We start from the raw sequence: 56,578 nt of genomic DNA on the forward strand, positions 1-56,578 counted from the left end.
ACCGGGGGGGCCCCGGGGTGCGCTCCCCCCCCGCCGGGGGGGGGGGGCGGGGGGGGGGCTGGGCCCCCCGCCCCCCGCCCCGGCCGGGAAGCGGTCTCACCGCACGGGCGTGAAATCCCGTGCGCCGATGAACTCCGGCCGCCGGATCGGAGCCGCGAACGGCTCCACGGCCTCGTTCTCCACGCTGTTGAACACGATGAACACGTTGCTGCGCGGGAACGGCGTGATGTTGTCGCCGGAGCCGTGCATGGCGTTGCAGTCGAACCAGGTCGCCGAACCGGCCTTGCCGGTGAACAGCTTGATGCCGTACTCCGACGCCATCGCGGTCAGCGCCTCGTCCGAGGGCGTGCCCGCGTCCTGCATCTGGAGGGACTTCTTGTAGTTGTCCTTCGGCGTGGCACCCGCACACCCGAGGAAGGTCTTGTGCGAGCCGGGCATGATCATGAGGCCGCCGTTGGTGTCGTAGTTCTCGGTCAGCGCGATCGAGACGGACACCGTGCGCATGTTGGGCAGGCCGTCCTCGGCGTGCCAGGTCTCGAAGTCGGAGTGCCAGTAGAAGCCGCTGGCCCCGAAACCGGGCTTGACGTTGATCCGCGACTGGTGGACGTACACGTCCGAGCCGAGGATCTGCCGGGCCCGGCCGACGACCCGCTCGTCCCGCACCAGGTTCGCGAACACCTCGCTGATCCTGTGCACCTCGAAGACCGAGCGGATCTCCTTGGACTGCGGCTCGATGATCGAGCGCTCGTCCGCGCGGATCTCCGGGTCGGTGACGAGCCGCTCCAACTCACGCTGGTAGACGGGCACTTCGTCGGGGCCGATGAGCTGGTCGACGGCGAGGAAGCCGTCGCGCTCGAACGCCTCCAGGTCGGCCGTGGCGATCGGCCCCGGCGCGCCGGGCGCCGACCAGACGACCGGGTCCTTGCGGGGGACGGACACCTCGGTGGCGCCGCGGCTGGGGTAGAGATCGGTGACGGTGGTGGTGGTCATGGGTGCGGTCACACCTCCTCGGACTCGGGTTCGGTGAGCAGCGGGTAGACGCCGTTCTCGTCGTGGTCCTCCCGGCCGGTCACGGGCGGGTTGAACACACAGATGCAGCGGAAGTCCTCCTTGACCCGCAGTGTGTGCCGCTCGTGACCGTCCAGCAGGTACATGGTCCCGGGCGTGATCGAGTGCGTCTGCCCGCTCTCGTGGTCGGTCAGCTCGGCCTCGCCCTCGACGCAGACGACGGCCTCGATGTGGTTCGCGTACCACATCGACGTCTCCGTACCCGCGTACAGGACCGTCTCGTGCAGCGAGAAGCCGACCCGTTCCTTGGCGAGCACGATGCGTTTGCTCTCCCAGGTCCCGGACGCGGCCTTCACATGCCGGTCGGTGCCTTCGATGTCCTTGAACGAACGGACGATCACGGTATTGCGATGCCTCCTAGTTGGGCGGTGTGCTGAGACGGTCTCTCAGACGGTTTCAGGTGGTTTCAGGCGGTTTCCCGTACGGCACGGGCGAGGATGCTCAGTCCCTCGTCCAGTTCCTCGGGGGTGATCGTGAGCGCCGGAAGCAGCTTCACGACCTCGCTCTCGGGGCCCGACGTCTCGATGAGCAGCCCGAGTTCGAAGGCCCGGTGCGCCACCTTGCCCGCACGCTCCTTGTCGTGGAACTCCAGGCCCCACACGAGCCCGCGGCCGCGGTACTCCTTGATGTCGGCCAGGTTCTCCTCGGTGATGGAGATGAGCCCCTGCTCGACCTGCTCCCCGCGCTGCCGGGTCTGCTTCTCCATCGCGGAACCGTCCGCCCAGTACTGCTCCAGGGTGGCGGTGGCCGTGACGAAGGCCGGGTTGTTGCCGCGGAAGGTGCCGTTGTGCTCGCCCGGCTCCCAGATGTCCAGCTCGGGCTTGAACAGGCACAGGGACATGGGCAGTCCGTACCCGCTGATCGACTTCGACACGGTGACGATGTCGGGGGTGATGCCCGCCTCCTCGAACGAGAAGAAGGCACCGGTCCGTCCGCACCCCATCTGGATGTCGTCGACGATGAGCAGCATGTCCTGCCGCTCGCACAGCGCGGCGAGCGCCTGCAGCCACTCGCGGCGGGCGACGTTGATGCCGCCCTCGCCCTGCACGGTCTCCACGATCACGGCGGCCGGCTTGTTGAGGCCGGAGCCCTGGTCCTCCAGGAGCCGCTCGAACCACAGGAAGTCCTCGACGGTGCCGTCGAAGTAGTTGTCGAACGGCATCGGCGTGCCGTGCACCAGCGGGATACCGGCGCCGGCCCGCTTGAAGGCGTTGCCGGTGACGGCGAGCGACCCGAGGGACATGCCGTGGAAGGCGTTGGTGAAGGACACGATGGCCTCGCGGCCCTTGACCTTCCGGGCCAGCTTGAGCGCCGACTCCACGGCGTTGGTGCCCGTCGGGCCCGGGAACATGACCTTGTACGGCAGGTCGCGCGGGCGCAGCACCAGGTCCTGGAAGGTCTGGAGGAAGGCGCGCTTGGCGGTGGTCGACATGTCGAGCCCGTGCGTGACGCCGTCACGCTCCAGGTAGTCGATCAACGCCCGTTTCAGCACGGGGTTGTTGTGGCCGTAGTTCAGTGAACCGGCGCCGGCGAAGAAGTCCAGGTACGCGTGGCCGTCCTCGTCGTACATGCGGCTGCCCTGCGCGCGGTCGAAGACGGTGGGCCAGCCGCGGCAGTAGCTGCGCACCTCGGATTCGAGGGTCTCGAAGACGCTGAGGTCGGGCTGGGTGATGGTCACGACGAATCGCTCCTCGGGGTGCGTGGGGGGTCAGGCGGAGGGAGTGGCGGAGTCGGGGGAGAAGGGCCCGATGCGGTAGAGGACCTCTGGGTCGTGCGGCCCGTCGGGGAACAGGCTCGTGTCGAACAGCACCTCGCGCGCCAGGGCGGCGCCACGGCGTTCGGCGAACGCCGTGAACAGCCGCTCGGAGGCGGTGTTGCCCGGCGTGATGGTGGTCTCGACGGTGCTCAGCCCGCGCTCGGCGGCGAGCCGCGCGGTCAGTCCGTCGAGCAGGGCGGCGGCGAGGCCGCGGCCGCGGTACGCCGAGTCCACCGCCACCTGCCAGACGAGCAGGGTGCCGGGCCGGTCCGGGCGCACGTACCCGGTGACGAAGCCGATCGGCTCCCCGCGGTCGTTCCGTGCCACCGCCGAGGTGGCGGCGAAGTCGCGACACCACAGCAGATAGCTGTACGACGAGTTCAGGTCGAGAACCTCGGAGTCGCGGGCGATCCGCCACAGTGCGGCTCCGTCCGCGACCGTCGGTCGGTCGATTTGCAGGTCTGCTTGTGCGGCAGTCATGCGAATTGAATTTACCGAGGGAAATTTAAAAATGCATCGCCGGATGGGGTTACGTACGAGTGGTCCGTGTGTTATCACGCGGGCGCGCGTCGGCGCGCAAGAAGTGACCGTTATGTACAGTTACGCCCAGCAAATAACGGGCAAATGTATCACTGTGTGTAACGCGTCACAAGCATGTAACCCCCACGAGATCCCCCCGAATTCAGCCGCTTCGCGTTCGCAGAATCTTTGCGTTTAGGTCGAGGGAAAGCGGGCAGAAGAATACGGGAAGCTAATCTCTGATAAACCTTGGAATTACCCCGTGAATTATGCACCGGTAACCCCGTCGACGCGTTCACGCAAGATGTCGGCGTGTCCGTTGTGCCGGGCGTATTCCTCGATCATGTGAATGAGCACCCAGCGCAGACTGACCTCGACGCCGGCCATCGGTTCGTCGGCGATCCGTCCGGTGTCCTCCAGCCGCAGCCCCGCGCACACCTCCCGCCCGCGCGTGATCTCCCGCCGCCAGACGGTGAGCGCCTCGTCGAGCCCGCGCCCCGGGGAGAGGGCGTACCCGGTCGGCTCCTCGAAGACGGGCGGCACGTCGAGCCCGCCGACGACCCGCTGGAACCAGTTCCGCTCCACCTCGGCGAGATGCTGCACCAGTCCGAGGAGGGTGAGCGCGGAGGGCTCCGCGGAGGCGAGGCGCACCTGCGCGTCGTCCAGCCCCGCGCACTTCAACTCCAGCGTGGCCCGGTGGAAGTCGAGCCAGCTCTCCAGCATGGGGCGCTCGGCGCCGGTGAGCAAGGGGAGGGGCCGGCCGTCGGGAAGGGTATGGGCGGTCATGAACCGAGGGTGGCAGCGGCGCGGCGGCGAGGGATTCGTTCAGCCCCGAGCGCAACTGAACGCCGCTCGGGGCAGGCGCCTTTCAGGGGCGCGGGGAACTGCGCGCCCGGCGACGAGGGTGCGGCGGTCGGGACGGGGGCCGGGGTGGCTGCGGGGGTTGGTGCAGCCGGGAGCGCAACTGAACGCCGTTCCAGGCTGGCGCCCTTCAGGGGCGCGGGGAACTGCGCGCCCGGCCACGAGGGTGCGGCGGTCGGGACGGGGGCCGGGGTGGCTGCGGGGGGTGGGTGCAGCCGGGAGCGCAACTGGACGCCGCTCCAGGCTGGCGCCCTTCAGGGGCGCGGGGAACTGCGCGCCCAGCCACGACGGTGCCGCAGCCGGGCACGGGCCGGCCAGGGGCTGCCGCGCGCGGTGGGCCGCCACGGTGCCTCAGTCGCGCCCGGACCCGCGAGGGACTGCCCGCCCGCTCAACGCCAAGCCTCGTCCGCCGCGCGCAGTGCGCCCTCCACGTCCACAACCGCACCCTTCTCGAACAGCGCCGCCCCCAACGCCGCCAGACACGCCCGCACAGCCCCCCGCGTCGCATCCACCCCGTAGTGGTTGACCCGGATCATCTCCTTGGCCAGCGCGCCCCCACCCGCGGCCAGCGGCAGCGCGGGGTCGGAGGACAGGGCCCGGGACACCAGCTCCGAGGCCGCCACGCCGGACGGCGAACGCAGCGTCGTGGCCACCGGAGCGGCCTCGTGGTCCTCGTACACATAGGGCTCCAGACCGCCGCCCAACGCCCTCGCCCCCGCCCGCGTCGCCGCGGCAGCGGCCCGGTGCCGGCCCATCACCGCCTCAAGACCGTCCGCCTCGATCCGCTCGACGCACGCCTCGAGCGCCAGCATCTCCAGCTGCGCCGGAGCGTGCAGCAGGGTCTTGCGGCCGCCGTCGATCCAGCGCTCCTTCCAGTCCAGCAACGAGAGGTACGACCGTCGCGGCGCCGCCGGATTCGCCGCCATCCGCGCCCACGCCCGCTCGCTCACCGACACCGCCGACACCCCCGCGGGCCCGCCCATCGCCTTCTGCGCCCCGATCACGCACAGGTCCACACCCCACGCGTCCGGCAGCACCGGCTCCGCCCCCACCGAGGCGACCGCGTCCAGGTAGAACAGCGCCCCGTGCCGCCGTACGACCTCTCCGATCTCCGCGACCGGGTTCGTGTTGCCGGTCGCCGCCTCCGCGTGCACCAGCGACACGAAGTCGATCGACGGGTGCTCCTCGAACGCCGCGGAGATCTGCTCGGCCGTGACCGCCGTGTGGAACGGCACCGCCAGGTCGATCACCGTCGCGCCGCAGTCCCGCAGCCAGTCGCCGAAGGTCTGCCCGTACGGGCCGGTGATGACGTTCAGCGCGGTCGTACCCGCACCGGCGGCGGAGCGGATCGCCCCCTCAAGCGGCAGCAGCGCCTCGCCCTGCATGATCACGACGTCCTGCTCGGTGCGCAGCAGCCGCGCCACGCGGTCCTCGATCGAGGCGAACTGCGCCGCGCCGAGCGGGGCCAGGTCCAGGAAGGGGTGCGTCACGACGGTGCTCTCTTCGCTCACTGGGGTAGACGTGAACGAGCGTAACCGTTCCCGATCAGCCCCCGACGACCGGCGACTTCTTAGGCTGAACGGCCTCGCGACCATCGGTTTGGTTTGAGAGACCCAAACTTTTCCTTATAATCGGAACCCACAGTTCCCCCACAGGAGGCCTTCCGTGAACACCCTCTCCGGGCGCCGGACCCGCGTCCTGGCCGCCACCACCGCGACGGCCGGGCTCCTGCTCGTCGCCGCCTGTACCTCCAGCGACGACGGCGGCAGCGGTTCGAAGACCGCCGCGGGCGGGGTCGAACTGGTCAGGGCCGGACAGCTCACCACCTGCACCCACCTGCCGTACCCGCCGTTCCAGTCGGAGATCGACGGCAAGTACCAGGGCTTCGACGTCTCGCTCATCGACCTGGTCGCCAAGGACCTGGGCGTGAAGCAGAAGATCATCGACACCCCCTTCGAGAACTTCAAGACCGGCGCGTTCCTCAACTCCGGCGAGTGCGACCTGGCCGCGGCCGGCATGACCATCACCGAGGAGCGCAAGAAGAACGTCGACTTCTCGGACCCGTACTTCGACGCCACCCAGGCTCTCCTCGTCGCCAAGGGCAGCGGGATCTCCTCGCTCGCCGACGCCAAGGCGAAGAAGGTCAAGCTCGGCGCCCAGGCGCAGACCACCGGCGAGGACTACGTCAAGGCCCAGGGCTTCGACCCGGTCTCCTTCGAATCCTCCGACGCCGTCCTCAACGGCCTGCGCTCCGGCCAGGTCAAGGCCGTCGTCATCGACTACCCGGTCGTCCAGGGCTGGCTGAAGGACAAGGCCAACGCGGACGCCTTCCAGGTCGCGGACAACATCAACACCGGTGAGCAGTACGGCTTCACGGTGAAGAAGGGCAACACCAAGCTGCGGGCCGCCATCAACAAGGCGCTCTCCGACGCCAAGGCCGACGGCACGTACAAGAAGCTCTACGAGAAGTGGATCGGCCCGTACGACGAGTCGGTCGCCTCTCCCGCCGCCTCATGACCGCGACGGACACGCAACTCCAGCCGCGCAAAAAGGGCCTGACCCGACGTCAGAAGCGCAGCCTGTCCCGCGGTGTCCAGTACGCCGTCTTCGTCGCCGCCGTGATCGCCTTCGCGGTCTCGGCGGACTGGGGGCGGCTGAAGAACCAGTTCGCGCAGGCGGACATCGCGGGCCAGATGTTCCCCGAGGTCATCACGCTGGCGTTGAAGAACACCGTGCTCTACACACTGTCCGGCTTCGTCGTCGGACTCGTCCTCGGCATGGTCATCGCGCTGATGCGGCTGTCCTCGGTGGGCCCGTACCGCTGGTTCGCCGGCGTCTACATCGAGATCTTCCGCGGGCTGCCCGCGCTGCTGATCTTCATCTTCATCGGCGTGGCCGTACCGCTCGCGTTCCCCGGCACGGAGATCATCGGCGGCACCTACGGCAAGGTCGCCCTCGCGCTCGGCCTGGTGGCGGCGGCGTACATGGCGGAGACGATCCGTGCGGGTATCCAGGCGGTGCCCAAGGGGCAGATGGAGGCGGCCCGTTCACTGGGCTTCTCCCCGGCCCGCGCGATGGTCTCGATCATCGTCCCGCAGGCCTTCCGGATCATCCTCCCGCCGCTGACCAACGAACTCGTCCTGCTCTTCAAGGACTCCTCCCTGGTGCTGTTCCTCGGCGTCACCCTGGAGGAGCGCGAACTGTCCAAGTACGGCCGCGACCTGGCCAGTACGACCGCCAACTCCACGCCGATCCTCGTCGCAGGCCTGTGCTACCTGCTGGTGACGATCCCGCTCGGGTTCGTGGTCCGCCGTATGGAGGCCAAGGCCCAGGAGGCCGTGAAATGACCGTTGAGGCGAGCCGGCCGGAGATCGAAGTCCGCGGTCTGCACAAGTCGTTCGGCACCAACGAGGTCCTCAAGGGCATCGACCTGGAGATCGGCCAGGGCGAGGTCGTCTGTGTGATCGGCCCCTCGGGCTCGGGCAAGTCCACGCTGCTCAGGTGCGTGAACCTCCTGGAGGAGCCGACGAGGGGCCAGGTCTTCGTCGGCGGCACCGAACTCACCGATCCCGACGTCGACATCGACGCCGTACGCCGCCGTATCGGCATGGTCTTCCAGCAGTTCAACCTGTTCCCGCACCTCACCGTGACCGAGAACCTCACGCTGCCGCAGCGCAGGGTCCTGAGGCGGGGCAAGGCGGAGGCCGCGAAGGTGGCCGCCGAGAACCTGGAGCGGGTGGGCCTCGCCGAGAAGGCCGACGCCTACCCCGCCTCCCTGTCCGGCGGCCAGCAGCAGCGCGTCGCGATCGCCCGCTCCCTGTCCATGGGCCCCGAGGTGATGCTCTTCGACGAGCCGACCTCGGCCCTGGACCCGGAGCTGGTGGGCGACGTGCTCGCGGTCATGCGGATGCTCGCGCAGGAGGGCATGACGATGATGGTCGTCACCCACGAGATGACCTTCGCCCGCGAGGTCGCCGACCGGGTCGTCTTCATGGACGACGGAATGATCGTCGAGGACGGCACCCCGGACCGGGTCATCGGCGCCCCGAGCCACGAGCGCACCCGCCACTTCCTCTCCCGGCTCCTCGACCCGGCGATGGCCGACGTGGAGGAGAACGGCCCCGGAAACGGCACGGCGAAGGGCACGGCGAAGGGCACCTGAAAGGGGACGTACGTCCCCCTGTCGCGGGACGTACGTTCCCCTGTCCCGCAGAGCCGACAACCGCCATCATTCGGGCATGACGACTCTCGACGACACGGGTGGCTTCGGAGCGGGCGGCACGCTGCCCCCGCTGCCGGAGGACTGGGAGCGCTGCCTGGCCGTGGCGGCGCACCCGGACGACATCGAGTACGGGACGGCGTCCGCGGTGGCCCGCTGGACGACCCAGGGCAAGCGGGTCGCGTATCTGCTGGTCACCCGCGGCGAGGCGGGCATCGACGGGCTGCACCCGGACCAGGCGGGCCCGCTGCGCGAGGCCGAGGAGCGGGCGGGCGCGCGGGAAGTGGGCGTGGACACCGTGGAGTTCCTCGACCACCGCGACGGGATGATCGAGGAGGGCCCGGCCCTGCGCCGGGACATCGTGCGGGCGATCCGACGGCACCGGCCCGAGGCCGTGGTGACCGGGGCGTACACCGTGCGGATGGTCGCCGGGGTGGTCAACCAGGCCGACCACCGCGTGGTGGGCCTCGCCGCGATCGACGCGGCCCGCGACGCCGGCAACCGCTGGATCTTCCCCGAACTGGCCGACGAGGGCCTCGAACCCTGGGGCGGTGTCCGCTTCGTGGCCGTCGCCGGCACCGACCGGCCCACGCACGGCGTCGACGTCACCGGCGAACCGCTGGAGCGCGGCATCGCCTCCCTGGCCGCGCACGCCGAGTACACCAAGGGCCTCGGCGCGGGCGCCTTCGCACCGCGCCCCTTCCTGACCTGGGCGGCCCGCCAGGCCGGCCCCGCCCTCGGCGTCGAGGCGGCGGTCCTCTTCGACGTCCACCAGCTCGCCTTCGACGGACCACCGCCCTGGGAGCAGTGACCCGGGCCGGCCCCGTCCACCGACCTGACCCGGACGACGCTCCCCGGGCTGGCTAGGGTGCGGTGCATGAGCGATCGCGCGGTGCTGCACGTGAAGGGCCGGATCCTGGTCGGCCCCGAGGAGGTCCGGGACGAACTGTGGGTGGTCGACGGGCGGATCTCCTACGACCGTCCCGTCGCCGCGCGCGACGTCCGTACGGTGTCCGGCTGGGCGCTGCCCGGCCTGGTGGACGCGCACTGCCATGTGGGCCTGGGCCCGCACGGCCCGGTCGACCAGGACGTGGCCGAGAATCAGGCGCTGACCGACCGGGAGGCCGGCACCCTCCTGATCCGCGACGCCGGGTCGCCCTCCGACACCCGCTGGGTGGACGACCGCGAGGATCTTCCGAAGATCATCAGGGCCGGCCGGCACATCGCCCGTACCCGCCGCTACATCAGGAACTTCGCCTGGGAGATCGAGCCCGAGGACCTCGTCGCGTACGTCGCCCAAGAGGCCCGCCGGGGCGACGGCTGGGTCAAGCTGGTCGGCGACTGGATCGACCGCGAGGTGGGCGACCTGGCCCCCAACTGGCCCCGCGACGCGGTCGAGGCGGCGATCGCGGAGGCCCACCGCCTGGGCGCCCGGGTCACCGCGCACTGCTTCGCCGAGAACTCCCTCCAGGACCTGGTCGAGGCGGGCATCGACTGCGTCGAACACGCCACCGGCCTCACGGACGATCTGATCCCCCTCTTCGCGGAGCGGGGTGTCGCGATCGTCCCGACCCTGGTCAACATCGCGACCTTCCCGAAGCTGGCGGACGGCGGCGAGTCCAAGTTCCCCCGCTGGTCCGCCCACATGCGCAGGCTCCACGAACGCCGTTACGACACCGTCCGCGGTGCCTACGACGCCGGCATCCCGGTCTACGTCGGCACCGACGCGGGCGGCACCCTCCCGCACGGCCTGGTCGCGGCGGAGGTCGCGGAACTGGTCACGGCCGGAATCCCCCCGCTGGACGCCCTGGCGGCGACCACGTGGGGCGCCCGGGAGTGGCTGGGGCGGCCGGGGCTGGAGGAAGGCGCCGCCGCGGACCTGGTGGTGTACGGGCAGGACCCGCGCGCGGACGTACGCGTGCTCGCGGACCCGCTCCACGTCGTGCTGAACGGCCGGGTGCCGGAGTAGCCACCGCTTGAAGGCGGGCGCGAAGGAGGGCGTGAAGGCGGGCACGAAGGCGGGTGCGAAGTAGGGCGCGAAGGCGGGCTCGAAAGCGTGCGCGGATGCGCCCCGATCGTGTGAACTCCCGGCGGACCGCTGTCGAACGACCGGCGGTACGACATCCTTTCGAGGTCCCGAGCCAGTCCTCTCTGGGGGTCCCACCGCCTTGAACAGCACCGACTTCCGCATGCCCGCACGCCGTCTCGCCACCGTGGCGACGGCCACCGTCCTGGCCGCGGGTCCCGCACTGGCCGGCGCGGGCGCCGCGCACGCGACCGGCGACGAGGGCCGCGCGAGCGCCGTCGTCCTGCGCACCGGGCTCGACGTCCATCTGCTCGACAGGACCGCGAACGTCCCGCTCGCGGTCGCCCTCAACGAGGTCCAGGCACCCCGGAGCGCCGAACGGACCGCGCTGACGGCCGAGTTGGACGGTGTGGACGGCGGGCAGCCCTTCAGCGTGCTGGCCGCCGAGGCCGCCGACGCGAAGGCGACGGTCACGGAAGGGAGGGCCGAGGCCTCCACCCGCCTCAGCCACGCCAAGCTCCACGTCCCCGGTCTGCCGCTGCTGTCCCTCATCGAGATCGAGGGCATCACCTCGGAGGTGACCTGCGAGGCCGGTAAGACGCCGACCGCCTCCTCGAACCTCCTCGGCGCGGTGACGGTGCTCGGCAAGAAGGTCACGGTGACCGCGGGCGGCCCGACCGACGTGAAGGTCCCCGGCGTCGGTGAGGTCCGCCTCGACCTGTCGAAGAACGTGACCACCTCGCGCACGGCCGCCGCCACCGCGCTCGAACTCGACATCTCCGTCAACCCTTTGAAGCTGGGCGTCGCCGAGGTCGAAGGCACTCTGACCCTCGCGAAGGCGACCTGCGAGGCCCCGGCCGCGCCCGCCGCTTCGGAGCCCCCCGCGGACGACGTCAAGCCCCAGAGCGGCCCCGCCAAGGAGGCGGCCCTGGCCTCGACCGGCGGCAGCTCCCTGACGCCGTACCTGGCGGGTGGGGCACTCGCACTGCTCGTGGCCGGCGGGGGAGCGGTGGCGGCGGCCCGGCGCCGGGGCTGACCGTGGCGCCTTCCTGAGCGGGGGCGCACCCCGGGGCGAAGGGGGAGCCAGGCCGGGACCGGCACCGAACCGGGCGGCCAGAGCGGGGATTCCCGGATGCCGTACCTGGTGGCGGCGGCCCGGCGCCGGGGCTGACCGTGGCGCCTTCCTGAGCGAGGGGGGCGGACCCCGGGCCGAAAGGGGGGAGCCAGGCCGGGACCGGCACTGGACCGGGCGGCCAGAGCGGGGTTTCCCGGATGCCGTACCTGGTGGCGGTGGCGGCGGCCCGGCGCCGGGGCTGACCGTGGCCGTCGACCGCGGCCCGGGCGAGGGGCCGGAGGGGCACCTTGGTCCGGGCGGCGGCCCACTCGCGCGGTGGGATGCCATCGGTACGGTGCGCCCGAGGGCGGTGCGTGACGAGTCGGCGCCCGGCACTCACCCGGATGGCGCAGTGGTCGCAATTCTGCCACCGTGAGAAGTGAGGGGGCTGCTCTGCCGGGGGTGAGGAGGTCCCCATGCGTGTTGCACCGCTCACCGGTGTCGTGGCCGTGGCGCTCACGGTCGCCGGTTTCCTCATGCTCGGCGACACTCCGGGCGTCGGCGCGTCCGGCCGCAAGGTGAACGCGTACTACGACGACCACCGCGCGCAGACCGCCGTGAGCCTGTATCTCCTGGTCATCGCCGCGGTGCTGTTCGTCTTCTTCGCCGCGTACCTGGCCCGCGCCGTCCGGGACCTGCCTCCCGCCCACGAGTGGCTGCACCGCGTGGTCCTGGCGGGCGGTGTCCTGATCGCCGTGGGTTTCCTGGTGGGCGCGACGCTGACCCTGGCCCTGCTGGACCTCTCGGACAAGGCCACGGCGAGCCCGCAGGCGCTCCAGACGCTCAACGCGATCAACGAGGACTTCTTCATCCCGTTCGTCGGCGGGATGGGCCTGATGCTCCTGGCCGCCGGTCTGGCCACGGTCCGCGCCAACGGCTCGCCGCTGCCCCGCTGGCTGAGCTGGGCCGCGCTCGTCCTCGGTGTCCTGGTCTTCATCCCCTGGGTCGGGTTCTTCGCCTTCATGCTCGCCGGCGTGTGGGTGATCATCGCGAGCGTCCTCCTGGGCCGCAGTGCCCGAACCTAGCGCTATGAGAGCGTTTTCACTCGTGCCCGCAGCGCACCCCGCACCGCTGACCTGCCTCAACTCCCCGCCTTTGTCAGAAGTGTTGACCCTTGCATGAAAGCGCTTTAACTTCCTCTTCGTTCCACCCCACCAGGAAGAGGGAGAGTCTTGGCAGTCGTCCGACGAAAACGCTTCCAGAGCAGAGCCCTTTTCCTGCTGATGCTGCCCGGCCTCGCCTACTTCCTGCTCTTCCACTACGGCGCGCTGGCCGGCAACGTCATCGCGTTCAAGGAGTACGTCCCCTTCGACGGCCTGTGGGGCAGCCCCTGGACCGGACTCGGCAACTTCCGGCGGATGTTCGAGGACACCGCGTTCTGGGACGCGGTGTTCAACACGGTCTGGATCGCCGTCCTCCAGCTCGTCTTCTACTTCCCGGTCCCGCTCGGCCTCGCCCTGCTGCTGCACAGCCTCACCCGCAGCAGCGTCCGCCGGTTCGTGCAGTCGGTCGCCTATCTCCCGCACTTCATCTCGTGGGTGATCGTCGTCGCCCTCTTCCAGCAGCTGCTCGGCGACACCGGGCTGCTCAACTCCGGCCTGGACGGCATGGGTCTGCACACCGTCGACATCATCGGCAACCCCGACGCCTTCAAGCCGCTCGTCGTCGCCCAGGTCATCTGGAAGGACGCCGGCTGGGGCACGATCATCTTCCTCGCGGCCCTCGCCCAGGTCGACGAGCAGCAGTACGAGGCCGCCGCGATCGACGGCGCGGGCCCCTGGCGGCGCTTCTGGCACGTCACCCTGCCCGCCATCCGCCCGGTGATCGTGCTGCTGCTGATCATGCGGCTCGGTGACATCCTCTCCGTCGGCTTCGAGCAGATGCTGCTCCAGCGCGACGCGGTCGGTCCCGAGGCCTCCGAGATCATCGACACCTTCGTCTACTACCAGGGCATCGTCGGCGGCGACTACGGATTCGCCGCCGCGGCGGGCCTGTTCAAGGGTGTCGTCGGCGCCCTCCTCGTCTACGCGGCCAACAAGGTCGCCCACCGCCTCGGCGAACAGGGGGTCTACAGGTGAGTGCCCAGACCCGTCCGGGATGGATGGAGAAGCCGAAGCCGGTGACCCAGGCCGGCAAGGCGCTCGCCCTCGCCGTGGTCGTCCTGCTGGTCTGTGTGCCGTTCCTCGTCATCGTGTCGACCTCGCTCGCCTCCACGGAGGAGGTCGTGGCCAACGGCGGCTGGGTGCTGTGGCCGACGGACCCGTCACTGAAGGCCTACCGCGACATCCTCGACGGCGGCATCGTCACCCACGCCCTCGGGGTCAGCGTCGGCGTCACCGTCGTGGGGACCGCGCTGAGCCTGCTGTGCACGGTCACCCTCGCCTACGCCCTCGCCCGCCCCGGCGTCCTCGGCGGCCGCCCGGCACTTCTGCTGATCCTGTTCACCTTCCTCTTCCCGCCCGGCATGATCCCGAGCTTCCTGCTGGTCAAGGAGCTGGGCCTGCTGGACAGTTACGCCTCGCTGGTCCTGCCCGTCCTGGTGAACGTCTTCAACCTGGTCGTCCTGCGCGGGTTCTTCCAGGGCATCCCCGACGAGCTGTACGAGGCCGCGCGTCTCGACGGGGCGGGGGACTGGCGGGTGCTGGTCTCCGTCGTACTGCCTTTGTCCAAGGCCGCGTTGGCCGTCGTGGGACTCTTCTACGCGGTGGCGTACTGGAACTCCTGGTTCTACGCCTCGCTCTACCTGGAGAGCGACCACTGGCCCCTCCAACAGGTGCTGCGCACCTACGTGGTGGCCGGTTCCGGGCTCACCGACGCCACCACCGGCGAGGGCACCGTCACCGCCCCGCAGACCGTGCAGATGGCGGTCCTCGTCATCGCCACCGTGCCGATCCTGCTGATCTACCCCTTCCTCCAGAAGTACTTCACCAAGGGCGTGCTCACCGGCGCCATCAAGAGCTGACCCGAGCTCACACCAGCCGACACGAGGTGATTCACCCATGCCCAGCCTGTCCCGACGCACCCTGCTGCTGTCCGCGGGAGCCCTCTCCCTCCCCGGCGCGCTGACCGCCTGTTCCACCGGCTCCGGCGACAGCGACGTCTCCAACGCGGGCAAGAAACTGGCCCCCTGGCCCGCCTACAAGGCGGCGAGCGGACCCAAGCCGGACCTCGCCCCCACCGAGGCGGGCGTCCAGGCCGGATACACCGCCTACCCCGCCGACCTCGTCAGGTCCGTCTCCCGAACCCCCGGAGACGGCTCGACCGTCAAGGTCATGTCGGTGTCCTTCGGCACCCCGCCCAAGCCCGCCTCGGCGAACCGGTTCTGGGCCGCCGTCGAGAAGGCGCTCGGCGTGAAGATCGAGTACACGATCGTCTCCCAGGCCGACTACCAGAAGAAGATGGCCACCGTCATGGCCGGCGACCCCGACACCCTGCCCGACATCATCAACCTGTTCTCCGGCTTCGTCCTGCCCCGCGAGGCCGAGTTCGTGCAGCGCAGGGCCGAGGACCTCACCCCGTACCTCTCCGGCGAGGCGATCGCCGACTACCCGAACCTGGCCGGCATCCCCACTCACGCCTGGCAGGACATGGGCCGTATCGGCGGCCGCATCTACGGCATCCCGCTGGAGCGCCCGCTGCCCGGCTCCACCCTCTGGCTCAACCAGGGCCTGTTCACCGACGCCGGCATGAAGGAGGGGTGGACCTCCGAGGACTTCGCCGCCGTCGCCCAGCGGGCCACCAGCGGCCGCACCTACGCCCTCGGGGCCGCCAACGGCTCCCTGTTCGGCAACGCCGTGCACGCCGCCGCCCACCGCGCGCCCAACGAGTGGGCCGTCGCCAAGGACGGCACCTTCCGGCACTGCGCCGCCGACGAACGCTACAAGGCGGCCATCGCCTTCCAGGCCGAACTCCGCAAGAACGGCTCCTACTACCCGGACTCGACCTCCGTCTCCCAGATCGACCTCACCACCCTCTACTACAACGGCACCGTCGGCTCCATGCAGGACGGCTTCGGCGCCTACCTGCCCAAGTACCGCGAGTCACAGGGCAAGTTGACCCCGGCCGCAGCCCTGCCGTACAGCGTGGACGGCGAGATGGGCGGGATCGTCGCCGCCCGCCGCTCCTTCGGGTACACCGTCCTGAAGAAGGCCAGGAAGGAGCGCGTCGAGCTCCTCCTGCGCATCCTCGACTACCTCGCCGCCCCCTTCGGCAGCCAGGAGTGGGAGCTCGTCCACTACGGCGTCGAGGGCACCCACTTCACCCGCGGCAAGGACGGCTCGCCCGAGCCGACCGAGCTCGGCGAGGTCGAGAACAACACCAACCTGCCCCTGAAGTACCTCGCCGAGGGACCGCAGGTGCTGTTCGTGCCGGGCATGCCGGACGCCGTACGGGCCCTGCACTCCTGGCAGCGGAAGGTCGTGCCGCACGCCATCCGCAACGCCTCCAACGGCCTCCAGTCCCGCACCAGGAACGCCCAGGGCACCACGCTCAAGGCCATGCTCGACGACGCCGTCACCGGGATCGTCGCCGGGCGGCTGCCGTTGTCCGAGTGGGACGCGGTGGTCAAGAAGTGGCGTGCCCAGGGCGGCGACAGAATGGCCGGGGAGTTCGCGAAGGACTACGCGGCCAACACATGAGGCGCCGCCGGTGGAACAGGAGACGCGGGGGATGGAGAACGACATGACGGAGCCGGGGTCCAGGCGGCGGGTCACGATCCGTGACGTAGCCGAGCGGGCCGGGGTGTCGATGGCGACGGCCTCGCGCGCGCTCAGCGGCAACCACCCGGTACCGGCCGCGACCCGGGCCCGCGTCCTGCGGGCCGCCCGCGACCTCGACTACGTCGCCAACGCGCACGCCCGGGCGCTGGTCGGCGGCGGCCGCAAGATGGCCGCCGTCGTCGTCCGCCAGGTCACCAGCCCCTTCTACGCCCAGGTCGCCGAGGGAGTGGAGGCCGAGGCCGCCGACCGCGGCTGGCTGTGCGTGGTCGGGGCGACCGGCGGGGACCCGCAGCGCGAGATGGAGTTCGTGCAGCTGATGCGGGAGGAGGGGGCCCGGCTGGTGATCCTCGTCGGCGGGGTCGTCGAGGACGAGGCGTACCGCGAGCGGGTGGCCCACTACGCGCAGGCCCTCGACTCCTCCGGGGCCCGGCTGGTGCTGTGCGGCCGCCCCGCTCCCGATCCGGACATCCCGGCGCTGGTCGTCGAGTTCGACAACGAGGCCGGGGCCCGGGCCGTCACCGGGCACCTGCTCTCCGCGGGGCACCGGCGGATCGTCTTCCTCGGCGGGCTGCCCGGGAACACCGCGCTCGACGCACGCGTCGCCGGATACCGGGCCGCGCTCGCCGAGCACGGGCTGCCGCCGGCGGCCGCACGGGTCGTCGACTGCGGTCTCGGACGCGCGGCGGGTCTGCGCGCCATGGCCGAACTGCTCAAGGAGACCCGGGAGTTCACGGCCGTCGTCGCCGGGGACGACATGGTCGCCGCCGGGGCGCTGCGCGCCATCGCCGACGCCGGGCTCGGTGTACCGGCGGACATCTCCGTCGTCGGCTACAACGACATCCCGCTCGCCGAGGACTTCAACCCCCCGCTGACCACGGTCCGCACACCCGCCGAGGAACTCGGCCGGGCCGCCGTACGGATCGCCCTGCGCGACCCCGAACACGCCGCCGGAAGCCACCATCTGCTGGGCACGCACATCGTCGTACGCCGAAGCGTCGCCCCACCACCGACCGACGGAGGACTCACCCCCGTATGACCGCGCCGCATGTGTCGCTCCCCGACGACCCGACGCACCACCCCGGCCTGCCGCCCGCCGACCCCCTGCGTTCTCCCGTCACCGGATGGACCCGCGCCCACTGGGAAGCCGTGGCCGACCGGCTGCTCGACGGTCTGCTGCCCTACGCCACCCCCGGCTTCGCCCAGTACCGGCTGCCCGGGCCGCCCAGCCACTCCGGGGCCTGGTCCGATGGCCTGGAGGGGTTCGCGCGGTCCTTCCTGCTCGCCGCCTTCCGGATCGCCGGGTCGGCGGGGCGGGTCGGCCCGGCGCTCATCGAGCGGTACGCCGCCGGGCTCGCCGTCGGTACCGATCCGCACCACCCCGAGCACTGGCCGCCGATCACCGACCGCGCCCAGCCGATGGTGGAGGCGGCCTCCGTCGCCCTCGCGCTGCACGAGTCCCGGCCCTGGCTGTGGGACCGGCTCGACGACGGTGTGCGGGGCCGGGTGGTGGAGTGGCTCGGCCACTTCGTCGGGGCGACCGTCAACGACTCCAACTGGCGGCTGTTCCAGGTGATCACGGAGGAGTTCCTGGCCTCCGTCGGCGCCCCGCACAGCCGGTCGGAGATCGACGCGGGCCTCGCGCGGCTGGACGACTGGTACCGGGGCGGCGGCTGGTACACCGACGGCGACGGGAAGAAGTTCGACTACTACAACGCCTGGGCGCTGCACCTGTACCCGGTGCTCTGGGCCCGGATCGCGGGACCGCGCGCCGACCCCGGGACCGTGGCCCGCCACCGCGACCGGCTGCGCGAGTTCCTCGGCGTCCACCCGTACTTCTTCGGCTCCGACGGCGCCCCCGTCCACCAGGGCCGCTCCCTCACCTACCGGTTCGCCGCCGCCGCCCCGCTCTGGGCGGGCGCCCTCGCCGACGCCACCCCGCTGCCGCCCGGCCTCACCCGCCGCCTCGCCTCCGGCACCCTGAAGCACTTCACCGAGCGGGGCGTCCCCGACGAACACGGCCTGCTCACCCTCGGCTGGTACCGGCCCTTTTCCGGAGTGCTCCAGCGCTACTCCGGCCCCGCCTCCCCGTACTGGGCGAGCAAGGCCTTCCTCGGCCTGCTGCTGCCGGCCGACCACCCGGTGTGGACGGCCCCCGAGGAACCCGGCCCCGTCGACACCACCGACACCGTCCGCGCCCTCCCCGCCCCCGGCTGGCTGCTCCACTCGACCGCCTCCGACGGCGTCGTCCGCCTCGTCAACCACGGCACCGACCGCCTCCCGCCCCCGCCCGCGACCGACGACGACAACCCCCACTACGCCAAACTCGCCTACTCCACCGCCACCGCCCCCGAGACCCCCCTCGGCCCCGACAACCACCTGGCCCTGCTGGCCCCCGACGGCACCCCGTCCCCCCGCGGCCGCATCCACCCGCTGCACTGCGAGGGCAACAGGGCCGCCTCCTGGCACCGCGCGCTCGGCCACCGCGTCGAGACGGTGAGCGTGGTCCACGGCCCGTGGGAGGTGCGTGTGCACCGCGTCGACGAGGCTCACACCGGCAGGGTGAGAGAGGGAGGGTGGGCCCTCGCCGACGACACCGCGCCGCCGGCCGCGGAGACCGGCCCCGGCTGGGCGCGGGTCCGCCGGGCGACGGACGGACTGACGAGCGCGATCGTCGGCCTGTACGGCTGGGGCGAGGGCGCCGGGACGGTCGCAGCGGCCGAGGACACCAACGCGTACGGCCGGTACTCGGCCACCCCCGTCCTCGAAGGCACCGGGCCGCTCCTGGTCACCCTCGTGGCCCTCGGCACCGACGTGCCGGTCACGGGCGCGGAGGCCAGGCCCACGCCGGCCGGCACCGTCGAGATCCGCTTCCCCGACGGCACCCGCCTCAGTGCTGGGCCAGCGTCACGGCCTGATCCAGCGCCTGCAGAAAGGAGTTGACCGTCGCCCGGTCCCGCACCGCGAGCCGCAGCCACTCCTCGCCGAGTCCCGGGAACGTGTCCCCGCGCCGCACCGCGAAACCCAGGTCGCGCAGATGGTGTCGTACGGCGGCGGCCCTCGGCAGTCGTACGAGGACGAAGGGGCCCTCGGCCGGTTCGACCACCCGGAGTCCGTCCGGGGCGAACTCCCGCAGCCCGGCGACGAGATGGGCCCGGTCGGTGGACGCGCGGTGCGCCGCGTGGGCGGCCTCCGCCAGGGCCCGGGGCTCCATGCACGCCACGGCCGCGGCGAGGGCCGGGGTGGAGACCGGCCACAGGGGCTGGGCGCGCTCCAGGGCGGCGATCGTCTCCGGGGCGGCGAGGACGTAACCGATCCGGAGCCCGGCCAGGCCCCACGTCTTCGTCAGGCTGCGCAGCACGACGAGTCCGGGCACGTCCGTGCGCCCGGCCAGCGCCTCACGCTCGCCCGGCACGGCGTCCAGGAACGCCTCATCCACCACCAAGGTGCGTCCGGGGCGGGCCAGTTCGGTGATCATGGCGGCCGGGTGCAGGACCGAGGTGGGGTTGGTCGGGTTGCCCACCACCACCAGGTCGGCCTCCTCGGGGACCGCCGCCGGGTCGAGCCGGAAGCCGTCCTCCTCGCGCAGCAGCACCCGGTGGACCTCGTGCCCGGCATCCCGCAGCGCCGCCTCCGGCTCGGTGAACTGCGGGTGCACCACGACGGCATGACGGACCGGCAGAGCGCGCGCCAGCAGCACGAACGCCTCGGCGGCCCCCGCCGTCAACAGCACCCGTTCCACGGGCACCTCGTGCCGGGCCGCCACCGCCGCCCGCGCCGCGCGCCCGTCGGGATAGGCGGCGAGCCCGGTCAGGGACCCGGCGATCCGCTCCCGCAGCCAGGCCGGGGGAGTGTCCGCGCGGACGTTGACGGCGAGATCCGTGAGCCGCGCGCCGTCGTCCCGCACCTCGGCGTCGCCGTGGTGCCGCAGATCGTGCCCCTCGGCACGGTCGGTCCTGTCAGTGCGCATGGGTGTGGGTGCCGTGGTGGTGGCCGTCGTGGTGATGGTGGCCGTCGTCGTCCGGGTGGAAGTGCGGCTGCTGCGGCAGGCCCACCTTGTCCTCGAAGCCCGGCAGGGCGATGCGGTACACGCACGAGTCGCAGTTCATCCGCAGATCGCCCTTGACGGCCTCCTCGTACCGCTCCATCACCAGGTCCAGCAGCTCCGGCTCCGGACCGATGACCTCCGCGGAGCGCACCTCGACCTCCGGGTGCGCGGCCGCCCAGCCCTCGGTCTGCTGCCTCACCCGGTCCGGCAGGATGCCGGTGAACAGGAAATAGGGCAGCACGACGATCCTGCGCGCGCCCAGCGCCACACACCGGTCGAGGCCGCTCGGCACGTCCGGCGCCGCCAGCGACACGAACGCCGTCTCCACGCCCGCGTATCCGCGCCCCTCCCACAGCAGCCGGGCCGCCTTGTACACCTCGGCGTTGGCGTCGGGGTCCGTGGAGCCACGGCCGACGAGCAGCACGGTCACGTCCGCCCGGTCCATCGGGGTGTTCCCGCCGGTGGCGCCCAGCGCCTCGTCCAGGCGCCGCTCCAGGACGTTCAGCAGCGCCGGGTGCGGGCCCAGCGGGCGCCCGTAGGTGTACGAGATCCCGGGGTGGCGCTCCTTCTCGCGGGACAGCGCCGCCGGGATGTCGCCCTTGGCGTGTCCGGCGGACACCAGCATCAGCGGCACGGCGGCGAACCGGCGGACACCGCGCTCCACCAGTTCGGCGACCGCGTCACCCAGCGGCGGCGGGGACAGCTCGATGAAGCCGCCCGCGACGGGCAGTTCGGGGTGGCGGGCACCCAGCTCCCGGACGAAGTCGCGGAACGCCTCGGCTCCGGCATCGTCCCGGGTGCCATGACCGGCGATGAGCAGGGCGGGCGGCGGGGTGGTCACGATGTCTCCTCGGTCTTCTGGACAGGGGGGTGGTACAGCAGGGCGTTCAGCGCGGCGGAGGCCACCGCCGAACCGCCCTTCTCGGACACGTTGCTCACGGCGGGCAGCCCGCTCTCGCGCAACGCGGCCTTGGACTCGACCGCGCCGACGAAGCCGACGGGCAGCCCGATGACGAGCGCCGGGTCCGCGTCCAGGGTCAGCAACTCCTCAAGGGCGGTGGGGGCGTTGCCGATGACCCAGATCGCCCCCGCGCCGACCTGCTCGTGGGCGAGGCGGATGGCGTGGGCCGAACGGGTCAGCCCGGGACCCGACTTGGCGTCCCTCAGCCGGCAGACGGTCTCCCGCCGGGTGATGCCGGCCGCGACCATCTCCACGTCGGTGACGACGGGCGCGCCGGAGTGCAGCGCGGCGTGCGCCTTCTCCAACTCGCCCTCGTCCATGACGAGATCGGTGGCGTACTCCAGGTCGGCGGCGGAGTGGACGACCCGCTCCACCACCGCCCGGGTCAGCGGCGGGAAGTGCGAGGTGTCCAGCCGGGCACGCAGCCGCCGGTAGGACTCCACCTCGATCGGGTGGACGACACGGTTCACTTCGAGCCCTCCTCCGACGTCTGCCAGCGGTAACCGCGCGGTGTCACCATGCGCCCCGCGATGTCACGGGTCGCCGTGTTGCCGACGGTCACGACCGTCATCATGTCGACCGTCGTCGGGTCGAGAGCGGCCAGGGTCGTCAGCCGGCCGGACTCGTCCGGCCGCGACGCGTTGCGCACGACACCGACCGGCGTGGCCGGCTCCCGGTGCTCGGCGAGGATCGCCAGCGCCTTGGGCAGCTGCCAGTCCCGGCCCCGCGAGCGGGGGTTGTAGAAGGTGACCACGATGTCCGCCTCGGCCGCCGCGCGCACCCGCCGCTCGATGACCTCCCACGGGGTGTGCAGGTCGGACAGGCTGATGGACACGTGGTCGTGGCCCAGCGGGGCGCCCAGGATCGCGGCCGCCGCGAGCGCCGCCGTCACGCCCGGGACGCCGACCACGTCGATGTCGTCGGAGGCCTCGGCGAGCGCGGGCGAGGCCATGGCGTACACGCCGGCGTCCCCACTGCCGATCAGCGCGACCGCCTGGCCCTTGCGGGCCTCTTCGACGGCCGTGCGCGCCCGCTCCTCCTCGGCCCCCAGGCCCGACTCCAGGACCCGGGTCCCTGGCCGCAGCAGATCACGGATCTGGTCGACGTACTGGTCGAGCCCGACGAGCACGGAAGCGCGCTGCAACTCCGCCTTCGCGCGGGGCGTGAGCAGGTCCCGGGCACCGGGGCCGAGCCCGACGACCGCGAGCCGCCCGCGCGCGGGACGCCGTACGACGGCACAGGTCGCCATGGCGGGCCGCGCGGCCGATTTCCGCTTGGGGACGAGGAGTTCGCCCCCGCCGATCAGCGCGGCCGCCTCAGCCACGGACGGGGTGCCGACGGCCGCGAGGGGCGCGTCCGACGGGTTGGGCACCTGGACGGCGGCCAACTCCTCGGCGGAGTGGGCGACCAGGGGCACGCCGAGCCGCCCGGCGGCCGCCACGATCCCCGGCTCCTCGGCCTTGGCGTCCACGGTGGCGAGCTGGGCGACCGACTTCGACGACAGCCCGGCCTCGCGCAACGCCCCCTCGACCAACTCCAGTACCTCTTCGGCGGGAGCGCCCTTGGAGGCGCCGACGCCGACCACGAGGGTGGGCGGCCGCAGCACGACCTCCCGCTCGGAGAGCTCGACGAGCCGGTCCGTGACCCGGATGCCGTACGCCCCCTCCCCGGTGGCCGGCAGCGGTGGCAGGGGCCAGCCCGACTCGTTGTGCAGGGCGACGGGTTCACCGTCCAGGAGCGCCCGTGACACGGCCGCCACGGCGCCTTCCACCGGCAGTCCGAGCGTGTCGAGCCCCGGCACCCCCACCGCGTCGGTCGCCGTCGTCACCACGGGCTCGGCCCCCAGCAACTCGCCTACCTCGCGGGCCAGTTCATTGGCACCGCCGCCGTGCCCGCCGACCAGGGACACGGCGAACCGGCCGCCCTCGTCGACACACACCACCCCCGGATCGGACGCCTTGTCGCCCAGCAGCGGCGCGATCAGCCGTACGACCGCCCCCGTGGCCAGGAAACACACGAGCTGCTCGCACTCCGCGAACGCCCGCCGTACGGCGTCCCCCACGGGTCCGTCGTACCCGCGGGTGCGGTCCGGCCATGCCGCGGCCAGCCGGTCGCGTGCCGCCGCCCCCGCCGCGGTGGCGGAAATAAGGCCGATCACTGAGCAACTCCCTCTCGGTACACGGGGTTTCTGACGCCCCACAGCAGGAAAACCGGATTGGTCGCCGCGAGCCGGGTGACGTCCCCGGGCAGCGGTGCCAGCCGGGACGACTGGAGCAGTACGCCGTCGCACTCCAGCCCGGCGCCGGCCAGCGCCGCGCGTACGGCCGGCACCCGGTCCAGCGCGGCCATCGCGACGACCACGCTCCGCCGGGCCCGGCGGGCACAGGCGGCGACGATCTCGGGCAGTTCACGTCCACCACCGCCGACGAACACGGCGTCGGGATCGTCCAGTTCGGCGAGCGCGTCCGGCGCCGCTCCGTGGACGACCTGTACGTCGACCCCGTGCGCGGCCGCGTTGGCGCGGATCCGCTCGACTCCGTCGGCGGCCTTCTCGACCGCCACGACGGCGGCACCGAGCCGGGCGCACTCCACGGCCACGGAACCGGACCCGGACCCGACGTCCCAGACGAGGTCACCGAGCCGGGGCCCCAGCCGGGCCAGCGCCAGCGCCCGCACTTCAAATTTGGTGATCATCGAGTCGCGGTGCGCGAACTCGCTTTCCTCCAGGGCCCATTGGGCGGGGGCGCAGGGAGGTCCGGCAACCGTGCGCACGGCACCCAGAGCCCGAGACTCGTCGAGACAGAGAACGACACTCACTCCGGTACCCCAGTCCCGGGTGGCGGCCTCGGCAGGGGTGACCCGTCGAACACGCTCATCCCCGGTACCCAAGTCGGAGGCGACCACGAGAACACGCTCCAGGGGCGCGGGGAACTGCGCGACCGGCCCCGACGGCGCCGCAGCCGCCCGACTGCCTTCTCCGGCACCCCCCAGCGCGGCACCGAGCTCCGCAGGCCCCGCCCCCGGCCCGGTCAGCACCGCCACCTTCGGACGAGCCCGGCACACGTTCACCGCCGTCCGCAGATCCCGCCCATGCGCACTGACCACCACGGCGTCGTCCCAGGGCACGCCCACACGCGCGAACGCGGCCGCGACGGAGGAGACCCCGGGCCGTACATCCAGCGCGCCGGAACCGAACCGCTCCGCCAGCACCCGCACGATCCCGAAGAACCCGGGATCACCGGAGGCCAGCACGACCACCCGGCTCCCCTTGTCGTGATGCCGTCCGATGATGTCCAGCGCCGGTGCCAGCGGTCCGAGGACGACCCGTTCCGCGTCCGCGGGGACCGCCGCGGCGTCGAGGTGCCGCCGCCCGCCCACGACCAGCTCGGCCCCGGCCAGGGTTTCGGCCGGCGCCGCCCCCGTCCCCGTACCCACCACCGTGATCATGTACGGGCACCCCGCGAGCGCAGGGCCCGCCGGGCCTCCGGGTCCGCCTTGCGGTACCCGTGGAAGTGGCCGGGGTGGTAGAGGTGCGAGCGCGTGCCCTCGGAATCCAGCGCCGGGCCGACCAGGAACAGCGTGTGCTTCCACAGCTTGTGCTCCTTGACGGTCTCCTCCAGCGTCTCGATCGTGCAGCGCACGACCAGCTCCTCCGGCCAGGTCGCCTGGTAGGCGACCACGACCGGCGTGGACGTCGGATAACCGCCCTCCAGCAGCTCCCGGACCAACTGCCCGCTGCGGGCGGCGGACAGGAAGATCGCCATGGTGGTGCCGTGCTTGGCGAACTCCCGCACCTCCTCGCCGGGCGGCATCGGCGTCTTGCCGCCACCGAGCCGGGTGAGCACGACGGACTGCGCGACCTCGGGGATGGTCAGCTCGCGCTGCGCGATCGCGGCGACGGCCGAGAAGGCGGAGACCCCGGGCACGACCTCGGTGGCGATGCCGATCCGGGCGCACCGGTCGAGCTGCTCCTGTGTGCCACCCCACAGGGCGGGGTCGCCGGAGTGGATCCGGGCGACCCGCAGACCCTCCTCGCGCGCCCGCTCGTACACCGCGACGACGTCCTCCAGCGACATGGTCGCCGAGTCGAGGATCTCCGCGTCCGCACGGGCGTGATCGAGGACCTCCGCCTGCACCAGGCTCGCGGCCCAGATCACGACGTCGGCCTCGGCGATGGCGCGCGCGGCCCGGAACGTCAGCAGATCGGCGGCGCCGGGGCCGGCACCGACGAAGGTCACCTTGCCGGTGGGGGCATCGGCCATGAAAATCGGTCCTCTCATCACAAAAGGTCTGCAAAGGTCTTACGGCTGCGGTCGGCGCGGTGGCCGGATGTGCGCGAACGGGGGTCGATCGGATACCAAGGCCCTATGGCGGTCTTCGTCGCGCTCGGCGCGTTCCTGATGACGCTGGCCGGCGGCTGGACGGCACAGCGGGTGACCGACCGCCGCCATCTGGTCCTCGGCCTGGCCGGCGGACTGATGCTCGGCGTGGTCGGCCTGGACCTGCTGCCGGAGGCGCTGCACGCGGCCGGCGACGAGGTCTTCGGCGTGCCCGCGGCCCTGCTCCTGTTCGTGGCCGGATTCCTGCTGGCCCATCTGGTGGAACGCCTGCTGGCCGCCCGCCAAGCCGCGCACGGCGGCGAGGAGCACGACGGCCGGGTCCCCGAGGTGGGCCTCACGGCCGCGGCCGCGATGGTCGGCCACAGCGCGATGGACGGTGTGGCGATCGGCGCGGCCTTCCAGGTGGGCGGCGGCATGGGCACGGCCGTGGCGCTCGCCGTGGTGGCCCACGACTTCGCGGACGGCTTCAACACGTACACGATCACGAGCCTGTACGGGAACGACCGCCGCAAAGCGCTGACCATGCTGTTCGCGGACGCGGCGGCCCCGGTGCTGGGCGCCGCCTCGACGTCGTTCGTGACCATCCCGGAGGGCCTGCTCGGCGGCTATCTCGGCCTCTTCGGCGGCGCGCTCCTGTATCTCGCGGCAGCCGAGATCCTCCCCGAGGCCCACCACGAACACCCCGCCCGCTCGACCCTGCTGTGCACGGTCGCCGGCGTGGGCTTCATCTGGCTGGTGGTGGGCCTGGCCGGCTGACCCGGCCGCGCCCCCTCTGACGGGCCTCACAACTTGCCGCCCCGGGTGCCGTCCCGGCGCGCGGGCGCGATCAGGGTGGAGAGATACGGCAGGGGAGCCCCGTCGAGCTCGGCGGCCGACTGGATGGACTCGCCGTCCAGCCCCAGAGCCGATCCCCATACGGCGTCCTCGATCCGCCCGGTCTCCCTGAGCGCCTCCGCCACTTCCCCGGCCTGTCGCCCGAACTTGTACGCGACGACGGTCCCGGGCCCGTTGAGCGCGTCCTTCAGCACGGCGGAACCGGCGGTGACGGGCACGAGCGTGAGCGGCTCGGTGCCCTCGGTCAGTACGGCCCCCGACCGCGCCGCGAGGTCCTGCATGGCGGTGATGCCGGGCACGGTCTCGACGACGACGTCCGGCACGAGCTCGCCGATGGTGTGCGCGAGATAGGTGAAGGTGGAATAGACGTTGGGGTCGCCGATGGTGGCGAAGGCGACCGAGCCGTGCGTGCGCAGCAGCTGGGCGACCCGCTCCCCGGCCGCGTCCCAGGCGGCCTCGCGCCGGGCGTGGTCACTGCGCTCGTTGAGGGCGAAGACGACCCTGACGACCTTCTCCTGCGGCACGTAGTGCAGCACGGTCGCCTCGGCCCGCCCCTGCTCACCCGTGTCCATGACCGGTACGACGACCACGTCGGCGGCGCGCAGGGCGTTGACACCCTTGACGGTCACCAGCTCCGGATCCCCGGGGCCGACCCCGACCCCGACCAACCTGCTGCTGCTCATGACGTCCGGCACCTCTCCACGAACCGACGGGCCACACCGGGCTGAGCGGCCCAGTGCGTGTGCAGATAACTCGCGTGCACACCGCGCTGTACGAAACCTTCGAGCCGCCGCCGGGGCACCCGCACACCCCACGCGGCCGCGTCCCCCGCCCCCGGCTCCACCACGGTCCGGTGGAACTCGTGCCCCCGCATCCGCGTCCCGGCGACGGCGAGCGAACTGTCACTGACGGCGACGGCGTCCCGGTACCCGAGGGTGAGCGTCTCCTCCATCCGCGCCGAGGCGTCGAGCACCCCGCACATCGGCTGCCCGTCGAGCTCCCGGCAGAGGTACAGCAGCCCGGCACACTCGGCGGCGACGGGAGCGCCGGTCTCCGCGAGGGCCGACACGGCTTTCCGCAGCGGCTCGTTGGCGGACAGCTCGGCGGCGTACACCTCGGGGAAACCGCCCCCGATGACCAACCCGGTCGTTCCTTCGGGCAGTTGCTCGTCCCGCAGGGGGTCGAAGACGACGACCTCGGCACCAGCGGCGGCGAGCAGCTCGGAGTGCTCGGCGTAGGAGAAGGTGAAGGCGGGACCGCCGGCGACAGCGACTCGTACCGGCCCGTCGGAAGTCGGGTGCGGCTGAGTGGGGGCTGGTCGCGCCCACGCGGCGGTAGCCGCAGATTCAACGCAGCCCCGCGCCCCTGGGTGGGCGACATGAGCCGAGTCCAGGACCTCAACCGCATCCCAGGCCGCACACGGCAGCGCACCGGCACCGCGCGCCAGCCCCATCAGCCCCTCCAGATCACACCCCCGCTCCACCTGCGCAGCCATCGCGGCGACAGAATCCACCGCGTCCCCCCGCCGCTCCGCGACCGGCACCAGCCCCAGATGCCGAGAAGGCGTGTCCACCTGAGCCACCCGCCGCAGCACCCCGAACACCGGCACCCCGGCCGACTCCAACGCCCCCCGCAACAACGCCTCGTGCCGGTCGGAGGCGACCTTGTTCAGGATCACGCCCCCCACCCGCACCTCGGGATCCCAGGACGCGAACCCGTGCACCAGCGCGGCCACCGACCGGGACTGCGACGAGGCGTCGACGACCAGCACCACCGGCGCCCGCAGCAACTTCGCCACATGGGCCGTAGAGGCAAGCTCCCCTTCCCCCGCGGCCCCGTCGAACATCCCCATCACCCCCTCGACGACGGCGATGTCACACCCGCGCGCCCCGTGCAGGAACAGCGGAGCCACCAGCTCCGGCCCGCACAGGTACGCGTCGAGATTCCGTCCCACCCGCCCGCTCGCGAGCGCGTGATACCCGGGATCGATGTAGTCGGGGCCCACCTTGTGCGGGGACACGGCGAGCCCCCGCGCGGCGAACGCGGCCATCAACCCCGTGGCGACGGTGGTCTTGCCGCTGCCGGAGGACGGCGCGGCGACGACCAGCCGGGGGACGGAGACGGACGATGACATCACCACTCGATACCCCGCTGCCCCTTCTGCCCGGCGTCCATGGGGTGCTTCACCTTGGACATGTCGGTCACGAGATCGGCGAAGTCGACCAGCTTCTCGGGCGCGTTCCGTCCGGTGATCACGACATGCTGGGTCCCGGGCCGCTCCCGCAGCACATCGATGACCTCATCCGTGTCCACCCACCCCCAGTGCATCGGATAGGCGAACTCGTCCAGCACATACAGCTTGTACGTCTCTGCGGCGAGGTCCCGCTTGACCTGCTCCCAGCCCTCCCGGGCCTTCTCCTCGTTGTCCATCTGGGCGTCGCGCTGCACCCAGGACCAGCCCTCGCCCATCTTGTGCCAGTCGACCGACCCGCCCTCCCCGGACGCCCCGAGCACCCGCAGCGCGTTCTCCTCGCCGACCTTCCACTTCGCCGACTTGACGAACTGGAACACCCCGATGGGCCACCCCTGGTTCCAGGCGCGCAGAGCGAGCCCGAAAGCCGCGGTGGACTTCCCCTTCCCGACTCCGGTGTGCACGACGACCAACGGCCGGTTCCGCCGCTGTCGCGTGGTCAGCCCGTCGTCCGGCACCACACTCGGCTGTCCCTGAGGCATTACGCGGCCCTCCTCTGTACGTCCTTCACCAGACCGGCGATCGAGTCGGCCCGCAGCTCGTCCAACGTGACCGCGGTACCGCCCAGTTCACCGGCGAGCTGCCCGGCCAGCCCGAGCCGCACGGGCCCGGACTCGCAGTCCACGACGACGGAGGCGACACCCTCCGCGGCGAACAGCCGGGCCGCCCGTCCCGCGAGAGCGACCGGCTCGGGCCCTCCGGTGGCCCGCCCGTCCGTCACCACGACGACCAGCGCCCGCCGCGCGGGATCACGCAGCCGCTCCACCCGCAGCACCTCGTGCGCCCGCAGCAGTCCGGCCGCCAGCGGGGTACGGCCACCCGTCGGCAGCGTCTCCAGCCGGGCCGCAGCGGCGTCCACGGACGACGTCGGCGGCAGCGCGACCTCCGCCGTCGACCCGCGGAACGTCACCAGCCCCACCTTGTCCCGCCGCTGGTACGCGTCGAGGAGCAGCGACAGCACGGCCCCCTTCACCGCGCTCATGCGCTGCCGTGCCGCCATCGACCCCGAGGCGTCGACGACGAACAGCACGAGGTTGCCCTCGCGCCCCTCACGCGTCGCCTGCCGCAGATCGTCCCGCCGGACCACGAGACCGCGCCCGGACCGTCCGCGCGCCCGCTGATGCGGGGCGGCCGCCTGCACGGTGGCCGCCAAGTGCAGCTTGGTCAGGGCCCCTTGGGGCCGTCGGGCCCCGGTCGTCCGCCCGTGCTCGGTCCGCGCCCGCGACCGTCGCCCGGCGGCGCCGTCCCCGAGCCCGGGCACACTGAGCACCTTGGTGCGGAAGGGCTCGGAAGCCCGCGCGGCGGCCTGTTCCCCGGCACCGGCCCCGGACGCCTGCGGCTCGCCGCCGTCCCCGGCCTCCGGCTGCGCGCCGGAACCCCCGTCGGCCTGCGGTCCGTCGGAGGAGGGCGGCTGCCCGCCACCCCCGCCGGGCCCGTCCGGGTCCGGCTCGTCATCATCACCGGAGTCACCCGCGTCACCGGAGTCACCGGACCCGCTGAACTCCTCCAGTGTCTCGTCGAGCTTGTCCTCGTCGAGGCCCGGCGCGTCGAAGGGATTACGCCGCCTGCGGTGCGGCAGCGCCAACAGCGCGGCCTGCCGTACGTCCTCCGCGAGCACATCGGTCCGGCCGGCCCACGCGGCCAGCGCGGTCGCCGTACGCGCCATCACGATGTCGGCCCGCATGCCGTCCACCTCGAACGCGGCACAGGTCGCCGCGATCTGCCGCAGCGCCCCGTCGCCCAGCCGCACCGACGGCAGCAACTCCCGTGCGGCGACGATCCGTTGCCGTACGGCAGCCTCCTCGTCCGCCCAGCGCGCCGCGAACCCGGTGGGATCGTCGTCGTAGGCGAGCCGCCGCCGCACGACCTCCACCCGCTGGTCGGGCTCCCGCGAGGCCGCGACCTCGACGGTCAGCCCGAACCGGTCGAGCAACTGGGGCCGCAGCTCGCCCTCTTCGGGGTTCATGGTGCCGACGAGCAGGAACTTCGAGGCGTGCCGTACGGAGACGCCCTCGCGTTCCACGTACGACGCCCCCATCGCGGCCGCGTCGAGGAGCAGGTCGACCAGGTGGTCGTGGAGGAGGTTGACCTCGTCGACGTAGAGGATTCCGCGGTGCGCGTCGGCCAGCAGGCCCGGCTCGAAGGCCTTCACGCCCTCCGCGAGCGCCCGTTCGATGTCGAGGGCGCCGACGAGCCGGTCCTCGGAGGCGCCGACGGGGAGTTCGACCATGCGGGAGGCCCGCGAAGTGCCCGGCCCCGGCTCGTGCGGTCCGTCCGGGCAGGAGGGGTCCGGCGCGGCCGGGTCGCAGGAGAACCGGCAGCCGGGGACGACCGCGACCTCGGGCAGCAGCGCCGAAAGCGCGCGCACCGCCGTCGACTTGGCCGTGCCCTTCTCGCCGCGCACCAGCACACCGCCCACCGCCGGTGAGACGGCGTTCAGCAGCAGCGCGAGCCGCAGGTCGTCCTGGCCGACGACGGCCGTGAACGGAAACGGGGTACTCACTTCTCGTCACCCTCCAAGTCGCCCTCGAGCTCCAGGTACGTGGCCCGCAGCCGCTCCAGCGTGTCCGCGTCCGGTTCGGCCCACAGTCCACGGTCGGCGGCCTCCAGGAGCCGTTCCGTGATGCCCCGCAGCGCCCAGGGGTTGGACTTCTTCATGAAGTCCCGGTTCTCCGCGTCGAAGACGTACTCCGCGCTGAGCTTCTCGTACATCCAGTCGTCGACCACGCCCGCCGTGGCGTCGTAGCCGAAGAGGTAGTCGACGGTCGCCGCCATCTCGAAGGCGCCCTTGTAGCCGTGCCGCCGCATGGCCGCCATCCAGCGCGGGTTGACCACCCGGGCCCGGAAGACCCGGTGGGTCTCCTCACCGAGCGTCCGGGTCCTGACCTGGTCCGGGGTCGCCGAATCACCCACGTAAGCCTCGGGGTTGGCGCCCGTGAGGTGGCGGACCATGGCGACCATGCCGCCGTGGTACTGGAAGTAGTCGTCGGCGTCGACCAGGTCGTGCTCGCGGGTGTCGACGTTCTTCGCGGCCACGTTGATCCGCTTGAACGCGGTCTCCATGTCCCCGCGCGCCGCCCGTCCGTCGAGCCCGCGCCCGTAGGCGTAGCCGCCCCACACCGCGTACACCTCGGCGAGGTCGGCGTCCGAGCGCCAGTTGCGGGCGTCGATCAGCGGCAGCAGCCCGGCACCGTACGCCCCCGGCTTGGACCCGAAGATCCGGGCGGTCGCGCGCCGCCGGTCACCGTGCTCGACGGTGTCCTCGTCGGCGTGCGCCTTCACGAAGTTGCGGTCGGCCGGCTCGTCCAGCTCCGCCACCTGGCGCACGGCGTCGTCGATCAGCCCGACCACGTGCGGGAACGCGTCCCGGAAGAACCCGGAGATACGGACGGTCACGTCGATGCGGGGCCGCCCGAGCTCCTCCAGGCCGATCACCTCGAAGCCGGTGACCCGCCGCGAGGCCTCGTCCCACACCGGACGGCAGCCGAGGAGCGCCAGGATCTCGGCGATGTCGTCGCCCTGCGTACGCATCGCGGACGTGCCCCAGACCGTGAGGCCCACGGACTTCGGGTACTCGCCCGTGTCCTGGAGGTACCTCTGCACGAGCGAGTCGGCGAGCGACTGGCCGACCTCCCAACTCAGCCTGGACGGAATGGCCTTGGGGTCGACGGAGTAGAAGTTCCGGCCGGTCGGCAGGACGTTGACCAGGCCGCGGGTCGGCGAGCCGGAAGGTCCCGCCGGGACGTAACCGCCGTCCAGGGCCTTGAGGATGTGCCCGATCTCGTCGGTCGTGCGGGCCAGCCGGGGCACCACCTCGGTGCAGGCGAACTCCAACACGGCGACGGCCTCGGGGAGTTCGGTGCCGAGCACGTCACGGACGAGACCGGGGACGGCCGCTGCGTCCCAGGACACGGCCTCCATGCCCTCCGCGACCCGCCGGCACAGCTGCTCCAGCAGGTCGATCGCGTCGGCGGCCGTACGGGACGGTCCCTCGACCAGATCCGACAGCTCCACCGGCACCTTCACCGGAGCGCCCGGCTCGGCCAGCAACTCCTTCTCGACCAGCCCGAAATGGGCGGCGAAGGAGGCCCGCAGCCCCGGCAGGGCGTTCGCCTGTCCGCCCCACACCTGCGAGGCACGCAGCACGGCCAGCACCAGGTTGACCCGGGCCTCGTCGACGGGACCGCCGCCGAGGATGTGCAGCCCGTCCCGGATCTGCACATCCTTGATCTCGCACAGATAGCCGTCGATGTGCATCACGAACTCGTCGAACGCCTCGTCGTCCGGCTGCTCGTCGACATGCAGGTCGTGGTGGAGCTCGGCCGCCTTGACCAGCGTCCAGATCTGGGCGCGCACGGCCGGGGCCTTGGTCGGGTCGAGGTCGGAGACGAGCGCGTACTCGTCGAGCAACTGCTCCAGCTTGGCCAGGTCGCCGTAGGTGTCGGCCCGTGCCATCGGCGGCACCAGGTGGTCGACGACGGTGGCGTGTCCGCGCCGCTTGGCCTGGGTGCCCTCACCGGGGTCGTTGACGATGAAGGGGTAGATCAGCGGCAGTTCACCGAGGACGGCGTCCGGCGCGCACCCACCACTGAGCCCAAGGCCCTTGCCCGGCAGCCATTCCATCGTGCCGTGCTTGCCCATGTGGACGATCGCGTCGGCGCCGAAGGAGTTGTCCAGCCATCGGTAGGCGGCCATGTAGTGGTGCGACGGGGGCATGTCCGGGTCGTGGTAGATCGCGATCGGGTTCTCTCCGAAACCGCGCGGCGGCTGGATCATCACGACGACGTTCCCGAACTGGAGGGAGGCCAGCACGATGTCGTCCCCGTCGACGTACAGCGAGCCCGGCGGCTCACCCCACGCGTCCAGCATGGACTGCCGGAGCTCCGGGTCCAGCCTGTCGAACCACGCCTGATAGTCGGCGAGCGGCACCCGCGCGGGGGCGGAGGCCAGCTGGTCCTCGGTCAGCCACTCGACGTCGTGCCCGCCCGCCTCGATGAGCCGGTGGATCAACTCGTCGCCGCCGGACGGGTATTCGGTGAGCGAGTACCCGGCGTCCCGCAGCGCGTCCAGCACCCGCACCGCCGAAGCGGGCGTGTCGAGCCCCACCGCGTTGCCGACCCGCGAGTGCTTGGTCGGATACGCGGTGAAGACCAGCGCGAGCTTCTTCTCCGCGTTCGGCTTGTGCCTCAATTTCGCGTGCCGTACGGCGATCCCGGCCACCCGAGCGGCCCGCTCCGGGTCGGCCACGTACACCGGGACGTCGTCGGGGCCCTGCTCCTTGAAGGAGAACGGCACGGTGATCAGCCGCCCGTCGAATTCCGGGATCGCGACCTGCATCGCCGCGTCCATGGGGGACAGGGCCGCGTCGGATTCCTCCCAGGCCGCCTTGGACGACGTGAGGCAGAGCCCTTGCAGCACCGGCACGTCCAGGTCGGCCAGCGCCCCGATGTCCCAGGCCTCCTCGTCACCTCCGGCCGAGGCCTGTGAGGCGTGGGTGCCGCCGGCGGCGAGGACGGTGGCCACGAGGGCGTCGGCCCCGGCGAGGATCTCGTAGAGCCCGGCGTCCGTCCCGCGCAGTGAACCGCAGTACACGGGAAGGGCGTTGGCACCCTTCGCCTCGATCGCCTCGCACAGGGTGTCCACGAAGGCGGTGTTGCCGCTCAGTTCGTGGGCCCGGTAGAAGAGCACGCCGACCGTCGGACGGCCGCTCTCCCGCGCGTAGGAGCCATGGACGCCGTACTCGGGCATCTTGCGCGGCTCGACGAAGCCCTCACCGGTCAGCAGCACGGTGTCGGACAGGAACCGGGCCAGTTCCTCCAGGTTCGCGGGCCCGCCCTCGACGAGGTACTTCAGCGCCTCCGCGACCACACCGGCCGGCACGGACGACTCGGCCATCAACTCCGCGTCGGGAACGGCCTCTCCGCCCAGCAGCACGGTCGGGATGCCCGACGCCTTCAGTGCGGCGAGCCCGTCCTCCCAGGCCCGCTTGCCGCCGAGCAGCCGTACGACGGCGATGTCGGCGCCCTCGACCAGCGCCGGCAGCTCCTGCGCGACATCGACCCGGGTCGGGTTCCCGATCCGGTACGAGGCACCGGAAGCGGCCCGGGCCGCCAACAGGTCCGTGTCGGCGGTGGACAACAACAACACTGTGCTCATGCGGGCGCTCCCGGTGGAATGAAAGGCAGTCCTTGTGGCGCGCCGGACTCGATGAGCCGCCACAGCGCGTCCGTGTCCGCGTGCTGTTCGATCAGGTCGCCGAGCCGGTCGAGTTGCTCCTCGCGCAGCCCGGCGAACGACGTGTCGGGGGCCGGCACGAACCGGCGGCCCGCGGCGGCCGCCACCTCCCGCAGGAAGGCCCGCCGGAAGCCGTCCGACTCCAGTGAGCCGTGCCAGTGCGTGCCCCAGGTCTGGCCGACGCGGCAGCCGTCGAGGAAGGGTTCTCCCGAGGTCACCGAGGCGACCCCGTGATGGATCTCGTACCCCTCGACCCGTTCGCCGAGGGCTTCGCCCACCGGCCGGGTGAGGGTCTTCTCCCGCGCGAACCGCACCCGCACGGGCAGGACTCCGAGGCCGTCGACGTGTCCCTGCCGGCTCTCGATCTCGTCCTCGATGTGCTCGCCGAGGATCTGGAAGCCGCCGCAGATGCCGAGGACGGGTCGTCCTTCGGCGGCCCTTCTGACAACGGCGTCCGCCAGCCCCCGCTCCCGCAGCCACTCCAGCGCGCGAACGGTCCCCCGGGTCCCCGGGATCACGACCAGGTCGGCGTCGGCCAGTTCCTCCGGCCGGTCCACGAACCGCACGACGACACCGGGTTCGGCGGCGAGCGCGTCGACGTCGGTGAAGTTGGACATCAGCGGGATCGCGCAGACGGCGACGCGCAGCACGTCCTCGCCGACAGGAGGTGTCACCGTGGACTCGCGGACCGTGCCCCGCAGGGAGACCCGCAGCCCGTCCTCCTCGTCGATCCCGAGCCCGTGCCGGAAGGGCAGAACGCCGTAGGTGTGCCGCCCGGTGAGGCCGTGGAGCATGTCCAGCCCCGGCTCAAGGAGCGAGACGTCCCCCCGGAACTTGTTCACGAGGAACCCGGCGACGAACGCCTGATCCTCGGGGGAGAGCAGCGCGACGGTCCCGAAGAAGGAGGCGAAGACGCCCCCGCGGTCGATGTCGCCCACGACCACCACGGGCAGCCCGGCGTTCCGGGCGATCCCCATGTTGACGATGTCGGTCCGCCGGAGGTTGATCTCGGCCGGGCTCCCGGCCCCCTCACAGATCACCGCGTCATACGTGCCCCGCAATTCGGCGAGACAGTCGAGCACGGTCCCGAGAAGCTGCTGCTGCCGCCCCCCGTGGTACCCGCGGGCGCTCAGCTCCCCGACCGGCTTCCCGAGCAGCACGACCTGGCTGCTCTGCTCGCCACCGGGCTTGAGCAGCACGGGATTCATCAGCGCGGTCGGCTCCACCCGGCAGGCCTGCGCCTGCATGGCCTGCGCCCGCCCGATCTCGGCGCCCTCGCGCGTGACGAACGAGTTGAGCGACATGTTCTGCGCCTTGAACGGCGCGACCTTGACCCCCTGCCGCACCAGCCACCGGCAGATCCCGGCGGTCACGACGCTCTTGCCCGCGTCGGAGGTGGTACCGGCGACGAGAAGCCCCCCGCCCGTCATGCCTTACGCCCCTTCACGAAGGCCCGCGCGGCGACACCGGCGCCGAGTGCGAGCAGCCCGACGCGCCGCGACAGCCGTGCGGCGCGCTCGATGTCGTACGTGGCGACGGCGCGCCCCTGCTGATGGAGCACCGGCCGGTGCTCGACACGCCCCGCGTAGGAGAGGGTCCCGCCGAGCCGGACACCCAGCGCACCCGCGAACGAGGCTTCGACAGGCCCGGCGTTGGGACTCGGATGCCTGCGCGCGTCCTCGCGCCAGGCCCGCACGGCACCCCGGGGACTGTCCCCGGCCCCGGCGGCGAGTACGGCGGTCAGCTGCGCCCCCGGCCACCCGGCGAGGTCGTCCAGCCGGGCCGAAGCCCACCCGAACCGCCGGTAGCGGGGCGACTTGTGACCCACCATCGCGTCGAGCGTGTTCACGGCCCGGAACCCGAGCAGGCCCGGCACCCCGGCGACGGCCCCCCACACCAGTGCCCCCACGACGGCGTCGGAGGTGTTCTCGGCGACGGACTCCACGACGGCCCGCGCGATCCCGTCGGCGTCGAGGGCCTGCGGATCCCGTCCGCACAGGTGCGGCAGCCGCTCCCGGGCCGCCTCGACGTCCCCGGCGTCCAGCGCCCGTCCGATGACCCGGGCCTCCCGCACGAGCGAAGTCCCGCCCACGACGGCCCAGGTGGCGGCCGCGGTGAGCGCGACGGAAGCGGTACGGGACGGACGTACGACATGCTCCGCGACGGCCCCGAGCCCCACCGCGCCCCCCACGCAGACGGCGGTGTGCAGCGCGCCCCACCCCCGGTGGTCCCGCCACAGCACCCGCTCCACGGCGCCCGCGGCCCGCCCGAACGCGGCGACCGGATGCCCACGACGTGGGTCACCGAGCAGGAGGTCGGCGATCAGGCCGGCGGCGGCGCCGTACGCGAAAACGCGATCGGCACGCATCGGCTCAGCCGATCGCGGGGTCGTTCAAGTGCCTGGTACTGCTGGTCGATCGGCAGGCGAGCATCGCGTCATGTCCTCACTCAGGGTGTCCACGCCCTGGTTCGACGAGACCGGCGGCGAGAGTTCCTGGCTCCCGGGGGTGTCTACCCCGGTGACAGTGGCGGGACCGCGCCGGATTCGCACCGGCTTCCTCTCCTGCCGCCGTATATGGCTCCGGCAGTCCACCACGGCCCTTCGAGAACCGTCAACTTGCTGTTGACCTGCGGCGGGGGAGTGTGCAGAACCCCACATCACCGGTCGCACGAGAACGGCCGGGGGGGGGCCGGCCCCCCCGGGGGGGGGCCCCCCCCCCCCCCCCGGGGGGGGGGGGCCCCCCCCCGGGGGGGGCGGCCCCCCCCCGGCCGTCGAGTGACGAGGGTGCCGTCAGGCCACGATCAGATAGATCCCGTACGCCACCGCCGCCGCGCAGGCCGCGAAGCAGGCGTAGGCGCCGGTGACCGCGAGGCCGGCCGAGCCGCCCTGGGCCGAGGCCCGCTCCTGGCGGGACAGGCCCATGATGCCGAGGGTGAACAGGGCCACGAGGCCCACGGTGACGACGAGGCTGACGCCGAAGACGGAGCCGAGTGCTTCCCAGTCGATCTGCATGGTGAGGCTTCCTTCAGTACTGCGGGCTCAGACGGCGGCCGGCGGGGCGGCCGGTTCCGTCGTGGCGGGCGGGCCGGGCGGGGCCGGGATCGTGGCGGTGAGGGCCTCGGGCACGGTGCCCGCGGGCGGCGGGGTCACGGCGGCGATCGCCGTGGTCACCACGCCGGCCGGCTCGTCGGTGTGGTTGACGTTCGTCGCGTCCACGATCTCGCGCCGCGAGATCTTCCAGATCGCCGCGCTGGAGGCGACGAGGAAGAGGGCCACGACCGCCGTACCCCAGTCGCCGAGGTCCGTGACCGACTCGGCCAGGGCACCCACCAGGGCCGCCGCCGGCAGCGTCAGGCCCCACGCCACGAACATCCGCGTCGCCGTCGACCAGCGGACGACCCCGCCCTTGCGGCCGAGGCCCGCGCCCATCACCGAACCGGAGACGGAGTGCGTGGTGGAGAGGGAGAAGCCGAGGTGGGAGGAGGCCAGGATGACCGTGGCCGCGCTGGTCTGGGCGGCGAAGCCCTGCTGCGGCTGGAGGTCGGTCAGCCCCTTGCCCATGGTGCGGATGATGCGCCAGCCGCCGAGGTAGGTGCCGAGCGCGATGGCGAGACCCGCGGAGAGGATGACCCAGACGGGCGGGTCGGAGTCGGGCGCGACGACGCCGCCGGCGACGAGGGCGAGGGTGATGATGCCCATCGTCTTCTGCGCGTCGTTGGTGCCGTGGGCCAGCGAGACCAGGCCGGCCGAGGCGATCTGTCCGGTGCGGTAGCCCTTCGCGGCGGCCTTGCCGTCGGCCTTCCTGCCCAGCGTGTAGGAGAGCCGGGTGGCCAGCATGGCGGCGACGCCCGCGACGATCGGCGCGGCGACCGCCGGGATCAGGACCTTGGTGACGAGCGCGTCGCCGTGCACGGCGCCGAAGCCGGCCGAGGCGACGGTGGCGCCGATCAGACCGCCCATGAGGGCGTGCGAGGAACTGGAGGGCAGGCCCACCAGCCAGGTCAGCAGGTTCCAGAGGATCGCGCCGACCAGGGCGGCGAAGATGACCTCGGGACGGATGCCGGTCTCGTCGACGAGACCCTTGGAGATCGTGTTGGCGACCTCCACCGAGAGAAAGGCGCCCACAAGGTTCAGCACGGCGGACATCGCCACCGCGACCTTGGGCTTGAGCGCACCGGTCGAGATGGTGGTGGCCATCGCGTTGGCGGTGTCGTGAAAACCGTTCGTGAAATCGAACGCGAGTGCGGTTACGACCACAATCGCGAGGATCAGCGAGAAGTTTTCCATTTACCCAGGCAATCGTTCGAGGTCATTGGCTTGTTGAACGTAAGTAACCTGGATGAACGGAAGGTGAACTGAGGCGGGCCGCACGGTGACCGGAATCTACTCCTCTTGCTGTGCCGAGGCCCGCCGCTCTCCGCACGCCCCATGCGTCCCCTCTGCCCCACGGCTAGGACCCGCCGGCGAACCTCTTCAGCTGCCGCGCCGACCCGTTGAAGAGATTCTGGTCACCCGGCAGGCTGCCGCCGTTGTCGTACTGCCAGATCGTCCAGTACGACCATCCGCCGGGCAGCGCTCCCGCGTCCGCCGAGTGGTAGCGGGCCACCCACAGCGCGTGGTCGGAGGCGAACGCGCCGCTGCCGCCCGTGCAGGTGTTCCACCAGTGGGCGGTCGTGTAGATCACCGGACGCCGTCCGGTGAGCCGCTTGACCTCGTCGCTGAACGACTTGATCCAGCCGACCATCTTCGCCTTGCCCATGCGGTAGCACTTGTGCTTCTTGTCGTACGGGTTGTATTCGATGTCGAGCGCGGGCGGCAGCGTCCAGCCGTCCGCCGACCAGGCACCGCCGTTGCGCACGAAGTACGCGGCCTGCGCCCGGCCCGACGACCTGTCCGGCACCGCGAAGTGGTACGCCCCGCGGATGATGCCGGCGTCGCGCGCGCCGTCGTACTGCTGCCCGAAGTGCGGATTGCGGTAGTCGGTCGACTCCGTCGCCTTGACGTAGACGAAACTGGCGCCCTTGGCCCTGGCCTTCGGCCAGTCGACGTTCTTCTGGTGCGAGGAGACGTCGTGCCCCTTGGGCAGGCTCGCCGCCGAGGCGGGCGCCCCGGCGAACCCCGAACCCCCACCATGAGTACGGCCACGGCCAGGGCGCGGGTTCGGTGACGGGCAGCCTTGCGATCACGGGCCATGTGTCCCCCCGGAATGGCGTCGTGCACGACAAAGCCCAGAGATTAGTGGAAGATCATTAAATTACGGTCGATCTCCGGCCAAGCCGTACGAGAGGGGCGCACACGCACAAATGCGCCCTTTCAAAGCGCCGGGTCGCGCCGTAAAATGCCCCGGCTGGCAGGATTGCCGCATGGCTGAGGCACAGCAGGACGCAAGGGGCACCGGGGACGACACGCGGGATGTGCACACCGAGGAGGCGGACGCCTGGGGCGAGTTGGTCACCACGGCCCGCCGGACGGTCTCCGACGGACTGGTCGTCGGCACCTCAGGCAACGTCTCGGTCCGCGTCGGCGACACGGTCCTGGTCACACCGTCCGGCGTCCCCTACGACCGCCTCACCCAGGACGACGTGACGGGCGTCGACCTGGAGGGCCGTCAGGTCCTCGGCACCCTCGTACCGACGAGCGAACTCCCTATGCACCTCGCCGTCTACCGCGACACCGACGCCCGCGCGATCGTCCACACCCACGCGGTGCACGCCACGGCCGTCTCCACGCTCGTACCCGAACTCCCGGCGATCCACTACATGACCGGCGCCCTCGGCGGCACCGTCCGGGTCGCCCCCTACGCCACCTACGGCACCGACGAGTTGGCCGTAAACATGCTCCAGGCCCTCACCGACCGCACCGCCTGCCTCCTCCAGAACCACGGCACGATCGCCTACGGCACGACCCTCTCCCAGGCCTACGACCGCACGGCCCAGCTGGAATGGATGTGCCACCTGTGGCTGACGGCCCGCGCGGTACCGGGCCTGACTCCCCATCTCCTGACGGAGGAACAGGTGGCGGAGGCGGGGGAGCGGTTGCGGGGGTATGGGCAGCTGCGCTGAGCCCCTGCGGGGCGCCTAGGGGGTTCCGGGTGCTGTCGTCGGGCGGGTGCGGGCCGGTGGGGGCTGGTCGCGCAGTTCCCCGCGCCCCTGGGTGGGTCAGGTCGGCGCCAGCCAGGACGGGCCGTTGGCCGCGTACGGCGGGAAGGGGACGGGGTGGGGGGTGTCCGCCCGCAGCGGCCGGCGTCCGTCATCCAGTACTGCTCAAGTGACCGAGCCGCCGGACCGAGGACGGATACCCCCCACCCCCGCCCCCCCCCCCCCCCCCCGCCCGACCCCCACCCCCCCCCCCCCCCCCCCCCCCCCCCGCCCCCGACCCACCCACCGAGCAGAACGCGCTACACACGCCCCCACCGAAGCCGCACCGGCCGCCGCAGGCATTCAGGGGCGCGGGACTGTGTCCATATGCGGCTCCGCCGCGTGGGCGCAAAAACGCCCGCCCCCACCGAACGCGCACACGCCCGACCCCCGCCCACTGGCCGTACCCCTCATCCACCAGCACACTGAACACCGTGCGCACTGTCAAAGCGACGGCCGCCGCCGTCACCGCAGCCCTCGCCGCCGGCGCAGCCGGAATCGTTGCCGGGCGGATCGCCAGCGACGCCGGACTGAAGGCGCCCCCGGGCCGCCCGCTGCCCGGCGAACCCCGGCTCACCGTCCACTCCACCGCCGCCGGCCGCATCGCCCTCACCCGCGACCTCGCCGCCCTCCGCCCCGGCACCTACGGCCTCGCAGGCGACGCCTCCCACGCAGTCGTCGGCGACGTCCTCACCGCGGAAGCGCACTCCGCCGACACCGTCGTCCGCCGCCTGGAACGCGTCACCCACGGCACCCTGGCCCCCGGCGACAAGGTCTGGCTCACCCCGAACGCATACGTCGGCGACCCGAAGTCGGCCCTCGGCCTCGACCACACCGATGTCGACATCCCCGGCGAACTCGGCGCCCTGCCCGCATGGTTCGTCCCCGGCAGACGGGACACCTGGGTCATCGCGGTCCACGGCCTCGGCACCACCCGCGAACACGCCCTGAACATCATGGAGTTCCTGCACCGCCACCGCTTCCCGGTCCTCGCCCCCACCCACCGCGGTGACGTCGGCGCCCCCCGCCCGCCGGACGGCCTGAACCACTTCGGCGAGACCGAGTGGCGCGACCTGGACGCGGCGATGCGGTACGCCGTCGACCACGGCGCCCGCCAACTCGTCCTGCACGGCTGGTCCACCGGCGCCACCATGGCCCTGCGCGCCGCCGCCCGCTCGGACCTGCGCGACCGCGTCAAGGGGCTGGTCCTGGACTCCCCGGTGCTCAGCTGGGAGCTGACCCTGCGGGCCCTGGCCGCGGCCCGCCACACCCCCGGCGTCCTCCTGCCGCTCGCGGTGCGCGCGGCCCAGGGCCGCACCGGCCTGCCCAGCGACCACTCCGGTCTGTACGCCGACCGCACCGTCCCCTACGCCGTCCACGAGGACCGGCCCCGCGAGGACCGGACCCACGAGGACCGGCCCGACGACAAGGACCACGACCGCCCCCCGCCCCCCACCCTGGTCTTCCACGGCCCGGACGACACGATCGCCCCCTGGAACCTCTCCCGCCGTCTCGCCGCCACCCACCCCGACCGGATCACCCTGCACACGGTCCGTCAGGCACCCCACGCGGCGATGTGGAACGCCGACCCGAGCGCCTACGAAGAGACACTGCGCCGTTTCCTCACTCCCCTGATGTGACCCCGGGGCGCCCCGGTCCCACAGGTTCCGTTTAAGCCCGTACTACTGGCCTGATCTCGGCGTATGTCCCTCCGCGCGGCCCCGGCGCCGGCCCTCCCCGGCGCCCGCGGTGGCATTCCGTTTGGGTTTTCGGACCGTCAACCGGAAGACTGCACCCGTGACGTCCCGTATCCCGCGCGACTCCAGGCTTCGACTCGTCCGCCCGCGACCCCTGGCCGCCGCCCCCTCAGCTGTGAACCAACGGCGCCCACGCCGCCCCGCGCCCCGCCCACCCGAGGGCACACCGGCCCCCGCGGAACTGGCCAGAATGGCGCGCAGGGGTCTTGCCGACGCGGCCCGCGTCGCGCACTGGGCCGACGGCGCCCTGGGCCCCGGCAGGGACAGCGCGGGGTCCGACGGCAGCGGCACCCTCTCCGACGAGACCGCCGGCCGCGCCGCCGAGGACCTCGGCCTGACCGTCGCCCAGGTCCGCGCCGACTGGGACACCGCCCGTCTCGCCGGACTCGTCGAGGTGCACGGCGACAGCGCCCGCCCCGGCTGGCGGCTGCGCGCCTGGGACCGCGACGACAGTGCCGTACTGCGCGGCTGGGTCGCCCTCTTCGACGCCTGGTCGCTCGCCGTCCCGGAACCGGCCGGCCGCGAGCCCGCCGCTGTCGCCGAGGTCGTCTCGGCCATGCCCCAGGTGCTCTCCTTCCTCCAGCTGTCCGCGGGGCCCGTCCCCGTCGAGCAGCTCCTGGACCTCCTGGAGCAGCGCGTCACCGAACTGCGCACCGAGCGCTGCGAGATCCCCTACGGCCCCCAGCCGGAGCCCGTGGCGGAGCCCGAGACGGCCGACGCCCCCCTCGCCCCCCTCCTCGACTGGGCGCTGCGCGCCCTCGCCGCCGTCGGCGCCCTGACCTACGGCGACGGCCAGGCCACCCTCACCCCGCTCGGCAACTGGGCGGTGTGGGTCAAGCTGGAGCAGATCTGCGTCGCCGCGCAGAGCCCGGCCGGCAACATCGAGGTCGCCGCCGAGGAGATGCTGCGCGGCTGCGCCCAGCTGCGCCCCAACGCGGCCCGCGCCGAATACCGAGCCTGGCTCGCCGCCCGCCCCGTCGGCAGCGCCGTCACCGAGCTGCTCGGCGCCGCCCGCGGCGACGACGCCCTGCTGCGCGGCCTCGCCTTCGAGGCCCTGCGCGTGGTCGGCGCCCCCGCCGAGCCCGACGTGCGCTCCGTGGCCGACGAGCCCACCCTGCGGCCGTACGCCCTGCTGTGGCTGGCCGAGCACGACGGGATCGACCCGGAGGACGCCCACGAGGTCCTCACCCGGGAGGAGGCCACCTGGCTGTGGGTCGACACCGCGGCCGCCGTCGCCGACCACGGTGAGGCCCCGATGCTGGTGCGGCACCTGGAGTCGGCCCTCCAGCCGACCGTCCCCCAACTGCTCGACGAGGTCCGGGCCGTGGGCCATCCGCGTACCGTGCAGGTCCTGGTCGCCCTCGCCGCCGCCCACCCCGACCCGGCCCTCGCCAAGGCCGTCCGCCGCGCCGCCTTCCAGGTGCACACCGGCGGGTGAGTCAGGGGCGTATCTCCGGCGCGTACGTCCCGAAGCTCCAGATGTTGCCCTCGGCGTCCCGGGCCATGTAGTCCCTGGAGCCGTAGTCCTGGTCGGTCGGGGGCATCAAGATCTCCGCGCCGTGCTCCACGGCGTGCCGGTGATGTGCATCGACGTCGTCCACCACGACGTACACCCCGGCCGGGCCCGCGTCCTTCATCGCCGCGTCGAAGACACCGCCGCGTCCTTTCGAGCCGAGCATCACCGCACCGTTGCCCTGCGTCAGCTCGGCGTGCAGCACCGAGCCGTCCTCGCCCTCGTACACCGAGAGCTCCGTGAACCCGAAGACCTCGGTCAGCTGCTTGATCGCCGCTTTGGCGTCCGCGTACAGCACTGTGGGGTAGATGCTCGGACGTCCGCCACCGGTACCCGTCATACCGATCACTCCCTTGTGACCAAAAAGCCGGACTTCGATCCGTGGACCAGTCTCGCAGCGACCACTGACAACGGCCCTCGCACCAGCTCCCGGCCCTCACCGGAACGTGTCGCACCGTTCCATCTCGCCGCTCCGGTACCCCTCCCGGAACCACTGCTGGCGCTGCTCGGCCGACCCGTGCGTCCACGACTCCGGTGTCACCCGGCCCTGGAACCGCTCCTGGATCCGGTCGTCGCCCACGGCCGCCGCCGCGTCCAGGCCGTCGGCGATGTCCGCGTCCGTGAGGCTCGTGATGAGCGGCCGCCCCGTCGACTCGTCGTTCGTCGTGGTCGCGTGCCGCGCCCACACCCCGGCGTAGCAGTCCGCCTGGAGCTCCACCTTCACCGAGTTGCTGTCCGCGCCGGTCCGCCCGTCCTGCGAGCGGCCCAGCGTGCCCATCAGGTCCTGCACGTGATGCCCGTACTCGTGCGCCACCACGTACGCCTGCGCGAACGGCCCGCCGCTCGCCCCGAACTTCGACCGCAGCTCGTCGAAGAACCCGAGGTCGAGATAGACCTTCCGGTCACCCGGGCAGTAGAACGGCCCGACCGCCGAGGTCGCCGACCCGCAGGCCGTGCCGATCCGCTCACCGAACAGGATCGTGGAGGAGCGGGTGTACGTGGCACCGCGCCGCTCGAACTCCTGGTCCCAGTAGTCCTGCACGCTGTTGACCACCGCCACCGTCCGGCAGTCGTCGCGCGTGTTCGCGTCCTGCCCGCTCTTGCAGCTCCGCTCGACCTCGCCGGCACCGGAGGCCGTGGCCGCGGGCTGTCCGCCGCTGTCGGTGAGCCCGAGCTGGTCCGGGCCGACACCGAGGAAAAGCCCGAGGAGCAGGACGATCAGGCCGCCGATGCCACCGCCGACGGTCGCCTTGCCGCCCGGGATGCGGCTGCCGCGCACGTCCTGCACCTCGGAGGTGTCCAGCCTGGCGTCGTCGTCGAACTGCATGCGGACACCGCCCTCTGCGCGCACCGGCCCCCGCAGGGCATTCGCCCGGCGGGCCCTCCCCGGCCTCGCACGCACACCCGAACGAGGGACGGTGACGGGACCGACCGGATACCCGGAGCGAGACCAACCGAACACCCGGACCCAGAAAAACTGCTTGCACGGCCCCGTTAGACTTGGCCCATGGCCATTCTCCTCGCGCATTAGACGGCGGGAACGTCCTCAGCCGCCCACCCGCCAATCCCAAATCCGCCCTGGAGTCTGTCCGTGATCTCCGCCACCGGTATCGAGCTGCGCGCCGGCGCCCGAGTCCTCATCGAGTCCGCCACCTTCCGAGTCGCCAAGGGCGACCGCATCGGCCTGGTCGGCCGCAACGGCGCGGGGAAGACCACCCTCACCAAGTGCCTGGCCGGCGAGGGCATCCCCGCCGCGGGCCAGATCACCCGCTCCGGCGAGGTCGGCTACCTCCCCCAGGACCCCCGCACCGGCGACCTCGACGTGCTCGCCCGCGACCGCATCCTCTCCGCGCGCGGCCTCGACGTCCTGCTGAAGAAGATGCGCGACAACGAACAGCGCATCGCCAACGGCAAGGGCGCCACCCAGGAGAAGGCGCTCAGGCAGTACGAGCGCCAGGAGACGGAGTTCCTCACCAAGGGCGGGTACGCCGCCGAGGCCGAGGCCGCCACCATCGCCGCCGCGCTGAACCTCCCGGACCGGGTGCTGGGCCAGCCCCTGCACACCCTCTCCGGTGGTCAGCGCCGCCGTATCGAACTGGCCCGGATCCTGTTCTCCGACGCCGACACCCTGCTCCTCGACGAGCCGACCAACCACCTCGACGCCGACTCGATCATCTGGCTGCGGGACTACCTCAAGACCTACCGCGGCGGCTTCATCGTGATCTCCCACGACGTCGACCTGGTCGAGACGGTCGTCAACAAGGTGTTCTACCTGGACGCCAACCGCGCCCAGATCGACGTCTACAACATGGGCTGGAAGCTCTACCAGCAGCAGCGCGAGGCCGACGAGAAGCGCCGGAAGCGCGAACGGCAGAACGCCGAGAAGAAGGCCGCGGCCCTGCACTCGCAGGCCGACAAGATGCGCGCCAAGGCCACCAAGACGGTCGCCGCGCAGAACATGGCCAAGCGAGCCGACAAGCTCCTCTCCGGCCTGGAAGCGGTGCGCCAGCAGGACAAGGTCGCCAAGCTGCGCTTCCCCGAGCCCGCGCCCTGCGGCAAGACCCCGCTGATGGCGGAGGGCCTGTCGAAGTCGTACGGCTCGCTGGAGATCTTCACCGACGTCGACCTGGCGATCGACAAGGGCTCCCGCGTGGTCATCCTGGGCCTCAACGGCGCGGGCAAGACGACCCTGCTGCGCCTGCTCGCCGGGACCGAGCAGCCGGACACCGGCGCGGTCGTGCCCGGCCACGGCCTCAAGCTCGGCTACTACGCCCAGGAGCACGAGACCCTCGACCCGGAGCGCACGGTCCTGGAGAACATGCGCTCGGCGGCCCCCGACCTCGACCTCGTCGAGGTGCGCAAGACGCTCGGCTCGTTCCTGTTCTCCGGCGACGACGTCGACAAGCCGGCCGGGGTCCTCTCCGGCGGCGAGAAGACCCGTCTCGCGCTCGCCACCCTGGTCGTCTCCTCGGCGAACGTCCTGCTCCTCGACGAGCCCACCAACAACCTCGACCCGGCCAGCCGCGAGGAGATCCTCGGCGCCCTGCGCACCTACAAGGGCGCGGTCGTCCTGGTCACCCACGACGAGGGCGCCGTCGAGGCGCTCCAGCCGGAGCGGATCATCCTGCTGCCCGACGGCGTCGAGGACCTCTGGGGCGCGGACTACGCGGATCTCGTCGCCCTCGCCTGACCGTCGCCGCCGCTTGATCGAATACGTGATCAACGGCGTATGGATCATTCGGCCCACCGGTGATCCACCATCTGTGTGAGATCTCCTCGTACCGAGGTGTGTCCTACATCGATTTCACGGCCGAGCCCTTTATCGACCAGGGCTCGGCCGTCGTACGTCTCTGACCTGGCACTTCACAAAGGAACCCGTTCGGCGGTACGAACGCGCCCGGGTGGAATCACAGATTCCGTATGTGGGGACCCGCTCCTGTCGTCAAAACCATGTCTTACGGACCTTGCCGAATGGGTGGCCATGAACGCCCGGAGGGGTGATCATGAGAGGACCAGAGCGCACTTCCCATGAGGAGGACCGGGTGGCCGAGACTCTGAAGAAGGGCAGCCGGGTAACCGGCGCCGCGCGCGACAAGCTCGCGGCAGACCTGAAGAAGAAGTACGACTCCGGTGCGAGCATTCGGGCACTGGCCGAGGAAACCGGCCGCTCGTATGGCTTTGTGCACCGGATGCTCAGCGAATCGGGCGTCACGCTTCGTGGGCGTGGCGGAGCGACGCGGGGCAAGAAGGCCGCAACGTCCTGAACCGGGCGGCCCATCGGCTTCGATGGTGGCCACCCGGTCGGTCGGACGACCGGCCGGGTGGTTACTGTGCAGTCACTTAGCATCGCAGCATCGCTCTGCTGACCGCACGCATCGGAGGCGCCCTATGGCCACGTCCAGCCAGGACGGCCAGGAATCAGTTCCCCTGCTCGACAAGGACGGCGTACGGCTCACCGTCGAGGACACCCTCGCCACGGTGACGCTGACCAACCCGGCCAAGCGCAACGCGCAGAGCCCCGCTCTGTGGCGGGCGCTCGCCGAGGCCGGTCGGCTGCTGCCGGGCTCCGTCCGCGTCGTGGTGCTGCGTGGCGAGGGCAAGTCCTTCTCCGCGGGGCTCGACCGGCAGATGTTCACGCCCGAGGGGATCGAGGGCGAGCCGTCCTTCATCGACCTCGCCCGCAGCGGCGACGCCGAAATCGACGCCGCCATCGCCGGGTTCCAGGAAGGCTTCACCTGGTGGCGACGGAGTGACGTCGTGACCATCGCCGCCGTGCAGGGGCACGCCATCGGGGCGGGTTTCCAGCTGGCCCTCGCCTGTGACCTGCGCGTCGTCGCCGACGACGTGCAGTTCGCCATGCGCGAGACCAGCCTCGGCCTGGTCCCCGACCTCACCGGCACCCATCCTCTGGTGGGCCTCGTCGGATACGCCCGGGCGCTGGAGATCTGCGCCACCGGGCGCTTCGTCACGGCCGAGGAGGCGGTGAGCACCGGCCTCGCCAACATCGCCGTACCCCTCGACCAGCTCGACGGCGCCGTGCGGGACCTGACGGCCGCGCTTCTGTCCGCCCCCCGCGACGCGGTCATCGAGACCAAGGCGCTGCTGCGCGGTGCCCAGGACCGCACCTACGACGAGCAGCGCGGCGCCGAGCGCGCCGCCCAGACCCGACGGCTGCGGGACCTCGCCGGGGTCGGCGACTAGGTCTGTCCGGCGGATCGGGCCGGCTGCAAGAAACGGTGCTGCTCGGTGCGGGTGCCCAGCCCCGCGACGCCGGCATGATCCGCCGGACAGGCCTTAGGGCAGGTCCTGGGTCAGCACGGCCGTCACCAGTACGGCCACCGTCGGACGATCCGGCAGCGCCTCCGCCACGGCGGCGCGGACCTCCCGGGCCACGTCCAGGGCCCGGCGGCCCGCGCCGACCGCCAGTTCGACGCGCACATGGCGGCGCGGAAGCGAGCCGCCCCCCGTCTCACGGTCCCCGAGGTGCACCGGCCGCCCCAGCAGCCCGGTCAGCGCGCCCACACCGGGTACCGCCAGCGCGGCGGCGGCCGCGAGGGTCTCGTCGCCCGGCCCCGCCTCCGCGGGACGCGGCGGCTCGGGCTGCCGTACGGGAGCCGGCTGCGCGTCCTCGTCCAGCAGGGCCGTCACCCGCAGGTCCACCTCGTCGAGCTCCAGGCCCAGCAGTCCGGCCGCCGCCCCGGCGAGAGCCGTGCGCAGCCGCTCCGCCGTCACCGGCAGCGGCTCCGCGGGCGTGGCCTCGAACTCCGCCGTGAGCCGCAGCGGGCCGGGCGGCAGCGCGCTCGGCGGCGGCGGTACGGCGGGCTCGCGCGTGTCCTCCGGATGGGCGAGCGCGATGCGCACCGTGCCCAGCCGTACCCCCGAAAGGCCCTCGGCGGCACTCCGCAGCACCGTCCGGGCCGCCTCCTCGGAGATCCACGCGCCGTCACGCTGACCGCCCAGGGGCAGCAGTCTGCCCAGCCCCAGCTGATGCCGCACTGTCCGTGCCCACTGTTCCGCCGTCATTACTCCAGCCTGCCGCATCTCCGGCGCGCGATCGCGCTACCGCGCTTACGGTGGTCGAAGGAGGACGAGCGAAAGGGGTGACGCGATGACCGACATGACACAGAGCACCGAGGTGGAGCCGCAGGCGCAACTGCGGAAGACCACCAAGCGCGGCGGCGGAGACCCCGCGACCCGTGGGCGGACCACCATCGCCGACGGTGTCGTGGAGAAGATCGCCGGACTCGCGGCACGGGACGTCCTCGGCGTCCACGCCATGGGCAGCGGCCTGAGCCGTACCTTCGGGGCCGTACGGGACCGGGTGCCCGGCGGTTCGAAGTCCGCCACACGCGGGGTCAAGGTGGAGGTCGGCGAGGTGCAGACGGCGCTCGACCTGGAGATCGTCGTGGACTACGGCGTCTCGATCGCCGACGTGGCCAAGGCGGTGCGGGAGAACGTGATCGCCGCGGTGGAGCGGATGACCGGCCTGGAGGTCGTCGAGGTCAATGTCGCGGTGAGCGATGTGAAGCTGCCCGAGGAGGAGGACGAGGAGCCGGAGTCCCGGCTCCAGTAGCCGCACCACACCTGAAGGACCTTTAGGGAGCGCACGATGAGCATGGCCGTGGTCGGCATGATCGCCGGCATGGCGCTGGGCTTCGCAGGGTATTTCGGCGGATTCGGCGCCTTCCTGCTGGTGGCGGCGCTGGGCGCCATCGGCTTCGTCGTCGGCCGGTTCCTGGAAGGGGACCTGGAGATCGGCGACTTCTTCCGCACCCGTGACGACCGACGCGACCGGCGGCCATGACGTCCGTGAGCAGTGAGAACGGCACGGCGGACGAGGTCCGCGGCCCGCTGACCGCTTCCGCCGTCGCGCCCAGGGACCGGGGGGCGACGAGGATCGCCGACCGGGTGGTCTCGAAGATCGCGGGACAGGCGGCCCGCGAGGCGCTCGGAGACCTCCCCGCCGGGGCCGAGCCCCCCTACGCCACCGTCGTCGTCCACCACCGAGCGGCCCACCTCCGGATGCACCTCGAACTGGACTATCCCTGCGACATCGGAGCCCGCTGCCGCGAGGTGCGTCAGCAAGTGGTCGAGCGGGTAGTCGCGTTGGTGGGCATGGAGGTGTCGGAGGTCGCCGTCCAGGTGGAGCGGCTGCATCCGGCTCAGACGCACGGCGCGGCACAGGGGAGGACGCGATGAGCGAGCCCCAGGGCTCCGAGGGCACCACACAACGACTGCCGGTCATCGAGCGGACGGCGGAACCGGACCGGCGCGACCAGTCCGCGTCGGCGGCCGCGTACGGACCACCACCCGCCCTGCAGGACGGGGCGGGCGGCGGCGAACGCCGCTTCTGGTCGGCACGCAGGGTCCCGGCGGGCATCGTCGCCCTGCTGCTCCTGCTCGTCGCGGGAGTCTTCCTCTACGACATCGCGTCCGTCCGGGCCAACCGGCCGGCCATGCACTGGCGCCGCGAACTCTCCCGGCAACTCGCCGAACGCCCCCTGGACGACACCTGGGTCCTGGTCGGCGCCGGAGTCGCCGCGGCCCTGGGCCTGTGGCTGGTCCTCCTGGCCGTCACACCGGGTCTGCGCGGCCTCCTCCCGATGCGCCGCACTCACCCCGACGTCCGCGCCGGCCTCCACCGGGACGCGGCGGCGATGGTCCTGCGCGACCGGGCCATGGAGGTGGCCGGTGTCCAGTCCGCACGCGTGAAGATGCGCCGGAGGAAGGCCGACGTCCGCGCGGTGTCCCACTTCCGCGAACTGGACGACGTACGCGCCGACCTGGACGTGAACCTCGCCGAGGCGATCCGGGCACTGGGCCTGGCCCGGCCCCCCGCCCTCTCGGTGCACGTGGCACGGACGACCCGGAAGAAGGGCTGAGGCCGATGCTCAGGACCGTCAACCGCGTACTGATCGGCCTGGTGGGGCTGGTGCTGCTTCTCGTCGGCGGCTCGGTGCTCGCCGTGGGCCTCGGTCTGCACCCGCCGTCCTGGTGGATCCACGACGGCACGAAGGACGTCCTGCTCAGCGACGCGGAACGCACCCGCTGGGACGGCGAGGCCTGGTGGTGGCCCACTGTCATCGCCGCACTGGCACTCGTGGTGCTGCTGACCCTGTGGTGGCTGACCGCGGTACTGCGCAGGCGCCGGCTCACCGAGGTACGCGTCAACACGGGCGACGGTGAGGGCGCGCTGCTGAGGGGCCGGGCCCTGGAGGGCGTACTCGAAGGCGAGGCGGCAGAGCTGGACGGCGTCCACCGGGCCCACGCCCACCTGACCGGCCGCCCGGACGCCCCCGGGACCCGCGTGCGCCTCCTGCTGGAACCCCACGTGGACCCGGGAACGGCCCTGAACCACCTGACGGCACAGGCCCTGACCCACGCCCGCAACTCGGCAGGCCTGGCGTCCCTCCCGGCCGAGGTCCGCATGACCGGCGTCCGGCACAAGGCGGAACGGGTCAGTTGAGAGACCCGGCTAGAAGCCGTGCCGCATGCCCCCGTCGACCGGCAGCATGACCCCGGTCAGATACGAAGCAGCCGGCGACAGCAAGAACGCCGCGACCCGCCCGAACTCCTCCGGCGTCCCATACCGCCGCAACGGAATCCGGGACTCGTTCGCCGCCCGAGTGGCCTCAGGGTCAGCCGACATCCCGTCCAGTTCGCGCACGCGGTCCGTGTCGATACGGGACGGCAGCAGCCCGACGACCCGGATGCCCCGCGGCCCGAGTTCGTCCGCGAGCGACTTCGCGAACCCGGCGAGCCCGGGCCGCAGCCCGTTGGAGATCGTCAGCCCCGGGATCGGCTCATGGACCGACCCCGACAGTACGAACCCGATCACACCCCCGTCCTCCAGCTCCGCCGCGGCCGCCCGGGCCAGCCGGACCGCCCCGAGGAACACGGACTCGAACGCGGCCTGCCACTGCTCGTCCGTGTTGTCCGCGACGAAGCCGGGCGCGGGCCCGCCCACGCTGATCAGCACCCCGTCGAAGCCGCCGAAGTTCTCCCGCGCGGCGGTGATCAACCGCTCCGCCGTCGACGGATCGGCGTTGTCGACGCCCACGCCCACCGCGCTCGGCCCCAACTCCGCCGCCGCAGCCGAGGCACGCGTCTCGTCCCGCCCGGTCACCACGACCTTCGCCCCGTCGGCGACCAGCTCACGCGCGGCCGCGTTGCCGAGCCCGCGGGTCGCTCCCGTGACGACGTACACCCGGTCCTTCAGTCCAAGATCCATGGCCCCTATCCTGCCTCCTGGCCCCCGAAGAGCGTGAGGGCGGTGTTCACCAGCCCGATGTGGCTGAACGCCTGCGGGAAGTTGCCGAGCTGGGCGCCCGCCACGGGGTCGTACTCCTCGGACAGCAGGCCCACGTCGTTGGCCAGCCCCAGCAGCCGTTCGAACAGGTCCCGGGCCTCCTTCGTGCGGCCCGTCATGTGGAGCGCGTCGGCGAGCCAGAACGAGCACACCAGGAACGTGCCCTCACCGCCGGGCAGCCCGTCCACCGCCGGCTCCTCGGCGCTGTACCGCCGTACCAGCCCGCCGTGGTCCAGTTCCGCGCGGATCGCGTCGATGGTGCCGACGACCCGGGGATCGTCGGGCGGCAGGAAACCGGTGCGCGGGATCAGCAGCAGGGACGCGTCCAGTTCGCGGGAGCCGTAGGACTGGGTGAAGGTGTTGCGTTCGGGGTCGAAGCCCTTCTCGCAGACCTCGCGGTGCACCTCGTCGCGCAGCGCGCGCCAGCCGTCCAGGTCGCCCCGCAGATCCGGGTAGGTCTCCAGGGCACGCACGGCGCGGTCGGCGGCGACCCACGCCATGACCTTCGAGTGGACGAAGTGGCGGCGGCCGCCGCGCACCTCCCAGATCCCCTCGTCCGGCCGCCGCCAGGAGGACCGGAGGAAGTCCAGCAGGACGCTCTGCAGGGACCACATGTGCGGGATGGCGGCCAGGCCCGCCCGCCGGGCCAGCGACAGCGAGTCCATGACCTCGCCGTACACGTCCAGCTGGAGCTGCTTCACGGCCTCGTTGCCGATGCGGACCGGCCGGGAGCCGCCGAACCCGGACAGCCACGGCAGCTCGTACTCGGGCAGCCGGCGCTCACCCGCGACGCCGTACATGATCTGGAGGTCGGCCGGGTCGCCGGCGACCGCGCGCAGCAGCCAGTTCCGCCAGGCCTCGGCCTCCTCCAGGTAGCCGCACTGCACCAGGGCGGCCAGGGTGAGGGTGGAGTCGCGCAGCCAGCAGTAGCGGTAGTCCCAGTTGCGCACCCCGCCCATCTCCTCGGGCAGCGAGGTGGTGGCCGCGGCGACGATGCCGCCGGTGGGCCGGTAGGTGAGCGCCTTCAGGGTGATCAGGGACCTGACCACGGCGTCCCGGTGCGGACCGTCGTAACGGCAGCGCGCCGCCCACGCCCGCCAGTCGGCCACGCTGCTCTCCAGCGCCTCGAAGGGGTCGGTCAGCGGCGGGCGCGGCTCGTGCGAGGGGTGCCAGGTGAGGACGAACGCGACCTTCTCGCCCTCCTCGACGGTGAACTCCGAGTACGTCGCGAAGCGCTCGCCCCAGGTGCGGACCGCGGGCTCGCTGCGCAGCCAGGTGGCGTCGGGGCCGGCGACGGCCACCCGCTGCCCGTCGGACCTGCGCACCCACGGCACGATCGAGCCGTACTCGAAGCGCAGCCGGAGCGTGCTGCGCACGGTGACCCGGCCGCGGAGCCCCTCCACGACCCGTACGACATCGGGGGCGACATCGCGCTGCGGCATCAGGTCGGTGACCCGCACCGCGCCCTCGTCGGTCTCCCACTCGGTGTCCAGCACGAGGGTGTCGGGGCGGTAGGCGCGCCTCGTGCACCGGTCCGCGCCGTCGGGGGCGATCCGCCAGTGGCCGTTCTCCTCGTCCCCGAGCAGCCGGGCGAAGCAGGCGGCCGAGTCGAAGCGGGGCAGGCACAGCCAGTCCACGGAGCCGTCCATGCCGACCAGGGCGGCGGTCTGTTCGTCGCCGATGAGGGCGTAGTCCTCGATACGGGGGTGCACGCAGTGCGGTTTCCCTGCTGGTCGGGGTGGCAATCAGGGGTGGGGCCGGGGGAGTGACGCCACCGTGCCCGTTCCGGTGTTCGAGAAGATCACTCCCGGGTGTGCGGGGGTCTGGTTCAGCACCCACAGCCCGATCAGCGTCGCCAGTGTGAAGACGACCGCGATGAGGACCGCGAGGACGAGCCGACGCCGGCGTTCGCGGCGCAGCCATTCACCGCGTGCCGTGCGATAGGCGTCGGGCGCCGCGTGCACCCCGCCGGCCAGCGCGGCGAGGGCTTCCTGGAGTTCGCGCTCGGTGTCACGCGAGGGAGTCGTCTCTCGATGCGTCATCGCCGGGCCTCCATCGCCTGCGTCAGGGCGGCCAGGCCGCGTGCCGTGTGCGTCTTCACGGAGCCGCAGGAGATCCCCATCGCCGAGGCGATCTCGCTCTCCTTCAGCCCGAGCCAGTGCCTGAGCACCAGCGCTTCGCGCTGCCGGGCGGGCAGTTGCTGGAGCGCGTCGATGAGGACGCGCTGGTCGTCGTGGAGGAGCGCGGTGCTCTCCGCGGAGGCGACCAACTCGGTGGCGGGCGCCTCGACGTGCTTGCGGGCGACCTGGAGGTGCCGTATCCGCATCCGGGTCAGATTGCAGACGGTGGAGCGCAAATAGGCCTCCGCCGCCTCACTGTCCCTCAGGCGCCGCCACTTCCGGTAGATCTGGTAGTAGGCCTCGGCGACCACGTTCTCCGGGTCGTCGGCGCCGAGCAGCACGGCGAGGCGGAGCATCGAGGCGTAGTGCAGCTCGAAAAGGTGGGCCACACCGGCCTCGCGCTCCAGCTCGGCCGGGTCGGCCGCGGCGGGGGCGAGCGGGACGGGCACGGGGGTGCCGGGTCGCAGGTGCTGTCTCACGGGTGGTTCGCTCCCGTCTCGGGGCGCCGCCTGACGGTCAGGCGCGACGGTAGGTCGGTCAGGTCGGCGCCGCGCGGGACGCCGAGCCGTTCGAGGGCCGCGGTCCCGGCCAGGGCGACGGTCAGGTTCAGCAGGAGGGCGACCAGACCGGCGTAGATCTGGAAGGGGCCCGCCCCGATCGACGAGAACCCCTCGCGGACGACGAGGAAGGTGCCGGCCAGCATGCCCGCGCCCCACCCGGCGAGCAGCGCCCGCGGGTGCAGCCGCCCGGTGAACAGGCCCACGGCGACGGCCGGGAAGATCTGCAGGATCCAGACCCCGCCGAGGAGCTGGAGGTTGACGGCGTCCTGGTCGCGCAGCCCGAACACGAACGCCACCGCGCCCACCTTCGCCGTCAGCGACACCGCCTTGGCGATCCGCACCTGACGCTTGGGCGTGGCGGTGGGGTGCACGTACTCGACGTACACGTTGCGGACGAAACTGGTGGCCGCCGCGATCGACATGACCGCGGCCGGGACCAGTGCCCCCACGGTGATCGCGCCGAACACCAGCCCGGCCAGCGGCCCCGGCATCAGCCGGTCCACCAACATCGGTACGGCCGTCTCGGCGCCGCCCTCCGGGGCTCGCACCCCGGCCGCGAGCGCCGCGATCCCCAGGAACCCGAAGAGAGCGAGCAGCCCTGTCCAGGCCGGCAGCGCCACGGCGACCTTGCGCAGGGTGCGCGGGCCGTCGGCGGCGAAACCGGCGGTCAGGACGTGCGGGTACATCAGCAGGGCGAGCGCGGAGCCGAGGGCGAGGGTGGCGTAGGCGGGCTGC

General features: G+C 72.2%; 53 protein-coding genes, 1 pseudogene and 1 riboswitch (1 of these 55 running past the window's edge). Of the genes and pseudogenes, 24 read left to right on the forward strand and 30 right to left on the reverse strand.

Annotation, left to right across the window (positions count from 1 at the left end; translation table 11 throughout):
* Positions 1 to 96 precede the first annotated feature (96 nt).
* From thpD to ACFYZ8_RS28565, 6 genes are all read right to left on the reverse strand, one after another.
* Complete coding sequence (thpD, locus tag ACFYZ8_RS28540; RefSeq protein ID WP_359039791.1) at positions 97 to 990, reverse strand: ectoine hydroxylase; 894 nt, start codon at positions 988 to 990, stop codon at positions 97 to 99.
* Between the two features lie 8 nt (positions 991 to 998).
* A complete protein-coding gene (locus ACFYZ8_RS28545) occupies positions 999 to 1,409 on the reverse strand; it encodes an ectoine synthase (protein ID WP_359039793.1) in 411 nt (136 codons plus the stop codon).
* Positions 1,410 to 1,474: 65 nt separating this feature from the next.
* Complete coding sequence (gene ectB, locus ACFYZ8_RS28550; RefSeq protein WP_359039795.1) at positions 1,475 to 2,746, reverse strand: diaminobutyrate--2-oxoglutarate transaminase; 1,272 nt, start codon at positions 2,744 to 2,746, stop codon at positions 1,475 to 1,477.
* A gap of 30 nt (positions 2,747 to 2,776) precedes the next feature.
* Positions 2,777 to 3,349, reverse strand: coding sequence for a diaminobutyrate acetyltransferase (gene ectA / locus ACFYZ8_RS28555; protein WP_388538092.1), 573 nt, complete (start codon positions 3,347 to 3,349; stop codon positions 2,777 to 2,779).
* Positions 3,350 to 3,610: 261 nt separating this feature from the next.
* A complete protein-coding gene (locus ACFYZ8_RS28560) occupies positions 3,611 to 4,129 on the reverse strand; it encodes a DinB family protein (RefSeq protein WP_359039797.1) in 519 nt (172 codons plus the stop codon).
* A 464-nt stretch (positions 4,130 to 4,593) separates the two neighbouring features.
* On the reverse strand, positions 4,594 to 5,694 hold the full coding sequence (locus ACFYZ8_RS28565; RefSeq protein ID WP_359039853.1) for an aminotransferase class V-fold PLP-dependent enzyme: 1,101 nt from the start codon (positions 5,692 to 5,694) through the stop codon (positions 4,594 to 4,596).
* Between the two features lie 175 nt (positions 5,695 to 5,869).
* Between ACFYZ8_RS28565 and ACFYZ8_RS28570 the strand changes: the two genes are divergently transcribed.
* The 12 genes from ACFYZ8_RS28570 (at position 5,870) to ACFYZ8_RS28625 (ending at position 19,221) form a co-directional block, all read left to right on the forward strand.
* Positions 5,870 to 6,721: a transporter substrate-binding domain-containing protein gene (locus ACFYZ8_RS28570; protein WP_359039799.1), complete on the forward strand. Its 852-nt coding sequence runs from the start codon at positions 5,870 to 5,872 to the stop codon at positions 6,719 to 6,721.
* Positions 6,718 to 7,551, forward strand: coding sequence for an amino acid ABC transporter permease (locus ACFYZ8_RS28575; protein ID WP_359039801.1), 834 nt, complete (start codon positions 6,718 to 6,720; stop codon positions 7,549 to 7,551). The genes ACFYZ8_RS28570 and ACFYZ8_RS28575 overlap by 4 nt, the downstream gene beginning before the upstream one ends.
* Positions 7,548 to 8,366 (forward strand): amino acid ABC transporter ATP-binding protein, encoded by an 819-nt coding sequence (locus ACFYZ8_RS28580; RefSeq protein ID WP_388537972.1) that lies wholly within the window; start codon positions 7,548 to 7,550, stop codon positions 8,364 to 8,366. The genes ACFYZ8_RS28575 and ACFYZ8_RS28580 overlap by 4 nt, the downstream gene beginning before the upstream one ends.
* A gap of 76 nt (positions 8,367 to 8,442) precedes the next feature.
* On the forward strand, positions 8,443 to 9,234 hold the full coding sequence (locus ACFYZ8_RS28585; protein WP_388537974.1) for a PIG-L deacetylase family protein: 792 nt from the start codon (positions 8,443 to 8,445) through the stop codon (positions 9,232 to 9,234).
* A gap of 66 nt (positions 9,235 to 9,300) precedes the next feature.
* Positions 9,301 to 10,392: an amidohydrolase family protein gene (locus tag ACFYZ8_RS28590; RefSeq protein WP_388537975.1), complete on the forward strand. Its 1,092-nt coding sequence runs from the start codon at positions 9,301 to 9,303 to the stop codon at positions 10,390 to 10,392.
* Between the two features lie 199 nt (positions 10,393 to 10,591).
* Positions 10,592 to 11,485 (forward strand): SCO1860 family LAETG-anchored protein, encoded by an 894-nt coding sequence (locus tag ACFYZ8_RS28595; protein WP_388537977.1) that lies wholly within the window; start codon positions 10,592 to 10,594, stop codon positions 11,483 to 11,485.
* Positions 11,486 to 11,979: 494 nt separating this feature from the next.
* Positions 11,980 to 12,588, forward strand: a complete 609-nt coding sequence (locus tag ACFYZ8_RS28600) for a hypothetical protein (protein ID WP_388537979.1) — start codon at positions 11,980 to 11,982, stop codon at positions 12,586 to 12,588.
* A 198-nt stretch (positions 12,589 to 12,786) separates the two neighbouring features.
* Entirely contained in the window at positions 12,787 to 13,641 is an 855-nt protein-coding gene (locus tag ACFYZ8_RS28605; protein WP_359039855.1) for an ABC transporter permease subunit, read from the forward strand.
* Positions 13,638 to 14,525, forward strand: a complete 888-nt coding sequence (locus tag ACFYZ8_RS28610; protein ID WP_388537981.1) for a carbohydrate ABC transporter permease — start codon at positions 13,638 to 13,640, stop codon at positions 14,523 to 14,525. Before ACFYZ8_RS28605 ends, ACFYZ8_RS28610 begins: the two co-directional genes overlap by 4 nt.
* Before the next feature lie 37 nt (positions 14,526 to 14,562).
* Positions 14,563 to 16,200: an extracellular solute-binding protein gene (locus ACFYZ8_RS28615; protein ID WP_388537983.1), complete on the forward strand. Its 1,638-nt coding sequence runs from the start codon at positions 14,563 to 14,565 to the stop codon at positions 16,198 to 16,200.
* A gap of 43 nt (positions 16,201 to 16,243) precedes the next feature.
* Positions 16,244 to 17,317 carry a LacI family DNA-binding transcriptional regulator gene (locus ACFYZ8_RS28620; protein ID WP_388537985.1) on the forward strand — a complete coding sequence of 358 codons (1,074 nt, stop codon included), beginning with the start codon at positions 16,244 to 16,246 and terminating at the stop codon, positions 17,315 to 17,317.
* On the forward strand, positions 17,314 to 19,221 hold the full coding sequence (locus ACFYZ8_RS28625; RefSeq protein ID WP_388537987.1) for a DUF2264 domain-containing protein: 1,908 nt from the start codon (positions 17,314 to 17,316) through the stop codon (positions 19,219 to 19,221). The genes ACFYZ8_RS28620 and ACFYZ8_RS28625 overlap by 4 nt, the downstream gene beginning before the upstream one ends.
* On the opposite strand, the gene cobC is transcribed toward ACFYZ8_RS28625, so the two are convergent.
* From cobC to cobM, 6 genes are read right to left on the reverse strand one after another with little or no spacing between them, the layout of a single operon-like run.
* Complete coding sequence (cobC, locus tag ACFYZ8_RS28630; protein WP_388537989.1) at positions 19,169 to 20,248, reverse strand: Rv2231c family pyridoxal phosphate-dependent protein CobC; 1,080 nt, start codon at positions 20,246 to 20,248, stop codon at positions 19,169 to 19,171. The two genes, ACFYZ8_RS28625 and cobC, sit on opposite strands and share 53 nt — an antisense overlap.
* Positions 20,238 to 21,167, reverse strand: coding sequence for a sirohydrochlorin chelatase (locus tag ACFYZ8_RS28635; protein ID WP_388537991.1), 930 nt, complete (start codon positions 21,165 to 21,167; stop codon positions 20,238 to 20,240). The genes cobC and ACFYZ8_RS28635 overlap by 11 nt, the downstream gene beginning before the upstream one ends.
* Entirely contained in the window at positions 21,164 to 21,757 is a 594-nt protein-coding gene (locus ACFYZ8_RS28640) for a precorrin-8X methylmutase (RefSeq protein WP_388537992.1), read from the reverse strand. The genes ACFYZ8_RS28635 and ACFYZ8_RS28640 overlap by 4 nt, the downstream gene beginning before the upstream one ends.
* Complete coding sequence (gene cobJ / locus ACFYZ8_RS28645) at positions 21,754 to 23,445, reverse strand: precorrin-3B C(17)-methyltransferase (protein ID WP_388537994.1); 1,692 nt, start codon at positions 23,443 to 23,445, stop codon at positions 21,754 to 21,756. The genes ACFYZ8_RS28640 and cobJ overlap by 4 nt, the downstream gene beginning before the upstream one ends.
* Positions 23,442 to 24,734 (reverse strand): precorrin-6y C5,15-methyltransferase (decarboxylating) subunit CbiE, encoded by a 1,293-nt coding sequence (cbiE, locus tag ACFYZ8_RS28650; protein ID WP_388537996.1) that lies wholly within the window; start codon positions 24,732 to 24,734, stop codon positions 23,442 to 23,444. Before cbiE ends, cobJ begins: the two co-directional genes overlap by 4 nt.
* Positions 24,731 to 25,549: a precorrin-4 C(11)-methyltransferase gene (cobM, locus tag ACFYZ8_RS28655; RefSeq protein WP_388537998.1), complete on the reverse strand. Its 819-nt coding sequence runs from the start codon at positions 25,547 to 25,549 to the stop codon at positions 24,731 to 24,733. The genes cbiE and cobM overlap by 4 nt, the downstream gene beginning before the upstream one ends.
* 105 nt (positions 25,550 to 25,654) lie before the next feature.
* Between cobM and ACFYZ8_RS28660 the strand changes: the two genes are divergently transcribed.
* Positions 25,655 to 26,383 carry a ZIP family metal transporter gene (locus tag ACFYZ8_RS28660; protein WP_359039833.1) on the forward strand — a complete coding sequence of 243 codons (729 nt, stop codon included), beginning with the start codon at positions 25,655 to 25,657 and terminating at the stop codon, positions 26,381 to 26,383.
* A 26-nt stretch (positions 26,384 to 26,409) separates the two neighbouring features.
* On the opposite strand, the gene cobI is transcribed toward ACFYZ8_RS28660, so the two are convergent.
* The 10 genes and pseudogenes from cobI to ACFYZ8_RS28710 form a co-directional block, all read right to left on the reverse strand.
* Entirely contained in the window at positions 26,410 to 27,156 is a 747-nt protein-coding gene (gene cobI, locus ACFYZ8_RS28665; protein WP_388538000.1) for a precorrin-2 C(20)-methyltransferase, read from the reverse strand.
* Entirely contained in the window at positions 27,141 to 28,595 is a 1,455-nt protein-coding gene (locus tag ACFYZ8_RS28670; RefSeq protein WP_388538002.1) for a cobyrinate a,c-diamide synthase, read from the reverse strand. Before ACFYZ8_RS28670 ends, cobI begins: the two co-directional genes overlap by 16 nt.
* Entirely contained in the window at positions 28,595 to 29,194 is a 600-nt protein-coding gene (cobO, locus tag ACFYZ8_RS28675; RefSeq protein ID WP_359039840.1) for a cob(I)yrinic acid a,c-diamide adenosyltransferase, read from the reverse strand. The genes ACFYZ8_RS28670 and cobO overlap by 1 nt, the downstream gene beginning before the upstream one ends.
* A complete protein-coding gene (locus ACFYZ8_RS28680; protein WP_388538004.1) occupies positions 29,194 to 31,215 on the reverse strand; it encodes a putative cobaltochelatase in 2,022 nt (673 codons plus the stop codon). The genes cobO and ACFYZ8_RS28680 overlap by 1 nt, the downstream gene beginning before the upstream one ends.
* Positions 31,212 to 34,868, reverse strand: a complete 3,657-nt coding sequence (cobN, locus tag ACFYZ8_RS28685; protein WP_388538006.1) for a cobaltochelatase subunit CobN — start codon at positions 34,866 to 34,868, stop codon at positions 31,212 to 31,214. The genes ACFYZ8_RS28680 and cobN overlap by 4 nt, the downstream gene beginning before the upstream one ends.
* The gene (locus ACFYZ8_RS28690; RefSeq protein WP_388538007.1) at positions 34,865 to 36,376 is read right to left on the reverse strand and encodes a cobyric acid synthase; all 1,512 of its coding nucleotides are present in this window, start codon (positions 36,374 to 36,376) and stop codon (positions 34,865 to 34,867) included. The genes cobN and ACFYZ8_RS28690 overlap by 4 nt, the downstream gene beginning before the upstream one ends.
* Complete coding sequence (locus ACFYZ8_RS28695; RefSeq protein WP_388538009.1) at positions 36,373 to 37,314, reverse strand: cobalamin biosynthesis protein; 942 nt, start codon at positions 37,312 to 37,314, stop codon at positions 36,373 to 36,375. Before ACFYZ8_RS28695 ends, ACFYZ8_RS28690 begins: the two co-directional genes overlap by 4 nt.
* A 97-nt stretch (positions 37,315 to 37,411) precedes the next feature.
* A riboswitch (cobalamin riboswitch) is annotated at positions 37,412 to 37,555 on the reverse strand.
* A gap of 182 nt (positions 37,556 to 37,737) precedes the next feature.
* A complete protein-coding gene (locus ACFYZ8_RS28700; protein ID WP_356585686.1) occupies positions 37,738 to 37,959 on the reverse strand; it encodes a hypothetical protein in 222 nt (73 codons plus the stop codon).
* Between the two features lie 27 nt (positions 37,960 to 37,986).
* Positions 37,987 to 39,234: an anion permease gene (locus ACFYZ8_RS28705; protein WP_388538011.1), complete on the reverse strand. Its 1,248-nt coding sequence runs from the start codon at positions 39,232 to 39,234 to the stop codon at positions 37,987 to 37,989.
* Positions 39,235 to 39,397: 163 nt separating this feature from the next.
* Positions 39,398 to 40,140: pseudogene (locus ACFYZ8_RS28710) on the reverse strand (lysozyme).
* Between the two features lie 170 nt (positions 40,141 to 40,310).
* On the opposite strand from ACFYZ8_RS28710, the gene ACFYZ8_RS28715 reads away from it, so the two are divergent.
* From ACFYZ8_RS28715 to ACFYZ8_RS28725, 3 genes are all read left to right on the forward strand, one after another.
* Positions 40,311 to 41,009, forward strand: a complete 699-nt coding sequence (locus ACFYZ8_RS28715) for a class II aldolase/adducin family protein (RefSeq protein WP_359040647.1) — start codon at positions 40,311 to 40,313, stop codon at positions 41,007 to 41,009.
* A 509-nt stretch (positions 41,010 to 41,518) separates the two neighbouring features.
* Positions 41,519 to 42,724: an alpha/beta hydrolase gene (locus tag ACFYZ8_RS28720; RefSeq protein ID WP_388538013.1), complete on the forward strand. Its 1,206-nt coding sequence runs from the start codon at positions 41,519 to 41,521 to the stop codon at positions 42,722 to 42,724.
* A gap of 157 nt (positions 42,725 to 42,881) precedes the next feature.
* The gene (locus ACFYZ8_RS28725; protein ID WP_388538015.1) at positions 42,882 to 44,279 is read left to right on the forward strand and encodes a hypothetical protein; all 1,398 of its coding nucleotides are present in this window, start codon (positions 42,882 to 42,884) and stop codon (positions 44,277 to 44,279) included.
* Between the two features lies 1 nt (position 44,280).
* Here ACFYZ8_RS28725 and ACFYZ8_RS28730 read toward each other — a convergent pair whose 3' ends face one another.
* Together ACFYZ8_RS28730 and ACFYZ8_RS28735 are read right to left on the reverse strand one after the other, a co-directional pair.
* Positions 44,281 to 44,694 (reverse strand): VOC family protein, encoded by a 414-nt coding sequence (locus ACFYZ8_RS28730; RefSeq protein WP_359038502.1) that lies wholly within the window; start codon positions 44,692 to 44,694, stop codon positions 44,281 to 44,283.
* A 96-nt stretch (positions 44,695 to 44,790) separates the two neighbouring features.
* Positions 44,791 to 45,681, reverse strand: a complete 891-nt coding sequence (locus ACFYZ8_RS28735) for a neutral zinc metallopeptidase (RefSeq protein WP_388538016.1) — start codon at positions 45,679 to 45,681, stop codon at positions 44,791 to 44,793.
* Between the two features lie 264 nt (positions 45,682 to 45,945).
* On the opposite strand from ACFYZ8_RS28735, the gene ACFYZ8_RS28740 reads away from it, so the two are divergent.
* The 3 genes from ACFYZ8_RS28740 to ACFYZ8_RS28750 all read left to right on the forward strand — a co-directional run bounded on the left by ACFYZ8_RS28740 (position 45,946) and on the right by ACFYZ8_RS28750 (position 49,055).
* Positions 45,946 to 47,544, forward strand: a complete 1,599-nt coding sequence (locus tag ACFYZ8_RS28740; RefSeq protein ID WP_359038506.1) for an ABC-F family ATP-binding cassette domain-containing protein — start codon at positions 45,946 to 45,948, stop codon at positions 47,542 to 47,544.
* 352 nt (positions 47,545 to 47,896) lie between these two features.
* Positions 47,897 to 48,118, forward strand: a complete 222-nt coding sequence (locus tag ACFYZ8_RS28745) for a helix-turn-helix domain-containing protein (protein WP_010355597.1) — start codon at positions 47,897 to 47,899, stop codon at positions 48,116 to 48,118.
* A gap of 124 nt (positions 48,119 to 48,242) precedes the next feature.
* Positions 48,243 to 49,055 (forward strand): enoyl-CoA hydratase/isomerase family protein, encoded by an 813-nt coding sequence (locus tag ACFYZ8_RS28750; RefSeq protein WP_388538019.1) that lies wholly within the window; start codon positions 48,243 to 48,245, stop codon positions 49,053 to 49,055.
* 93 nt (positions 49,056 to 49,148) lie between these two features.
* On the opposite strand, the gene ACFYZ8_RS28755 is transcribed toward ACFYZ8_RS28750, so the two are convergent.
* Positions 49,149 to 49,877 carry a nucleopolyhedrovirus P10 family protein gene (locus tag ACFYZ8_RS28755; protein WP_388538020.1) on the reverse strand — a complete coding sequence of 243 codons (729 nt, stop codon included), beginning with the start codon at positions 49,875 to 49,877 and terminating at the stop codon, positions 49,149 to 49,151.
* 85 nt (positions 49,878 to 49,962) lie between these two features.
* On the opposite strand from ACFYZ8_RS28755, the gene ACFYZ8_RS28760 reads away from it, so the two are divergent.
* The 5 genes from ACFYZ8_RS28760 to amaP are packed head-to-tail and all read left to right on the forward strand — an operon-like array spanning position 49,963 to position 52,320.
* Positions 49,963 to 50,427 carry an Asp23/Gls24 family envelope stress response protein gene (locus ACFYZ8_RS28760; RefSeq protein WP_359038512.1) on the forward strand — a complete coding sequence of 155 codons (465 nt, stop codon included), beginning with the start codon at positions 49,963 to 49,965 and terminating at the stop codon, positions 50,425 to 50,427.
* Positions 50,428 to 50,463: 36 nt separating this feature from the next.
* Entirely contained in the window at positions 50,464 to 50,658 is a 195-nt protein-coding gene (locus tag ACFYZ8_RS28765) for a hypothetical protein (protein ID WP_020121359.1), read from the forward strand.
* The gene (locus ACFYZ8_RS28770) at positions 50,655 to 51,053 is read left to right on the forward strand and encodes a hypothetical protein (protein ID WP_359038515.1); all 399 of its coding nucleotides are present in this window, start codon (positions 50,655 to 50,657) and stop codon (positions 51,051 to 51,053) included. The genes ACFYZ8_RS28765 and ACFYZ8_RS28770 overlap by 4 nt, the downstream gene beginning before the upstream one ends.
* Entirely contained in the window at positions 51,050 to 51,736 is a 687-nt protein-coding gene (locus tag ACFYZ8_RS28775; protein WP_388538022.1) for a DUF6286 domain-containing protein, read from the forward strand. Before ACFYZ8_RS28770 ends, ACFYZ8_RS28775 begins: the two co-directional genes overlap by 4 nt.
* Before the next feature lie 5 nt (positions 51,737 to 51,741).
* A complete protein-coding gene (amaP, locus tag ACFYZ8_RS28780) occupies positions 51,742 to 52,320 on the forward strand; it encodes an alkaline shock response membrane anchor protein AmaP (RefSeq protein WP_359038519.1) in 579 nt (192 codons plus the stop codon).
* A 9-nt stretch (positions 52,321 to 52,329) separates the two neighbouring features.
* On the opposite strand, the gene ACFYZ8_RS28785 is transcribed toward amaP, so the two are convergent.
* The 5 genes in view from ACFYZ8_RS28785 to ACFYZ8_RS28805 are tightly spaced (at most 33 nt apart) and all read right to left on the reverse strand, a layout consistent with a single transcriptional unit that may run on beyond the window.
* Complete coding sequence (locus ACFYZ8_RS28785) at positions 52,330 to 53,085, reverse strand: SDR family oxidoreductase (protein ID WP_388538024.1); 756 nt, start codon at positions 53,083 to 53,085, stop codon at positions 52,330 to 52,332.
* A 5-nt stretch (positions 53,086 to 53,090) separates the two neighbouring features.
* On the reverse strand, positions 53,091 to 54,875 hold the full coding sequence (locus ACFYZ8_RS28790) for a glycoside hydrolase family 15 protein (RefSeq protein WP_388538026.1): 1,785 nt from the start codon (positions 54,873 to 54,875) through the stop codon (positions 53,091 to 53,093).
* 33 nt (positions 54,876 to 54,908) lie between these two features.
* The gene (locus ACFYZ8_RS28795) at positions 54,909 to 55,205 is read right to left on the reverse strand and encodes a hypothetical protein (RefSeq protein WP_359038525.1); all 297 of its coding nucleotides are present in this window, start codon (positions 55,203 to 55,205) and stop codon (positions 54,909 to 54,911) included.
* Positions 55,202 to 55,762, reverse strand: a complete 561-nt coding sequence (locus ACFYZ8_RS28800; RefSeq protein ID WP_388538028.1) for a sigma-70 family RNA polymerase sigma factor — start codon at positions 55,760 to 55,762, stop codon at positions 55,202 to 55,204. Before ACFYZ8_RS28800 ends, ACFYZ8_RS28795 begins: the two co-directional genes overlap by 4 nt.
* Positions 55,759 to 56,578, reverse strand: the 3' portion of a protein-coding gene (locus ACFYZ8_RS28805) for a sodium:solute symporter family protein (protein ID WP_359038527.1). Its footprint extends 713 nt past the window's final position; 820 of the gene's 1,533 nt are visible here — the last part of the coding sequence; its start codon lies beyond the right edge, outside the window; it ends in the stop codon at positions 55,759 to 55,761. Before ACFYZ8_RS28805 ends, ACFYZ8_RS28800 begins: the two co-directional genes overlap by 4 nt.

Source organism: Streptomyces sp. NPDC001668, from assembly GCF_042893155.1.
Lineage (GTDB): Bacteria > Actinomycetota > Actinomycetes > Streptomycetales > Streptomycetaceae > Streptomyces.

Coding starts and splice junctions, on each gene's coding strand:
- thpD (WP_359039791.1), bottom strand. CDS start 990: ATGACCACCACCACCGTCACCGATCTCTACCCCAGCCGCGGCGCCACC.
- ACFYZ8_RS28560 (WP_359039797.1), bottom strand. CDS start 4,129: ATGACCGCCCATACCCTTCCCGACGGCCGGCCCCTCCCCTTGCTCACC.
- ACFYZ8_RS28575 (WP_359039801.1), top strand. CDS start 6,718: ATGACCGCGACGGACACGCAACTCCAGCCGCGCAAAAAGGGCCTGACC.
- ACFYZ8_RS28580 (WP_388537972.1), top strand. CDS start 7,548: ATGACCGTTGAGGCGAGCCGGCCGGAGATCGAAGTCCGCGGTCTGCAC.
- ACFYZ8_RS28585 (WP_388537974.1), top strand. CDS start 8,443: ATGACGACTCTCGACGACACGGGTGGCTTCGGAGCGGGCGGCACGCTG.
- ACFYZ8_RS28590 (WP_388537975.1), top strand. CDS start 9,301: ATGAGCGATCGCGCGGTGCTGCACGTGAAGGGCCGGATCCTGGTCGGC.
- ACFYZ8_RS28600 (WP_388537979.1), top strand. CDS start 11,980: ATGCGTGTTGCACCGCTCACCGGTGTCGTGGCCGTGGCGCTCACGGTC.
- ACFYZ8_RS28605 (WP_359039855.1), top strand. CDS start 12,787: ATGCTGCCCGGCCTCGCCTACTTCCTGCTCTTCCACTACGGCGCGCTG.
- ACFYZ8_RS28615 (WP_388537983.1), top strand. CDS start 14,563: ATGCCCAGCCTGTCCCGACGCACCCTGCTGCTGTCCGCGGGAGCCCTC.
- ACFYZ8_RS28620 (WP_388537985.1), top strand. CDS start 16,244: ATGACGGAGCCGGGGTCCAGGCGGCGGGTCACGATCCGTGACGTAGCC.
- ACFYZ8_RS28625 (WP_388537987.1), top strand. CDS start 17,314: ATGACCGCGCCGCATGTGTCGCTCCCCGACGACCCGACGCACCACCCC.
- cobC (WP_388537989.1), bottom strand. CDS start 20,248: ATGCGCACTGACAGGACCGACCGTGCCGAGGGGCACGATCTGCGGCAC.
- cbiE (WP_388537996.1), bottom strand. CDS start 24,734: ATGATCACGGTGGTGGGTACGGGGACGGGGGCGGCGCCGGCCGAAACC.
- cobM (WP_388537998.1), bottom strand. CDS start 25,549: ATGGCCGATGCCCCCACCGGCAAGGTGACCTTCGTCGGTGCCGGCCCC.
- ACFYZ8_RS28660 (WP_359039833.1), top strand. CDS start 25,655: ATGGCGGTCTTCGTCGCGCTCGGCGCGTTCCTGATGACGCTGGCCGGC.
- ACFYZ8_RS28670 (WP_388538002.1), bottom strand. CDS start 28,595: ATGTCATCGTCCGTCTCCGTCCCCCGGCTGGTCGTCGCCGCGCCGTCC.
- cobO (WP_359039840.1), bottom strand. CDS start 29,194: ATGCCTCAGGGACAGCCGAGTGTGGTGCCGGACGACGGGCTGACCACG.
- cobN (WP_388538006.1), bottom strand. CDS start 34,868: ATGAGCACAGTGTTGTTGTTGTCCACCGCCGACACGGACCTGTTGGCG.
- ACFYZ8_RS28690 (WP_388538007.1), bottom strand. CDS start 36,376: ATGACGGGCGGGGGGCTTCTCGTCGCCGGTACCACCTCCGACGCGGGC.
- ACFYZ8_RS28695 (WP_388538009.1), bottom strand. CDS start 37,314: ATGCGTGCCGATCGCGTTTTCGCGTACGGCGCCGCCGCCGGCCTGATC.
- ACFYZ8_RS28700 (WP_356585686.1), bottom strand. CDS start 37,959: ATGCAGATCGACTGGGAAGCACTCGGCTCCGTCTTCGGCGTCAGCCTC.
- ACFYZ8_RS28705 (WP_388538011.1), bottom strand. CDS start 39,234: ATGGAAAACTTCTCGCTGATCCTCGCGATTGTGGTCGTAACCGCACTC.
- ACFYZ8_RS28715 (WP_359040647.1), top strand. CDS start 40,311: ATGGCTGAGGCACAGCAGGACGCAAGGGGCACCGGGGACGACACGCGG.
- ACFYZ8_RS28730 (WP_359038502.1), bottom strand. CDS start 44,694: ATGACGGGTACCGGTGGCGGACGTCCGAGCATCTACCCCACAGTGCTG.
- ACFYZ8_RS28735 (WP_388538016.1), bottom strand. CDS start 45,681: ATGCAGTTCGACGACGACGCCAGGCTGGACACCTCCGAGGTGCAGGAC.
- ACFYZ8_RS28750 (WP_388538019.1), top strand. CDS start 48,243: ATGGCCACGTCCAGCCAGGACGGCCAGGAATCAGTTCCCCTGCTCGAC.
- ACFYZ8_RS28755 (WP_388538020.1), bottom strand. CDS start 49,877: ATGACGGCGGAACAGTGGGCACGGACAGTGCGGCATCAGCTGGGGCTG.
- ACFYZ8_RS28760 (WP_359038512.1), top strand. CDS start 49,963: ATGACCGACATGACACAGAGCACCGAGGTGGAGCCGCAGGCGCAACTG.
- ACFYZ8_RS28765 (WP_020121359.1), top strand. CDS start 50,464: ATGAGCATGGCCGTGGTCGGCATGATCGCCGGCATGGCGCTGGGCTTC.
- ACFYZ8_RS28770 (WP_359038515.1), top strand. CDS start 50,655: ATGACGTCCGTGAGCAGTGAGAACGGCACGGCGGACGAGGTCCGCGGC.
- ACFYZ8_RS28775 (WP_388538022.1), top strand. CDS start 51,050: ATGAGCGAGCCCCAGGGCTCCGAGGGCACCACACAACGACTGCCGGTC.
- amaP (WP_359038519.1), top strand. CDS start 51,742: ATGCTCAGGACCGTCAACCGCGTACTGATCGGCCTGGTGGGGCTGGTG.
- ACFYZ8_RS28785 (WP_388538024.1), bottom strand. CDS start 53,085: ATGGATCTTGGACTGAAGGACCGGGTGTACGTCGTCACGGGAGCGACC.
- ACFYZ8_RS28795 (WP_359038525.1), bottom strand. CDS start 55,205: ATGACGCATCGAGAGACGACTCCCTCGCGTGACACCGAGCGCGAACTC.